Here is a 57,671-nt window from a genome sequence, read left to right as displayed (position 1 = left end):
ATCCACCAGCTGAGCGGTATTTTATATGAAAAATTTTGCAGCCATTTATTCATAACATAGTAACACGCCGGCAGCGTAATTATAGTAGCTATTAATACAGGCTTCAGTAAATCTTTTGCCAGTAAAATAGTTATGCCGTTTACTGATGCGCCTAATACTTTTCGAACGCCAATTTCTTTCATGCGCCTGGTAGCAGTAAACGAAGCAAGCCCAAACAAACCAAGGCATGCCACAAAAATGGCAAGCACAGCAAAGATGGTCAATATTCTTTGTTGCATAATATCTTTCCTGTACATTTCATTAAACTGCTCATCAAGAAATGAATATTCAAAAGGATAACCGGTAACTGTGTTGATATATTCATTTTTAACTGAGGCTATTTTTGATTGAATATCTCCGGGCGCTAACCGCACTAATATAACCCGCCTGTCCATAGCCGGCGAAATAACAAGCGCGTCAATATTTTGTTTAAGCGATTTAAAATTAAAATCATCCACTACACCTATAATCCTTCGCTTTTCATCATCCCTTACCGTATTCTTTATCCATTTCCCTATCGCCTCAGACGGGCTCCAGCCTAACTTTGTTGCAGCAGTTTTATTGATCAATACCGCGCTTGTAGTATCTGTTGGAAACTGTGCAGAAAAATCCCTGCCGGCAATAATTTTCAATCCTAATGTTTTTACAAAGTCAAAATCTGAAAACTCAGTGTTTGCATTCCATCTTTCACTATGCCCTTCTACATCAAAAGTATATCCATCAAAAAAACCACCAGGTTCACCAGACATTAATGACACTGACGCTATACCACTTGTATTCAAAAGCCCCTTTTTGAATACATCCATATTTTTATAAATATCCTCATTATCTATACGCACAATCAATGTCTGCTCTTTATTATAGCCCAACTGTTTGTTCTTTATATAATTCATTTGCTTCGTAATAATAAGCGTACCAAAAATCAGGAATACAGAAATACCAAATTGCAAAACAACCAAAGCATGCCTGAATGAAACGCCTTCTTTTCCAAACCTGAATTTCCCTTTAAGCGCCTGTATAGGAGTGAATGCAGAAAGCACAAAGGCAGGATAACAACCTGCAAGCACTCCGGCCACTACAATTATGCCCAGTAAAAAAGCATACACCTGGTAAGTATTCCACGAAATGGTCAGTGAATAGCCAAGCAACTGGTTATATACCGGCATAATCAACAACAGCAATGCTACCGATAAGATGCAGGAAATGGTTGTAAGCAATACAGACTCACCAATAAACTGCCAGACAAGATTATAACGCAGCGCACCTAACACTTTACGCAAACCAACTTCTTTTGATCGTTCGGCAGCTCTTACTGTTGATAAATTCATAAAGTTGATGCATGCCACCAGCAGGATCAGCAATGCCACAGACAGGAATATATATACCACTGTTTTATCACCATGTCTTATACCATCAAAACTATCCTTGTCAAAATATACATCTTTCAGCGGCGTAAGCGACAGGTTAAAATTAAAGCCATACTTTTTCATGTCTGCACCCATATACTTTTCCATAAAAGCCGGCATCTGCTTTTCTATGTCGGCTTCTGAAGCACCGGGCGCAAGTAAAACATAGGTATACAAAGCATTATTGATCCATGTTGTCATCCAGCTCCTATCTTTATAATTTTCAAGCGGCATAACCATTTCAAAATTAAGATGGGAGTTAGAAGGAGCATCTTTAGCAATACCGGTAACTTTTAACTGAATTGTTTTATCAATTGTAATTACCTTATTCATAGCATGCTCAGCATCTCCAAAATATTTTTCTGCCGTAGTTTCAGTTAATACAACACTGTTTGGATTTTTTAAAACGGTAGATGGATCGCCTTTAATCAGTGGAAATGAAAAGAAAGTGAAAAAGTTATTGTCTGTATTCAATACTTTTTTTTGATGAAAAGAACGCTCCCCGATTGTAACGAGGTTGTCATTTTCATTAACACGAACAGCCTTTTGTATCTGTCCATTAAAATCATTCAGTAAAGCCGGAGCATACGGACCTGACAGGTAAGCCACGTCTGATAATTTCCCTTCTCTTTTAAATCCCCGCATCACGCGGTATATCTGCGTCCCGTCTTTATGAAAATTATCAAAGCTGAATTCATTCATAATGAACAGGAAAATCATCATGCACACAGTTATACCTACTGTAAGCCCTAAAATATTGATGAAAGAAAAAACTTTCTTTTTCATCAGATTGCGCCATGCTGTTTTAAAATAGTTTTTGAGCATTTGATATTTGAAATTTGAGATTTTTGGTTTATTGTTTATGGTTTGTGGTTTGTAGTTTATGGTTTGTGTACCTGTAACCAGAAACCTGAAACCTTCTTATCTCTTACCATTTTCCTAACTGCCTTGAATTTAAGCACCCCTCTCCACTCCGTGGAGAGGAGGAGCAGGGGTGAGGTCACTCCGTCCTCAAACTCTTCACCGGGTTAGCAACAGCTGCTTTTATAGCGTGCACACTTATTGTTGCAAGAGCGATTATTATTGCAATAAACCCGCCTGCCATAAATAACAACCAACTGATATTAATGCGATAAACGTAATCCTGTAACCATCGATGCATAAAATACCATGTGACCGGCGATGCAATTATAAACGCAATTGCAATAAGTATGATAAACTCCTTTGAAAAAAGATAAACAATATTTGAAGCTGTAGCGCCAAGCACCTTGCGTATGCCTACTTCTTTTATTCTCTGCACTGCCATAAATGAGGCTAACCCATACAGCCCGAGACAGCTAAGCAATATAGCAATGGCTGAAAATATTTTATACAATTGTGCCAACTGGTTTTCCTGTTTGTAAAAACTTTCTATCTTATCATCAAGAAACCTGTACTCGTAGGCATAATCTGGAAATGTTTTCTCCCACATCTTCTTAACAGATTGCATTGAACCTGCAATATTAGCTGTTGAAAGCTTTATGGAAGCCTGGCGATACATGGTAGCATTTGTGGCAATGAGCAGGGGCGCCAGTTCCTGGCGCAAAGACCTGTCGTTAAAATCTTTCAATACACCAACAACAGGACATTTTATTAAACCATCCATTATACTTATTTCCTTGTTCAATATATCTTCCGGTTTTTTAAGTCCTAAACTCTTCACGAAGGTTTCATTCACTAAAAATTCTGTTGTAGGCCCGGAAGGTTTCAGATTTCTTCCAGCCACGAGTTGTAATTTGTAAGTGGACACATAGTCATTATCGGCGAATTTGGTAATAGCCTGGAAACCGGCTTCTTTTAATGCACCGTTAAACCTGAATGCAGTAAATATATTATTATCGTCTTCTATCGGGGTATTGGAACTAAAGCTTACTGCCTCCATACCATTTAACAATAACTGTTGTTTTAAATAATCAGTCAGGTTTCCGCCGGTATTATCCGGGCGGAAAGGAACATTTATAATAACATCTTTATCAAAGCCCAGCGGCTGATTCATAAAAAAATTCATTTGCTGAACAATTATAAAAGTTCCGATGATGAGCGCCTGCGCAATAATAAATTGAAAAACGACCAACCCTCTTCTTAATGAAATTCCTTTTGCGGTATTTATCTTGCTCTTTAACGCATTAACTGGATTGAAACGCGATAAAACAACAGAAGGATAAGCGCCGGCGAGTGCAGTTACAATAACGGTTACAATTAGAAGAAATAAAATAATTGCCGGGTTAGTCAGCAAGTTAAAAGAAAGAGAAAGCTCCAGCAATTGATTTACATACGGCACGGTAAGAACTGCAATACCTGCTGCAAGCATTATAGCAATGGCAACAATCAAAAACGTTTCTGCTAAAAATTGTATCCGTAATTGAAATTTATTACTTCCCAAAACTTTTCTAACGCCAACTTCCTTTGCCCGGTTAACAGCCTGTGCTGTAGAAAGATTGATAAAATTTACACAGGCTACCAGGAGTATGAATGACGCGATCAGCCATAACACATTAATGAGTTCATGACTGATTGTTTTGTTGCTGTAATTTCCTGCTACGGCATCATAATGTACCGCACTTACGGATTGTATAATATATTTATCCTTATTACCGTCGGGTTGTACCTTTTGTGCATAAGCACTTAGTTGCTGATTGAAATTGCCAACAGGAATATTTGGTGGCAACATGATATAGCATCCAAAGTCAGGCGCTGTTCCATTCCATCCGGGTTGCTGGAACCCGTATTTTTTATCGCCGGTAAAATCTGTTCCCCAAGCGATTACTAATTTTAGCTGAAAGTCAGTATTTGCCGGTATGGTTGCAAGAATACCCGAGACTTTCAAGGCTGTTGCCGGAAACTGGAACAGGCCTGCACCCATGCTGTAATATCCCGCAATTTTAATGGTCTTGCCCATCGCAGTTTTCCAGTCGCCGAAATAAGTTTCTGCAATCTCTTTAGTGAGCAACACATTATCAGGATCTTTTAATGATTCGTATGACCCTGATAGTAGTGGGAAGTCAAACATTCTGAAAAAAGAAGGTGAAGTATAAAATACCCCACGCTGCTCTTTAAAATTTTTTACAGGTGTTCCGTTATCATCAAGCACCTGTAACTCATCATTATGACTTGCATACACAGGTGCTACCTGTTCAAGTTGCGGAAAAGCAGTTTTCAGTCCTTCAGGCATTGGGAAAGGAACATTTTTTTGATAAGAAATGTTTCCTCCATCTGCATGGCGGGATTCCGTTATCACCCGGTAGATGCGATCTTTTTTTGTATGAAAATTATCGAAGCTTGTTTGAAACTGTATAATGATAAAGATCATCATACAAACAACAATACCAATAGCCAATCCTGCTATATTGATAATAGTATAACTCCTGTTGCGGGTTAAACTTCTGAATGCGGTTTTGAAATAATTCTTTATCATTTGAGATTTGATTTAGCTATCAGGTTTCAGCTATCAGCCGTCAGCAATCAGTTATCTTTTACCTTTTTGCTTTCTTAACAATTACTTCTTATCACGCCTCCCTAAGCGCCCGCTCTTAAAATTTTCACAACTGCTTTGAGTTTAGGCTCCCCTCTCCACTCCGTGGAGAGGGGCCGGGGGTGAGGTTACTCCGTTCTTAGGCTCTTTACCGGGTTAGCTATTGCCGCTTTTATAGCCTGGAAGCTAACAGTAAGCATTGTTATAATTAAAGACATAAGCCCACCCGCTACAAAAACGCCTGCGCCAATATTGATGCGATAATCATAATGCTGCAACCAGTTATGCAAAAAGTAAAACGATATGGGTGCTGCTATCAAACAACTTATTAAAACCAATACAATAAAATCTTTTGATAATAATAGCCATAGCTGTTGTATAGATGCGCCTAATACTTTGCGGATACCAATTTCTTTGGTACGTTGTTCAGCAACGTATGCTGCCAGACCAAACAAGCCCAGGCAGGAAATGAAAATAGCGAGTACAGCAAATAAACCTGCCAATTTACCTATCAGCATTTCAAGCTTAAATTTTTGTGCATATTGCTCATCTGCAAAAGAATAATTGTAGGGATATGCCGGATCATACTTGTTAAAAATAGCAGTAAGCCGGGCAATAGCATCCTGTGTTTGTATACCGGGGGCAAGCCTGTATAATAAATTACCCTGCGGCAACGCATTACATAAAAACATAGTTGGCTCGGCAGCGCTGAATGGCGATACCATTAATGCATCCTGCACAACCCCGGCAATGGTAAGCTGGTGCCCCTGCCAGTTGATCTTTTGTCCAACCGGGTTTTTTATACGCATTCTTTTTATAGCTGCTTCATTAAATATTACACTTGTACTATCATTAGCATGGGAGAAATTTCTTCCTTCGCTCATATCCATTCCCACTGTTTTAAAATAATCTCCAGATACAATGATAGTGCCCATCTCAACCGTTTCACCGGGATTTTTCCCCGGCCATTGCTCAACATCCGAATGCCACCAAACATTAGTTGCCGGGCTTGTTGCTGTTGTCATTGCAGATACGATCCCTTTCTGCAGCACTTCATTTTTTAAAGCAGTGAAATGCTTATCCAGGTCATCGTTCATATTAGTCGCCATTAACCTGTTTAAGTTAAAGCCGGTAGGTCTTGTTTTAGCATATTGTATTTGCTGGTAAATGATCACCGTACTTACAATTAAAGCTATGGAACAACTGAATTGTATTATCACCAACACCTTTCTTGACAAAGAAGATTTGCCTGACTGTATTGTTCCTTTTAGTACTGTTACCGGGTTAAATGATGAAAGATAAAAAGCAGGTCTGCTGCCTGCGAGTAAAGCGGTTAACAGTAAACACCCCAACATTATCACCCAGAAATATATATTTCCGAATGGCATGACAATGTTCCCTGATGTTAATGTATTAAAAGCAGGCAATGATATCCATGCAATGGCTATTGCGAAAACAAAAGCAATGGCTGTAAGCAGGAATGCTTCCATTAAAAATTGTATAACAAGATCCCTTTTTTGTGAACCGATCGCTTTTCTGACAGCAACTTCTTTTGCTCTTTTTTCTGAACGTGCAGTAGTGAGATTGACAAAGTTGATACAGGCAATAATCAATACCAGCAGCCCAATGATTGAAAACATTTTTACATAAGCAAGAAAACCCGGAGTGTCTTTACCATTTATATAGTTTGAATACAAATGCCAGCGCTCCATGGGCTGCAGGGTGATATAAGAATTCATGGCATTTGTATTGCCTTCCTCAGTATGCTCAATATTCCTGATCTTAGGTGCAACCTGCGCATAATTTACACCTGGTCTCAGCTTTACAAATATTTGCCGGTTATTATTGCTGAAACTGCTTAAGCCGTCTGTCTTTATTTGTGGGTTAATAGCATAAACATAGGTGCTTGGCACTATATAATTAAAACTGAAAGTTGCATTAGCAGGCACATCATTGATGATACCGGTTATTTTAAGATCGTTTGCATTATCAAAACGAACAGTTTTATTCATTGCATCTGCATTGCCAAAAAGTGATCTTGCCAATGATGCTGTGAGCACAATTGAATAGGGATCTTTAAACGCATTATCAGCATTACCCTCAATAAAAGAATATTGAAAAATCTTAAAGATATCCGGGCCGGCTATTGCTCCGCTCACATATAATTTTTTATCCCCGGCAATCAAACCATGATTACCGGTCCAGTCACTTTCAGCCACATATTCTATTTCAGGAATTTGTGTATGCAAAGCTTCTGCAAGCTTTAATGATGTTGTTTGAAAAGTAAGTGTATCACCGTTACTATTATAGTTGCGCTGTACACGATATACAGATTGATGTCCTGGTAAAAATCTATCAAAGGAATATTGATCATATACCCAAAGTCCGATCATTAATGCAACTGCCATTCCGATGGCAAGACCTGCAACATTTAAGGTACTGTAACCAATAGTCCGGGTTATATTCCTCCATGCAGTTTTTAAATAATTTCTAAACATAATTATGGATTTGAGCTGTGAGCTATGGGCTGTGAACTTTCAGCCGTCAGCTATCAGCGTTAATAAAAGTTTAGGCTCCCCTCTCTCCCGAAACCTTCGGAATGGAGAGGACCGGGGGTAGGTCACTCCGTCCTCAAACTCTTCACCGGGTTAGCCAGCGCCGCTCTTATCGTTTGAAAAGTAACCGTTAGCAAAGCAATAAACAGCAATAACAACCCTGACAACAAGAACACCCACCAGCCAACATCAGTACGATACGCGAAATTTTGTAGCCATTGGTGAGTGGCAACCCACGAAACGGGTATTGCAATAACCAATGCAATAAAAACAAGCAATAAAAAATCTTTTGTCATCAGGTGCAGTATGCTCAATACAGATGCGCCCAATACTTTTCTGATGCCCATCTCTTTTACTCTTACCTGGGCAGTATATGCCGCAAGTCCAAACAGACCTAAACATGAAATAAGAATAGCTATTACGCCAAAAATGGTAAACAATTTTCCGGTGCGTTGCTCCGATTTATACATATTATTAAACTCTTCATCAATAAATGAATAACTAAAAGGAAAAGCAGCGCTGTATTGCTTCCATATTTTTTCAGTTGCAGCTATAGACTTTGCCGCGTCTTTAGCGGTTGTTTTAACATAAATCTTCCAGTTAGCAGGGCTGTAGTAAAACACCATCGGTTCTATGGACTGCTTTAATGAAGCATAATTAAAATCTTTTACTACACCTATTATTGTACCCTTTGTTTGCCAAACGGTAAAAGGTTTACCTACAGGGTCTTTAATACCTGTATTTTTAACCGCCGTCTCATTAAGAATAACATATGCCGAATCTGCTTTTGATCCTGTAAAACTTGTTCCTGCTGTTAATTGCATTTTTAAAAGGCCTATCAGGTTTTCATCAATCGCCATAGGATGAATAAGGAACATTCTGTTCGGATCTTTGCCTTCCCAATCCGTATCGCCGGTAGTAGCATTAACGCCCACAATACTGTTTGAAGATGCCACACCTCTAACGCCTGGCTGCTTCAATAATTCATTTCGAAAAGCCTGGTAATGATTATGTATTTCGCCTGTAACATTAAATGTAAAAACATATTCCTTATCATAGCCAATATCCTTTTCTCTCATATATCTTAGCTGTTTGGCGATAATAATTGTGCTGATAATAAGAATAGCAGAAAACACAAACTGCACAACTACCAATATCTTTCTAAACCCGGCACTACCCACTCCTATCGAAAATTTTCCTTTCAACATTTCTATCGGTTTAAACGAAGACAATAAAAGCGCCGGGTAAATGCTTGCAAGTATTAACGATCCTGCGATAGCTGCTGTAACCGTTAGCCATATATGCTGATTGCTGAACGAAAAAACGATTTTCTTGCCCGAAATATCATTATATAGGGGAAGCGTAAGATAAATAATAGCAAATGCCAGTATTGATGCAATAGCAAAAAGCAAAACTGATTCTGCAATAAACTGGAAAAATAACTGTAACCTTTCTGCACCAATGATTTTCCGTATGCTTACTTCCCTTGACCTGAGCAATGAACGTGCGGTAGACAAATTCACATAATTAATACAGGCTATGATCAGTATAAGAATGGATACGATCAGAAATATGCGTACCGTTTGCAAGGCCCCGTTATTACCATCTGCAGCAACAAGGTGCAGAGAAGGCAAAGATTGCAATGTATAAAAGGCGCCATCAGGACTATCGTTAGGGCGATGTTTCCAATACGTATCAGTGATCTTTTTTTCTATTGCAGATAATGAGGCTTTCTTCCGCGCCTGAATAAAAACATAATAATGAAAATTACCCAGGTCTTCATCTATTGTTTTCCAATCGCCGTTGCCACCATCATTAGTAAATTGTTTGGCATAAAAGCTCATCGGGAAAAGCATGCCATACCTGATGCTTGAATTTTCAGGAAAGTCTGCCATTACTCCTGTAACAATATAATTAACATTATCTGCAGTTAATACTTTGCCAACAGGCTCATCTTTTCCAAAATATTTATTGGCCGTTGTAGCGGTAAGAACAACAGCGTTAATCTCTTTAAAGAGATTTTCCTTGTTTCCTTTTATTAACTGAAAATCAAAAAAGGAAAAGAAATTAGAGTCAACAAAAGCATTATTGGTTTCTGAAATATTCTTGCCGTTTAGTTTAAAGGTCATCGTTTCCCACCGTGGCTTTATCCTCAGGGCATTCACTACTTCGGGTATTGACTGACTACAGTACATTGCCAATGGTGCAGGTACATTACCCCATACCTGTTCATCAGCACCCTTGCCTATGTGCGCGTTAATCCTGTATATCTCATTAGCATTTTTATGAAACTTGTCATAGCTTAATTCATCCTGCACCCATAATAAAATCATTATGCCTACAGCAAGCCCTATTCCGAGACCAACAATGTTAACGCCACTATAGAACTTGCTCCTAATCAGGTTTCGCCACGCTGTTTTTAAATAATTCTTTATCATTTGAGATTTGGTTTGAGCTGTAAGCTTTCAGTCATCAGCGGTTGTTTACATTTATCTACTTTCAAATTCTCAGCCTCACCCCCCTCCTCCCTCTCCTTGCAAAGGCGAGGGAGCGGTGCTACAGAATATTTCCAAACCATATCACTACCACATCATCTATATAATAAATCCCAACAAGCACTTCCGAATTTTCACCTTCCCGCACAATTATCATTTTTACCCTCACGAGCGCCCCACCTACAAACTCATCAACATTCATTGAGCTTAGGCACCCCTCTTCACCGCGTGGAGAGGTACCGGGGGTAAGGGCTTATTCCGTCCTCAATGACTTCACCGGATTAGCCAATGCTGTTTTAATAGCCTGTGTACTAATAGTTAAAAAAGCAATCAGCATTACAGTGATGCCTGCTAATAAAAATATCCACCAATCAATATTTACTTTGTAATAAAAATTAGCCAGCCACTTATTCATAAGCCACCATGAAACAGGAAAAGCAACCAGGAATGCGATAACTACGAGTTTCAAAAAATCTATTGATAACATCACAGTTATTCTACCAACAGAAGCGCCGAGTATTTTTCTGACACCAATTTCCTTAGTTCTTTGCATTGCAGAAAAAACTGCCAATCCGAATAAACCTAAACACGAAATAAAAATTGTTAGAACAGTAAAACTGGCAGAGATAATACCTAACACCTTTTCATCTATAAGTTTTTTTCTAAAACTTTCATCAGTGAAAGTATATTCGAATGGATAGTCGGGATTGTATTTTGCATGAATAGATTGTAATACACTTAAGCTTTGTAAAGCTGGCTTTGCAGGATTTAATCTGATACCTACATTTCCCACCCAGTCTTTTACAAAGCCTATAATAAGTGGTTTGGAGGATTCATATGGAGATCCCCACACGAAATTTTTTATGACGCCAATAATAATTCTTTTTTCATTCTGCCATGTTATCTCTGTACCCACAGGCTTTTTTAATCGCATTAATTTAACCGCAGCTTCATTCAATATTACTGCGCCGGAGTCGGCGGGTCTACCTGTTTCAAAGTCTCTGCCTTCAACAATGGTCAATCCGTACGTATCAATAAAATGATAAGTTGTACCAATACAATCAATGGCTATTTTATCTTGCCCCGGCAACTGATCAGGCCATATAAGACCCCAGGAACTAGGCCCATATCCTGTAATCGAAATTGAACTTATTGCAGCATCTGAAATAGCTCCCTTCTTTATTGCTTCTTCTCTAAAAAGTTCAAATGAAGAAGATAGTTTTTCATTTGTGGGCATCTCTATTAAACTATTAATATTATACCCTAAAGGACGGTTTTTTATATAGTTGACCTGCCGGTATATTACAATACTGGAAATAATTAAACAAACGGCAAATATAAATTGAAGTACCACCAGAGCCTGCCTTGTTTTTACCATCGACCCTGCAGGATTGGTTAAGCCTTTTAAGGCTCTGATTGGTTTAAAAGATGAAAAGAAAACAGCAGGATAACTGCCAGCTAATAATGCGGTAATGAAAGCTATAGCTAAAACTGATAGCCAGGCAAAAAAATCTTTGTATGGCAAAATCAGTTGAATGCCAAGTATACTATTAAACACCGGAAGAAGCAGGAATATTAAAACAAGTGCTATAATTAAAGCTATAAAGGAAGTTAGTATTGCTGTTCCAAGAAAATTTTTCATAATAACGGCTCTCGTAGCTCCCATTGTTTTATGAATACCAACTTCCCTGATCTTTTTTTCAGAAAGCGCTGTGGAAAGATTCATAAAATTTACACACGCTATTATTAAAATCAAAATTGCCAATACTAAAAACAAACGAACGTATTCAATTCTTCCTCCGACATTAACTCCATTTTTAAATTCGTTATACAAATGAAGCTTCGTAAGAGGATAAAGAAAAAGCTCGATTTTACTATCTTCGGGATTATATTTTGCAATTATTTTTTTTATCCCGGCATTAAGGTCTGACAGTTTAACCCCCTTTTTCAACAACACGTAACTTGAATAATCAAACATTGACCAGCCTGCATCTTTCCTCCACGGCTCCTGATTCATATAAAAATCCCATGTGGTTATTGCCTGAAAAGAAAGGCTTGAGTTTACAGGATTATCTTTAATAACAGCTTTAACAGTAAGGGGATATTGATTCTTGTATTTTATTATTTTGCCTATGGGATCGGCATTTCCAAAAATGGCATTTGCTGTTGACTGGGTGAGAATAATATCCGACGGATCGGATAAAGCAGTTTTATAATCTCCCTGAACAAAATCAAAACTGAACATTTTTAACAAATCCTGTTCAGCGGAAACTATGGAGAATTTAATTCTTTTATCATCGTAACATAATAAATTTTTGGCAGGATAGCTTACCCGTGCAACATTTTCAATCCCAGGAAAACTATTCTTCAATACGTCCGCTAATGGTGCGGGAGTAACAGGATTGGTTTTAACTTCACCATTATCAGGCAAATTCTTAAATACAAGAAATAAACGATCGCTGTTCTTATTAAACCTATCATAACTAAACTCATTATACACATATAGTATCAGCAAAAAACTGGCGGTCATACCAACAGCAAGACCTCCGATATTAATAATAGCAGAAAGCTTGTTTGCTGTAAGATTACGCCATGTAGTTTTTAAATAGTTCTTTATCATAGAATTGCTCCTCTTCAGAAAATTTTCATATATTATATTTCACTTATTCACTATTCCTCACTCCGTCCTCAAACTCTTCACCGGGTTAGCCAGAGCCGCTCTTACAGCATGATAACTTACTGCCGATAATGCAATGATTACAGCAGTGGCTCCGGCTATTATAAAAATCCACCAATGTATATCTGCACGGTATGCAAAATTTTGCAACCAGCTATTGCCGGCAAGCCATGCCAGAGGCGTTGCAATTAAAATGGCAATTGCTACCAGCACCAGGAACTGCTTTGCTATAAGGAATGTGATATTAGCAATATCAGCGCCCAATACTTTCCTGATGCCGATTTCTTTTGTACGCTGCACAGTTGTAAATGCGGCAAGCGCAAATAATCCTGAGCAGGCAAGCGCTATGGCTAAACCAGAAAACAGTGAAAAGAGTTTAGCAGTCCTTTGTTCTTCTTTATATAAAGCGCTAAAATCTTCATCAAGAAAATGATAATCAAAAGGACGATGCAATACACGGGATTGCCATATTTTTTCAAGCCCTGCAATAGTAGAAGCCGCCTGTTCAGGCTTTATTTTAACATACATCTCCCTTACCATAGATGTATCTAAAAAAATAAGTAAAGGTCCAACCGGTGTATGCAGCGATTCAAAATTGAAATCTTTTACCACACCAACAACTGAACCAGGTGATCCTTTCTGAATAGTTTTCCCGATAGCCTGCTCTGGTGTCCAGCCCAATTGCTTTACAGCGTTTTCATTTAATATATATGCAGACCGGTAATTACTGTAGTTATTGGAGGTGTCCTGCAAAAGGAAATCGTTACGGATAAAATCCCGGCCGGCAACAAGTTGCATACCCATGGTTCTTAAATAATCAAGATCAACAGGAGTTGCATTTAATGATAATTCTTTTTTGCCCGAACCATCATCCGCGGTAATGCCATCACCCCAACCAATAGAAACAGGACCTTCATACGAACCTGTGACACTTAACACATTGGGATTATTTTTCACGTCATACTTTAACTGGTCATATACTCCCCTTGTTTTATAATCTACCGGCAATACTATTATTTGCTCCCTGTTGTAACCAAGATCTTTCCTTTGAATATATGACACCTGGTTTAGCACTATGATAGTAGCTGCGGTAAGAAACACCGCAATTACAAACTGAAATATGATCAGCACTTTCCTGATTCCTCCTCCGGAATGCGATATTTGTAGCCCGGACTTTAAAATGCTTACCAGCTTTGTATTGCTCAACACAAAAGCAGGATATGCACCAGATATTATACTCACTACCAGGCAGAGCAATAATGCCGCGCCAATAAAAGCCGGTGACAAAAACTGGTCAACTGAAAATGATTTATTGGTAACAGCGTTGAATAATGGGAGTATTGCGGCACTTACAATAAAAGCGAGCAGTAAAGCAATTATTGTCAGCACAAGAGATTCTCCCAGGAACTGTTTCAGCAATTGCATTTTGCCGGCTCCCATTACTTTTCTTATACCAATTTCCGTTCCACGTCCAACGGACTGCGCTGTAGCAAGATTGGTATAATTAACGCAGGCTATTAAAAGTATAAGCAAAGCCACCACGCTTAATACATATATGTATGTAATATTTCCTGCCGGCTCCAAACCTCCTTTAACTGCAGACTGAAGATGAACAGATTGTAATGGTTCAAGATTAAAACTTACATAATCTGTACTGCCTGCCTGCAGGTGAAATTCCTGTTCCTTCATATTTTCTCCATACAACTTCAATTGCTTGCCCAGCGGTTTGATCTGATCTGCCCTTTTCAAAAGAAGATAGGTAACATAATTAGCCTCTGTCCATCTTTCCCGATCCGCGCCCCAAATACTTTTAAAGGAAATGATAACATTATACTGTACCTGGGAGTTAAGAGGCGCATCGCCTGCAATACCTGTTACTTCATAATCTTTACCGCCATTTACACGAAGGGTTTTACCAATAGGGTTTTCTGTTCCGAAATATTTTCGTGCAGTCTTTTCCGTTAGTACAATTTTACCTGGAGCATCCAGCACTGTTTCAGGATTCCCTTTTAACAACGGAAAAGAAAATATGGAGAAAAAATCCTTATCTGCGTACAAAACATTTTTTTCATCAAAAGCTTTTGTTCCATTAGCAAGCGACAGCGCATCTTTCATGGTACGCACATATGCTTCCACCTGTGGAAACCTGCGTTTAAATTCAGGTCCTGCTTTAGTTCCGGTTAAAGCTATCTCGCCTTTTGTTCCGGAAAGCTGGTAAACCATTGTCACACGGGCAATACGATCTTTATTCGTATTAAAATCATCATAGGTTAATTCATTCCACACATATATGCCAATAAGCAGGCAACTCGCAATACCAATGGTAAGCCCTGCAATATTTACAAAACTGTACAACCTGTTTTTACGAATATTACGCCAGGCGATTTTGAGATAATTCTTTAGCATTTGAAATTTGATTTAGCTATTAGGTTTCAGCTATCAGCGGTTAGCTATCAGCATTCAGCTTTTGCCATTTTACGCTCTTATCATTTTACATTCTTACGTTCTTACCATCTTACGCTCTTCCCTCTTAAGCGCCCCCTCTTACCATTTCCACAACCGCCTTGTGTTTAGGCACCCCTCTCCACCCCGTGGAGAGGGGCCGGGGGTGAGGTCACTCCATCCTCAAGCTCTTCACCGGATTAGCTATTGCTGCCCGTAATGACCTGTACCCTACCGTTACAAATGCTATTATAAATGTGGCTGCTATTGCCAAAGCAAACACTTCAATACCAAGCGGAATCCTGTATTCAAAATCCTGCAGGTATTTACTCATTGCCCACCAGGCAACAGGCGCCGCAATAATGAAAGCTATTATCAAAAGCCTGCTGAATTCTTTACCAAATAACCAAAGAATGCTTTGCATGGAAGCGCCGAGCACTTTGCGTACACCGATTTCTTTGGTTTTTCTCAATGCCATAAATGATACAAGCCCGTATAATCCCAGGCACCCGATAATGATTGCGATAAAAGCAAAAACTTCTATCATGATCAGCATAATACCATCCATCCTGTAAAACTCCCCGATGCGCTCATCAAGAAACTGGTAATTATAGAGATAGTCGGGGTAGGTTTCATTCCATATTTTATCGAAAGATGCAAGCGTTGATTTTATATTATTGCCATTGACCTTTACAGCACAATTAGAATACCTTGCCGCATTAGGCATGATGCATATCGCGTCAATCTGGCTATGCAGAGAATAATTATTAAAATCTTTTACCACACCAACAACCGGGGCAGTAATAGTACCTCCGTTTACACTGATTCTTTTACCGATAACTTCTTCGGGTGATGAAATATTCAGTTTTTTTACAAATGTTTCATTCACCAGGAATTCTCTTGTTGTATCTGAAGGGAAAAAATTTCTGCCTGCAACCAGCTTTAAATCAAATGTATTCAGGTATTGATCATCCGCGCTCTTCATATTAATGCTCCAATGTTCGTCTTCAGCACGGTTAGCATACCTTATACCGGTACTATTATTACTTTGCGATGCCGGCGGCTGAAAGCATAATGAAACTTTTTCAACACCAGGCAAGGCGGCAAGCCGTGTTTTTAAAGTATTTGCCTTTACATTATCGTTTTGTGGCAGGGGCAGTATTACAATAGACTCTTTATTAAAACCGAGATCTGCATGCTTTGAATAATTTACCTGGCTGGCAATTACAATCGTGCCTATAATGAGCATTTGCGAAATAGCGAACTGTGTAATCACCAGTACTCTTCTCAATGAAAAACCACCGATATGTTTTTGGGAAAGCTTGCTTTTTAAAGCAAGAGCAGGCTGGAACCTTGCCAGTACAAGTCCAGGATATGAACCGGAAAAAAACACAACAAGCAATACCGTTATCAGTATAAAAGAAATCATTTGCCAACCCAGCAGGTGCAATTGCATCTGCGATCTGAACAACTGGTTGAAGAATGGCAAAGCAAGCCAGGCCATAATACAGGCAATAATGACAGCAGCAAGGGTTATCAATGCAGTTTCCGCAATAAACTGCCAGAACACCTGTTTTTTTAAACTGCCCAACACTTTCCTGATCCCAATTTCCTTTGAACGGTTAAGCGCCTGCGCTGTAGCAAGATTTACAAAATTTACACAGGCTGTTATCAATAAAAACAAACCTATAAAACCAAGCGCCCATAAATAGCCTTTATCTGCATACCCATTAAAATCAGGGTTGAAATGAATATCGCTTAAGGGCTGCAGCCTGAATGTCCACACTTTTGCATCTCTCCCTTCAAAATTTTTATTTACAATCAGCGATAATGCTTTATTTACCTGTGCTTCTGTTATATTGGGCTTTAACAATGTATAGCACTGGCTGCCACTATACACACCGCCCCAACTGCTGTCGCTGGCAAGCCATGCGTTCCGGTCTCTTAAGTTTTGATATGATAAGAATATATTCTGGCGGCGGTCAGTATTAGCGGGAAGATCTTTTAAAATGCCTTTGATCACAAAATCTGTTCCGTTATCAAGCCGGATGGTTTTGCCAATGGCTGCATCAGCGGAAGTATAATATTTCCTGGCAATGGTTTCCGTTACCAGCGCTTCATTGGGATTTTGCAATACGGTTTTGGCATTTCCTGCCAATAACGGAAAATTAAATATGCTGAAGAATTCGGGTTCTACAAATGCAACACCATTTTCTTCGTTAAACTTTCTGTTTTGTTTATCGCCGATCAGCGTAATTAATGTATTCCTGTAATCAACAATACGGGCCGTATTTTCATCAAATGAAAAGTCTGTACGAAAAGCTTTGCCCAGCGGCTGCGGTACAGCCTGCGAATGATTTACTTCTTCATCATGCCACTCTGTAACTAAACGATATATGCTGTTTGCATTATGATGAAAATTATCATAGCTCAGCTGATGACTGATAAATGTAAAAATTAAAATACTGCAGGCAATACCAAGCGATAATCCAATAATGTTTATAGCAGTATAAGCTTTACTGGATTTTAAATTCCGCCAGGCGATTTTGAAATAGTTCTTTATCATTTTACGGGTATTTGGCTGTTAGCTATCGGCTGTCAGCAGTTGGTAAAGTTCTTTTTGCTATTTACAATTCCGCTATTCATACTTTACATTATCACATTCTATTATATCCTCATGCCCCTGCTCTTCTCATTTTCCGAACTACGGGTTTTCAGGCACCCCTACCGGCTATACGGCCGCGGTGAGGGGCTATTCCATCCTCAAGCTCTTGACCGGGTTTGCCAAGGCTGCCTTTATTGCCTGAAAACTAATGGTAATTACAGTAATGATGATTGCTGTTAAAACAGCTAAAGCATACATCCACCACCTCATATCAATCCTGTATGCAAAATCATTCAACCATTTGTTCATGGAAAACCATGCAATAGGGAAAGCGATCGCCGATGCTATAAATACAAGCTTTAAAAAATCTTTTGATAAAAGCATAACAATACTTTGCGCATTCGCTCCTAATACTTTCCGTATCCCAATTTCTTTCACCCTTTGTTCCGCGGCAAATGCGGTGAGCCCCAGCAAGCCTAATGCTGCAATGAAAATCGCAAGCAGCGCGATAATGAAAAAGATAGTCTGCCTTATTTTGTCTTCCCTGTACAGCAATTCCCATTGCTTATCCAAAAAGTGATACTCAAATAAATGCGTCTGATCAATTTTCCGGATAATGTCTTCCATTTCAGTTAATGCCTTACCGGTATTTGAACTGCTACTGATGCTTACTGTAAAATAATCGATGGAATGAATCGGGTTATCCTGGTAAGCCAGTACCATAGGGGCAAGCGGTTCATGTAATGATTGAAAATTAAAATCCTTCACTATTCCTGCAACAGAGGCTGTAAAAGGTTTTTCGAGGAGTGAAAAATCTCCTCCGAAGTCTGCCGAAGGAATGGTAATGAGTTGCCCTGCGGGTTCAGTAATATTCAATTCCTTTGCCGCAGCTTCATTAATAAGTACGCTGGCAGTATTAAGTGTATTACCATAATTAAAATTCCTTCCCTTTAACAACTCAACATTATAGGTTGATAAAAAATTTTCATCTACGCCGAGGAAATACATATCAAATCCCTGTGCAGTAGTTGCATTTCCATTCTTAGTTTTCACTACCGGGATGTTTTTCCACTCACCGGGAACACGGGATGTAACAGATACATTAGTAACCTCAGATAATTTAGACAACTCATTTTTTATCGTTTCTGCGGCACGCCTCACTTTTCCACTGTTAATATCTATCACCACCTTACCTTCTTTATCAAAGCCCATATGCTTATTATCTATATACCGCATTTGCTTATAAATGATGATAGTAGCAAAAATCATTACCGCGGATAAGGAGAACTGGAATATTACCAGGGATTTTCTTAATGAAATATTCCATTTGCCGGGCTGAACCTTGCTTTTCAACAACAATAAAGGTTTTAAGCCTGATTGAAACAAAGCGGGATAAAGACCTGACAGCATGCTTACCATGAAAACAATGAACACTACTCCTGTCCAGATACGATGATCTGTATTCAAATCAAGCGTCAGCTTTTTTTCAGCAAACGAATTAAAACCTGGTAAGAATGCTTTTGTAAGCATTAATGCAAATACCGTTGCTATTACTGTAACCAGGAATGCTTCTGAAAGAAACTGCCCGATAAGTAATTTTCTTGAAGCGCCTGCTACTTTCCGAACGGCTATTTCTTTTGTTCTGCTGGTAAATCTTGCCGTAGCAAGGTTCATATAATTAATACAGGCAATAAAAAGCACAAAAAAACCAACGATAAGAAAAACATATACATAGGTGATATTGCCTTTTCTTCCGGAATAACCCTCAATATCCGTTGAATGAAAGTGAACATCTTTCATTGATTGAAGTGAAAGCGTGCTTTTAATCCCTGTATTATTTTTGTAATTGGCCGACACCATATCATTCAGCTTTTGGCTTGCTATAAGAGGATCAGCTTTATCTGCAAGTAAAAAATAAGTAGAAAACCTTCCGGAATTCCAATCCGAGCTTGTGAACTTTTTAAAGTTCTCGCTGGTAATACTTGATTCAGAAAAAAGCATGTTAAATGAAATGCTTGAATTGACAGGAAAATCTTTCAACACGCCTGCTATTGTATAAAGCGTGGTATCATTACCTAATCTTAAAGTTTTGTTCAACACACTTGTTACACCAAACAGTTTTTTTGCTGTTTCTTCGGTTATCACTACGGAGTGTGGTACTGACAATGCAGTATTACGGTTGCCTTCAAGCAATGTGAAATCAAAAACTTTAAAAAAATCCTGGCTACCTGCTATAAAGTCTTCATAAAAAACATTGTTGTTCTCCAGGGTTGCCACGTTTACCCTGTTATATATGGAAAGCCTTGCAGCACTTTTTATTTCCGGTACATAATCCGTGCTTCGCTGCGCTACCTGGTAGCCTGTTCCTGTAGTTTTAGATGCTTTTCCTTCTGCAGATATTTTATTATCTATTATCCTGTAAATATGATCACCATTTCTGTGAAACCTGTCGAAAGTAAACTCATCAAATATGTACAGGGCAATAAGGAGAAAACTGGTTATCCCGATTGTTAATCCTGCAATATTAATGAAGGAAAATATCGGGCTCTTCCTCAGGTTCCGCCAGGCGATTTTGAGATAATTTTTAAGCATAGCTATCAGCTTTGAGCTATCAGCCGTCAGCCATAAGTAATGGGCTGTTGGCTATTAGCGATCAGTTTTAATAAAGTTTTTAATACTTACTCCTACCAATCCTCACTCTGTTCTCAAACTCTTCACCGGGTTTGCCATTGCCGCCTTAATCGCCTGAAAACTCACAGTGATCAATGTAATTATAATAGCACCCATCACCGCCAGCACAAACACGCCAACTTCAATTGTAATTTTATTTTCGTAGTTTTTCAGCCATTCATTCATAGCATAATATGCTACAGGAACAGCAATAACACAGGCAATTAATACCAGCATTACAAAATCTTTTGAAAGCAGTTGCCACAGGTTGAATACTGTTGCACCCAATACTTTTCTTACACCAATTTCTTTCACCCGTTGTTCTGCGGTAAAAGATGCTAACCCAAAAAGACCAAGACAGGAAATAAATACTGCAAGCACCGCTACTATAGCCGCCAGGTTACCTACCAATTCTTCATAATTGAATTTCCTCGCATACTCTTCATCTGCAAATTGATATTCAAATGGAAAAGCGGGATTATACCTGTCAAAAACCGGTTTTATGAGGCTGAGCACTTTTGATGACGGCATACCCGGATTCATACGCACATTTATATAGCTAACCCATCCTTTATCAAAAATAATAGTAAGTGGAGAAACAGGGCGATAAGGAGATTGCATTTGTATATCTGGTATCACTCCCACAATAGTCATTGGCCGCTCATTCCATTTTACCGTTTGACCTACAGGATATTTTAAGCCCATGCGTTTTACAGCAGCCTGGTTTAAAATAACTGAATTTGAATCGGCAAACTCCCTTGAAAAATCACGCCCATCAATCATTTTTATTCCAAGGGTTTTCGTGTAGTCGTAATCGGTAGCAATGGTAGAAAATATAACTGTTTTTTCTACTGGTTGGCTGTTTTTCCATTCCCAACCATTATTGTTACTGAATATTTGCGAAGGAGGTGAATTGCTCTTGCAAACAGATACTACAGCGCCTGTATTCAATAAATCATGACGAAAGGCTTCATAATTTTTAGCAATATCATCTGACCAGTTTACGGAAATCAATCCTTTATTATTAAAACCGATTGGCTGATTTTTTCCATATTGTATCTGCCGGTACACAATTACAGTGCCTATCATTAATATAACTGAGCTTGCAAATTGGGCAACCACTAATATCTTACGTGGTAAAGCACTGCTTTTACCAACTTTTAAATTTCCTTTTAATACACTTACCGGGTTAAAGGATGAAAGATAAAATGCGGGATAACTACCGGCAAGCAAACCTGTTAAAATGGTAAACAGTATCATGGTCCCCCAGAAGAGCGGGTTGCTGATCTGCAGGCTCATTTCTTTATCTGTCAGCTTATTAAAAAATGGTAAAGCAAGCATAACAAGCGCCAATGCAAATAAAAATGCCAAAACAGCTATCAGCATTGATTCACTTAAGAACTGTTTTACCAGGTCTTTCCTACCGGAACCAACTGCCTTTCGCACGCCAACTTCCCTGGCACGCTTTTCTGAGCGTGCTGTGCTCAGATTCATAAAATTAATGCAGGCAATCAGCAATACAATAAGCCCGAGAATACCAAACATTCTTACATACTTTATAAACCCGCCTACATTTTTACCATTCTCAAAATCACTGTATAAACGCCATTTACTCATCGGGTGAATAAACACCTCGGGCCTGATGCTCTTTAAAGTATTCTCATCTGAAAAATGTGAAATAACAACATCTTTGATTTTAGCGTTAACAGCCTTTTCACTGGCATTACTATTCAACTGCACGAACGTCTGCCAGGAGTTATTGCCCCAGTTGGTTTTATGATAAAGCTTTACATAATCATAATTTTCCTGTAACTGAAACGGGATCAGATAATCGAAAGTAAAAGAACTGTTTTTGGGTTGCTTCGGAACAACAGCAGTCACCTTCAGATTGGTGTTGTTATCCATTTTTACCATTTTCCCGATCGGATCTTCAGCGCCAAACAGAATACCGGCAGTTTCATCAGTCAATACGATGGAATATGGATCATGCAGCGGATTTTTATTTCCGTTAAGCATTTTCAGTGAGAATATTTCAACACCTTCTTCGCCCAGGAAGTGTCCATACCTGCTGATCTTTTTCTCTCCATACATCAAAGAATGTTTTCCACCCCAGTCACACATGGCTATATATTTCAGGTCAGGGTACTTTGCTTTCAGTTCCTCACCTATCGGGTAAGGTAATGCCTGTTGAGAACCACGGCGTCCATCGAAGGTTTGATGCATCATTACCTGGTATACTGAATCATAGTTTTTAAACTGCCGGTCAGTAGTAACCTCATCATATATCCAAAGCCCGATTATCATTGCCACAGCCATGCCGGCTGCAAGCCCGGCAATATTAATAAAGGAATACACCTTGTTTTTTACAAGATTCCTCCAGGCGATTTTGATATAGTTTTTTAGCATAATTACAGGCTTGGGCTGTCAGCCATCAGCTTTCAGCGATTATTTACATTTATATACTTTCTCCATTTCTTCCCCTCTCTTTCTCTGTCCGGGAGAAATGGTGCCTCAAAGCAAATCCAGGCATTAAATTCTTCCACATCATCAACAAAATATACCCGGGCAAAACGTTTCCCAATTTGCATATTTTTCATTTTCAAATTTTCAAATTCCCACATTTTCTAATTAACCTACTCTGTTCTCAAGCTTTTCACCGGGTTTGCCATTGCCGCTCTTATGGATTGAAAGCCGATCGTAAGCAGCGCAATGAATATAGCTGCAATGCCAGCTGCAATAAATATCCACCAGTTGATCTCAATCCTGTATTGATAATCCTGTAACCATTTATGCATCATCCACCATGATACTGGAAAGGCAACAATACAGGAGATTAATACGAGTTGTAAAAACTCTGTGGATAGTAAAGAAGCAATTCCCGTAACACTTGCACCAAGCACTTTACGTATGCCTATCTCTTTTATCCTTCGCTCGGCAGTATATGCCGCCAGACCAAATAACCCAAGACAGGAAATAATGATCGCCAGCATTGAGAACACCCTGGATAATTTACTTATCAACTGCTCATTATTAAACATCTGGTTAAACTGGTCATCCACAAAATGATAGGTAAAGGGATATCCGGGATTATCCTTTCGCAACACCGCTTCGATCTTCTTTAAAGACGGCTCTATATTTTCTCCCGGCTTTAATCGTGCATATAACATGGAGGCATTTTCAGGGCTTACGCAAATAAACATCACAGGATCTGGTTTGCCATACATATTGCCATACATGTAATCGTTTACCACACCTACAACATTTACAACAGTTGCATTACTATCTTTACCCATACGCAATGTTTTACCTACCGCACTTTCTTTGCCCATTAATTCTTCCAGAGACTGTGTGATCATTACATTCATATTCCGCGATCCTATGCTATCCGTACTCACCAGATCCCTTCCCTGCAAAATCTTCATTCCTGTAGTTTTCATATAACCCGGGGAAACATAACGCATGGATATCAATACCTGGTTATCGGAAGTCTTGCCTTCCCATGTAAAGCCACCGGTATTATTACCGTCATATAAAGTATTGTAGTTCGATATAGCAAGATCCTCAATAACACCACTCTGCAACAAATCCTGTTGAACAACAGCATAATTTTTTTTCATTTCACTATTCATGTCTATCTGCAGCAGGTTATTTTTATTGAAACCGAGATTCCTGCTTTTAACATGCTGTATCTGCTGATAAATTACTATAGTACTTACAATGAGTATGATGGATATTGTAAACTGGAACACCACCAGCCCTTTTCTTATAAAAGTGGCGCTGCCTGTTTTTATTTTTAATCCTTTTAATACAAATACAGGATTGAAAGAAGATAAATATAATGACGGGTAACTTCCGGCAATTAATCCGCAAATAATAGTAATAGCGCAAAGGGAAAGAATATGCAAAGGCTGCGACAATCCTATCGCCAGGTTTTTCTGCACCAACAAATTAAAGACAGGTAAAATTAATACCATGAGCACTACTGCAAGCATTGCAGATAAGGCAGCCATGAGCATCGTTTCTCCAATAAATTGGAAAACAAGGCTTCCTTTACCCGCACCCAATACTTTGCGTACACCCACTTCTCTTGCACGTTTTTCACTTCTTGCAGTAGCAAGATTCATGAAATTTACACAGGCGATCAGCAAAATGATCCACGCTATAATAGAAAACAACCTTACATACTCTATTCTGCCGCCGCCGGTTTGCACACCATTGTTAAACTCATTACGCAGGCGCCAGTCTTTTAAAGCAAATAAAAATGGCCGTGCTATAGACTGATCCTCTCTTTTCTGAATAAAATCATATAATAGTTTATTTACAGAAGCGGGATTTACACCAGGTTTTAATTCAACATAGGTTGACAAACAGTTGTTGCCCCAATACTGCGCCCATGACTCGTTTTCGTTATACCATATTTTAAAAGGCGCTATCCACTCAAACTTTACCGAAGAGTTTTGGGGAATATCTTTTATCACCCCGGATATAATATAATCCTGCTTGTTATCAACACGTACTGTTTTACCTACCACATTTTTATCATCCCCGAAAAACTTTTTTGCAGTTGACTGCGTAATAACCATTGAATATAATTGAGCAAATGCGCTTTGGGCCTTACCCTCTGTAAAAGGCAAGGTAAACATGCTGAAGATAGAGGAATCAGCATATCCGCCTGAAGCATATACTGACCTGTCACCGATGCTTACCAGTGTTGTTGAATTTTCTCCGCCTATTCTGCAGGTATTGGCAATCCCCGGAATTTCAGTCTGCATAGCAGGGGCTAACAGAGCAGGGGTTGAACCAAATGTTGCAACATAGCTATCGTACTTCTGATTCTCTCTTATGAAATATAACTGATCTTTTTTTGTATGAAAGTTGTCGTAATCCAGTTCATTTTCCGCCCATAGAAAAATTAACCCGGCACAGGTAATACCAATTGCCAGCCCGAATATGTTTAAAAAACCGTAGCCTTTATTTTTCCAGAAGTTCCTAATTATAGTTTTAAGCATCATATGAAATTATTTAGCTGTAAGCCATCGGCTATCAGCTTGCAGCAGTCAGGTTTCAGCATTTAGTGATTTATATTTATACACTTTCAGTGTTTCGGCCTCTCCCTCTTTCCTCGCGCAAGGAAACAGGGAGTGAGGGCTTACTCCGTACGGAGTGACTTCACCGGGTTTGCCATTGCTGCTTTTATTGCCTGGAAACTCACTGTGATCAAAGCAATGAATATGGCTATTACACCTGCTATTACAAACACCCACCAACTGATATTTATACGATAAGCAAAATCCTGCAGCCAGTTTTTCATACTCCACCAGGCCAATGGAAAAGCAATGATGGATGAGATCACAACAAGCTTTAAAAAATCTTTTGACAACATAGCTACAAGGCTTGTTGCACTTGCACCCAACACCTTTCTTATACCAATTTCTTTTGTACGCTGCTCTGCTATATAGGCTGCCAGCCCAAACAAGCCAAGGCATGCAATAACTATTGCCAGCGCTGCAAACGACAAAGCGATTTTTCCTACACGCTGTTCGGCGTTGTAAACACTGCTAAACTCTGCATCTAAAAATTTATAATTAAAAGGCATTTGCGGTGATAAGGCTTTCCATTTCCTTTCAGCCGTTTTTATTACCTGTGGAGCATTTGCCGCATTTACCTTAAATGATACCAGCCCGGTACTTCTTCTCAGGAATAACCCAAGTTTGTCGATATCTCTCTTTAAAGATTCAAAATGAAAATCTTTTACCACGCCAATTATTGTGTACTTCCGGGTTTCATTTGTTTCAGGATTATAAATAGAATAAACAGGTTTCCCGATCGGATCATCATAGCCCAGGCTTTTTGCCGTGGTTTCATTCAGGATAACTGCAGATGAATCTGTACCAAAATCTTTTGAAAAATTTCTGCCGGCTACCAGTTCCATACCTAAAGTATTGATATAATCATAGTCAACATTCCATTCCTGCATTGAAAAACCACTCTTTACATCCAACTGTGGTGATTTTGAAAAAAGATTATCACTGCGGTTAGATGGCGTTGGAAGAAAGCCACTCAGCGTTCCTTTTACAACACCGGGTTGCTGCAACATTTCCTGCTTGAATGTTTCTGCGTTTTTACCTAAAGTATAGGCATCGTTAATGATCAACACCTGGTCTTTTGAATAGCCCAGGCTTTTTGATTGTATATAATTCAACTGCCTGTAAATAATAATTGTACCGATGATCAATACAATAGATGTAACAAATTGAAAAACCACCAGTACACTTCTCAAACTACTGTTTGCACCACCGGTTTTCAGTTTACCTTTTAATACCTGTATGGGTTTGAATGAAGAGAGAAAAAAAGCCGGGTAACTTCCGGATATCAATCCAACTACAAAAGGAAGCGCCAGCAGGAAAAAAAGAAATAAAGGTGTAAGCAGGTTATAAACATTCATTGTTTTACCCGAAACATTGTTGAAGAATGGCAACGCTAAAAAAACCAACACTATACCAAGTATAGTAGAAACGAGCGCCATTAACGTGGACTCACTGAGAAATTGCGCGATCAAACTTTTTTTATCTGTGCCAAGCACCTTACGAATACCCACCTCCTTTGCCCTGTTGGCAGAACGCGCTGTGGTAAGATTCATGAAATTGATACACGCGATCAACAAAATAAAAATAGCTACAAGAGAAAATATATATACATACTGAATATTTCCGCCTGCACTTAACTCAAATGGCCTGCCTGAATAAAGATGAATGTCAAGCATGGGTGTAAGGGAATATTTAAGCTTATTACCTTCCCGCTCAAAATCTGCCATACTGGAGATACCCATTACCTGGTTGGCTTCAGGCAAAACATATTTGTTTACATATTGATCAAGGCTTCTTTTTTCAAATGCTTTAACGTCAGTTCCGGGTTTCAGCAATAAATACGTATGAAAATTATGGCTCATGATCTGCCCCCAGTTATAATCCACATTCTTCATAGAGAAGATAAAGTCAAAATTAAAATGTGCGTTAGAGGGAATATCTTTTATGATGGCAGTTACTTTATATAAAGTTTTATCATTATCATTGGTTTCAATAATTTTTCCAATGGCATTGGTTGTTCCAAAATACTTTTTTGCGGTTGATTCCGTAATAACAACTGTATTAGGCTCATTAAGGGCAGTCCTCGTATCGCCCGCTATTGCAGGCAGCGTAAAAATATTAAAGAGGGTAGAATCAGCATGACCTACTTTTATCTCATTAATAAACTGGCTTCCTTTTTTTACAAGCTTTGAACCGTTAGAAGTATAAATGCGTGTATAATCTTCTACTTCAGGAAAATCTTTTTTAAATATCTGCCCCATCATATCAGAGGTAAAAGGATAGCGGGTTTCGGCGCCGCCAAATTTTATATCAGAGCTGATACGGTAGATACGATCGCCTTTTGTATTAAAACGATCAAAGCTCAATTCATCCATTACATATAAGGCAATGAGAACAAAACAACCAATACCAATGGCAAGTCCGGCAATATTTATAACAGAAAAAACTTTATTCTTTGCAAGGTTTCTGAATGCTATTTTTATATAGTTCTTAAACATAGCGATAAGCTTTGAGCTTTGAGCCGTCAGCTATCAGCTTTCAGCTTTCAGCAGTTACTTACATTTTCACATTCCCACTCTCCCACATTTCCACATTCCTTCCCGCATAACCTTCTCGTTCCATTTTGTAATGCAACAAAAAAGGCAATAGCTTCTCTGTCCGGGATTATGATATTAAGGAAAGCGGATGTTTGTCTAACGGGTTAGAAAAGCAATAAAAGGACTCCAGGGTAAATCACTTACCTCAAATGAAACGTTCTCTGATTCAGTTGCCGTGTTTTCATCACATTGAACTACCTCATACTGACTTGCAACGCAGGTGCCCGCCGATACTTTTTGAGCAATGACAATCACCAATACAAGCAATATGACAAACATGGTGATTTGTTGCATTTTGGTTTGATACTGCTGTGTCATATGTTTTGTTTTAAATTTTAAATGACTATCTCTCCTTCCGCCTTTTGGAGAGGCTGTTTCTTATACCAATATATTCTCCGTAACCGTTTGCCCGTCCAGCATGCGTATAATACGATGGCTATACCTCGAATCATGCTCGGAGTGGGTAACCATTATGATGGTTGTTCCCTGTTCGTTTAAATCAGTAAGCATCTGCATTACTTCATTACCATTGCTGCTGTCAAGATTACCTGTTGGCTCATCCGCCAAAATTAATTTTGGATTATTTACCACTGCACGCGCCACAGCCACACGCTGTTGCTGACCACCTGATAATTGCTGGGGATAGTGATTACGCCTGTGCATGATCTGTACCTTATCCAGCACTTCTTCTACCCTTTTTTTACGATCTGCAGATTTTACCCCGGTGTATATCAATGGCAGCTCTACATTTTCAAACACTGTTAATTCATCAATAAGATTAAAGCTCTGGAATACAAAACCGATATTATGCTTGCGCAGGTCGGCTCTTTTGCGCTCATTAAAATGTGCCACCTCAATACCATTAAACAAAAAGCTGCCCGCATCAGGATCATCCAGCAATCCAAGTATGTTAAGCAATGTTGACTTGCCACAACCTGATGGGCCCATCACCGCCACAAATTCACCATCTTTTACTTCAAAAGAAAGCTTATTGAGCGCTACCGTTTCTACTTCTTCCGTGCGATATATCTTTTCAAGGTCTTTAATCTTTATCATTGATGCTGTATTTTATTATATACGAAATGGTTTTTAAAATGTTACAAGAGGCTATCGGCTATCAGCAGTCAGCTATTAGCTATCAGCTATTAGCGAGAGTAGTCAGCCGAATGTTTGTTGAATAATTAGTTTACAATTTCATTTACCTTTAACAAGATTAAACTTCTAACCAAAAAACACTAATATGAGAGACTTTCGCAAATTATCCATCTGGTCTAAAGGACATCAACTCACTCTAAAAATTTATATGCTCACCAAATGTTTTCCTAAAGAAGAAACGTTTGGTCTTGTCTCTCAAATGCGCAGAGCTGCCTATTCTATTCCGTCCAATATAGCTGAAGGCTGTGGACGAAATAGCGTGCCTGACCTCAAGCGTTTTTTGACTATATCATCGGGCTCAGCTTCTGAATTGGAATATCAGCTTTGCTTGTCTAAGGATCTGAACTACATTTCCGAACCTCTATTTAAAGAACTCGAACAAGAAATAATTGAAATAAAAAAAATGCTCTTTTCTTTCAGCAGTAAACTTTAAATATAGCTATCAGGTGTCAGCGGTCAGCTATCAGCGGTCTGTAATTGTTGTCAGCATCCAAAAGGACTGATAGCTGATAGCTGATAGCTTATTTCAAAATCAACTCCTGCATATTTCCATAATTTTCATAGCTGCTTGTTACTACTTTATCACCAGGGTTTAATCCTTCTGTTACTTCATAATAATCCTGGTTTTGATTGCCCAGCACAATGTTTACACGATACGCTTTACTGCCATCTTCAGAAACTTTAAATATCCAGTTACCACCCGTTTGCTGGTAAAATCCTCCGCGTGGCAGGAGCAGGGATTTTCTTTCATCGCTTAAAGCAAGCAGGGTTTGCAATGTTTGCCCCCGGCGTATACCCTTGGGTACCTTACCTGTAAATTCCATATCAACCTGGAAGCGGCCATTGGTAACCTGCGTAAATACTTTTTTAATTTCAAGCTCATAAGATGAATCCGCGAAAGTAAACCGCCCTTTTTGCCCGGGGTAAATGCGGGAGATATAATGTTCATCCACATCAACCCTCACTTTAAAACCACTCAATACATCTATCTGTCCAAGCCTTTGTCCTTTATTTTTATTCTCCCCTATTTCAGCGTCAAGCGATGTTAACTGTCCGTCAACCGGTGCACGCACAATCAAATCGCCAACTTTTTTCTGCATAATATTTAATGCCTGCTGTGAGCCTGCATAAGATTGCTTATCCTGTTTCGACTGCTGCAATCTTGAAAGAGAATCCTGTTCGAGAATGCGCTCCGTTAGCATCTTCTTATCCAGCAGGTAATTATAATTTATTTCCGACTGTTTAAATTCCTGTGAGCCGATCACTTTCTGATCATACAATTCTTTATTCAGCTTATACAGGCGTTCCGCCTCTTTTAACTGACTTTCCACATCAGCCATCTGGTTAAGTTTGGATACCGTATTCTGCAAAGCATTATTGTTGTTGATCTGCATTTGTGTAAGTGTATTATACACGGTATTCTGCTGGCTCATCAATGTCATTAAAAGATCTGTATTGGAAAGCCGTAAAATCGGTTGTCCTTTTTTCATAATGGCACCATCTTCCACATATTTTTCTTCAACACGGCCGCCTTCCTGCGCATCAAGATATATACTTGTAAGCGGAAGTACAACACCATTTACAGGAATGGTTTCCTGGAAAACGCCTTGCTTAACTTCACTTATGGTTATCCGTTCGGTGTCAACATTAAGCTTAGGCTTGCCGGAGGTAAAATAATAACTTGCTCCTATCAGTGCTACGATGGCCGCTATACCAACTATAGTAAGTATCCGCTTTGTATTCCACTTTTTCTTTTGAATTACTCTGTCCATTTTATCTCAACTATTATATAACCTTTTTATAAAAACCTCCCGGCCGTATGCCGGAAGGCAAAAATCAATACTGAAACTGCCATTTATAAAGGAATGATGTGCCAGAATATACTTTTATTGAAAACCAATTAATTACATCAAAACTGCCGAACGTTTTCGTACGCTACCGATACACAAAGTGTACGGTTTTGATACAATGTGTATCGTCCTGAAAAACTATGTCTCTCATGAAAAGTTTGATAAAAGAAATTAATTCGTTTTATTATTATTAACCGCCTGCACAGGTTCATTTTCAGCTATTGCCCTGTAATATAAAGTTATTCCTGAGCGGTAATGTAAATTGAAATGCTGTTCCTTTGCCGGGCTCGCTGAATATCTGTATCGTAGTTTGATGTAATTCTAAAATTTTTCTTACTATAGCCAGCCCTATACCCATTCCGCTTGTATTGTTACGCTCCTTATTGAGTTGTTTGTATCGCTCAAAAATATAGGGTTGATCTTCAAAAGGAATTCCGGCGCCGGTATCAACAATCTTTACACTAACGCCTGAAACGGTTTGTGCCAGCTCAATCGTAATGTTTCCGCCATCAGGCGTAAATTTAAATGCATTATCCAGCAGGTTCTGAAATACTCTTTCAGTAAGCGCAATATCTCCAAATACAGGAGAAAGCCGGGATGGCGCTTTTATCTCCAGTTGAATGTTTCTTTCAGCAGCTTTCAATTGATATGTCATCAATATATCAGAAGCCAGTTCATTAATAAGAAAGGATTCCTTTTCCGGTATAACAATATTTGCCTCAAGCTTGGCATATTGAAAAAGTTGCTCTACCAATCCGCCTAATCTTCGTGTACTTTCATGAACAATCAACAGGTATTTCATTTTTTCTTCGTCCGGCAGCTCTTTTGCTTTCATCATTAATGTTTCTACGTAACCTTGCATGGCAGAAAGCGGCGTACGTAAGTCATGCGATATATTGGCAATAAGCTCCTGCCTGAAACGGTCGGTGGCAGCAACCTTTTCAAAATTGTCAACAATTACGTCAGCCATTTCATTAAAAGTAGTGCTGAGCATCGCCATATCGCCCTTTGAGTGCCCTTCAATCCGGGCAGTGTAATCTCCTTCCTTAAACCGCATTACTACGGCAGTAATATTAGCAACACTGCGTGTTATTGAAAAAAAGGTAAACAATCCTACTAAAAAAGCCGCTGCCAGCGCTGAGAAAAAAATATAACTTCCCAACCGGAAATAGAACCGGTTGTTAATTGAATGGAGAATCTGCTTTTGCTTTTCACTTGACAACACGGCATACACGTACCCGGAAAGTTTTCCATTTTCATATGCAGGCGCTGCTGAAAAAATACTGGGTTCACCAGGCGCTTTGGGATTATCTCCCATAGGCCGGTTTATTTCTTTTGCCGAAAGCCATTGTTTTACCTTGCTTATATCAACCTTATTTACATGTACTGTTGTATCCGGCACAACATAATCAACAATATTACCTGCCGTATCCAGCAGGTATACTTCCACGCTTGGATTAGCCACCATAGTAGCGTGTATAATGTCATGTGTAACGGTTGTATCGGGTTTACCATTTTTAAATGGTTGTGTAAATGTTGCTAAATGCTGCGCAATATTTCCGTACAGTTCCTGGTGGGCCGTGTTGTAATACGACTCAGAAAAACGGGATGCAATAATTATAAAAACAATTCCCAGCAAAATAAGCAGCCCGGTAAATACCAAAGCTATTCTCCAGAATAATAAATTGCCTTTAATTGCTTTGCTTAATATCATCATAAATCTTCATTAAACCTGTAACCAACTCCCCAGGTAGTTAAAATATATTGTGGGTTAGATATGTCTTTTTCTACTTTTCCGCGCAGGCGGTTTATATGACTGTTAACAGTATGCTCATATCCTTCAAAATCATATCCCCAAACAAGATTTAAAAGTTGTTTCCGGCTATAGCTTTTTCCGGGGTTGGATGCCAGTAAGGATATCAGCTCAAATTCTTTGGGTGAAAGATCAATTCTTGCATTATCAAGCGTAACCTTTCTTTTATCCATATCAATTTCCAATCCTGCATACTTAATTATTAAAGGCGCCCGGATATCCTTTGCCTGAATGGTATCTTCTTTTCTTCTGAATATAACTTTAACCCTTGCTATAAATTCGCGAATGCTGAATGGCTTGGTCAAATAATCATCAGCGCCGGTTTCCAGGCCCATTACCTTATCTATTTCTTCAGACCTTGCGGTAAGCATCATAATCGGTATATGCCGGTCGTACTGCCGTATTTTTCTGCAAACTTCCATACCGCTAAGCCCGGGAAGCATAATATCCAGTATGATAAGATCGAAATTTTCATTCCGGGCTGCTGCAAGTGCTTTTTGCCCATCTGTGGCAATCATCACATTGCAACCCAGGTCTTTAAGATGTATGGTTAATAATTCAACGATATTAACATCATCCTCTACAATCAAAACTGTTTTACTGTTCATATATGCTGTTCACAAAATTGAAGAATAAAATGATGAAAAAAACACCGTGATACTTTTGTTATATTTCTGAGATGGGTTTGCGATATGGCATTTGTTGCTTTGTGCAACAAAACAATTTACAATGAAAACAAATACACTAAAACGCTTTGTGGCGCTACTGTGCTCAGGTTTAATATTTTTCTCATGCAAAAAAGATGGTGGAATATTCTATCAAAAGGGCATTATCACAATAGAAAATGTATTAGACAGCAAACCTCTCGTTGAATCAGGAACATTCAGGGGAGAAGGCACTCCCCCGGTAATTTTCCCGGGTCAATCAGTATCATTCTCATTTTCTGCCGCCAAAAATCAGCATGTAACTTTTGCTTCTATGTATGGCTGGAGCAATGATCTGTTTTTTGCCCCGGGCAACCCTGGTATCGCACTTTACAAAGATGACGGCACACCTGTTACCGGTGATGTTTCATCCCAGGTAAAATTATGGGATAACGGAACCAGGGTAAACCAGGTTCCCGGTAAAAATGTTATGCACCCCGGGCAGGCAGAAAGCGCTCCCAAACAGATTAAAGAAGTAAAAGGAATGGATGATTACGGTAATGCCTACCTGCCGGCCTCCTCGCTCATGAAAGTATCACTTGCATATAATGGCAATTCTATGTTCACGCTTACTATAATGAATAATTCAGGCGGCACAGCCAATGAAACACCTTTCAGCCCGGGGGTTTGGGCAATTTCTTATGTTGCCGGAGGCAACGCATTGCTTGCGGAACCTGTTTTTGCAGAAGGGGCTATTACCGCAAACGGATTAACAAATATTGCTGAGTCTGGCGATAACAGTGTTTTAAGCAATTACCTCGCAGATCACACAGGCATTTTTACACCACTCTCTCCTGTATTGGTGGTTATATATAAAGGCGATGAAAATCCTATTTACAAAACAGGAGAAAAAGACCGCGGAGAAGGGCTCAGGGAACTGGCGCAAAAAGGTAATGCAGAGGTATTGGCCAATTCATTAAAAGCAAAAAGAGGGGTCAAAGAAGTATACATTCTTAAAGAACCTGCAACTACGATATTATTACCCAGGATGAATAATGCTGCCGGAGGTAAAGTATCCCAGCAAATATCAATTGCTCAAGGTGAAAAAATTGCAATTGCTACTATGTATGGATTTTCTAACGATTGGTTTTTTGCAACAGAGGATGACTACATGAAAGCGGATATGAAAGAAATACGAAAAGGTGACCTCTCTTCCACTATAGGCTTATACGACAACGGCACAGCTATAAACCAGTTTCCGGGCGCTGGCGTTACACAAGCCAATTTAGCGGGTACACCACTCCAGGAAAGTATTCCGATTCAACCGGTCCTTAACCCAAATGAATTTACAACACTGCCGGAGATTAATAAGATCATCAGGGTTACATTAGAATAGAACGGAGATAAGAATATTGATTGATGGCTGCTTGCAGCCATCAATCAATATTCTTATGACAACAGTTGTGTAGCTTTTTCTGTGATCAACTCCTTGATTTTTCCTTTAAACAGTGATACTGCAAAAGGCAGATCGGCATTTATATCCACACCATTTTCTTTTACATCTATCAAACCGGAAAGATCAAATCCCATTGCGGAAAAAGAGAATGTTCCCTTATCGCCTTCCCAGTTTTCCTGAACATTTGAAACAACATTCGCCTGTTGGTCTTTTACCTGCTGTAGTAATCCTTTTATTCTTGATAAAGCTTCTTCTTTGGGCAGGCTATGTGGTATGTTGATATTTAGTGACGACATAATATTATGTTTAATAATTAATCTGGTTCATTTATCAATATGACTGTTCAATAATACAGCCATGATCTGCAAAGTTGTGGATGCTTATTGAAAGATGGAAATACTTTTTTGTAAATCGTGTGCATGGTCTTATTCATATCACTACAAAATGGGAAGTGCAGGGACACACGAATACTCATCAGCAATTTATTGATGTTATATTAGAGATGAAACGATCAGGAGATTTGAATATTAAAAGTTCTTTATTGCTTATTAATGCTATTGAAAAAAATTATGGAAGAACGCAATATCTGTTTGGCAATTAATCTTCATTCCATTACCTTTGCCACCCTTTTGGTTCGGGAGGTAGTTCAGCCCGGTAGAATACCTGGTTTGGGACCAGGGGGTCGCAGGTTCGAATCCTGTCCTCCCGACTAATTCGATGTCAAATCACATCAATCCCTGTAAGTCTTCATTGATTTACAGGGATTTGTTTTTTTCTCTCGTCAAATCATTTCAAAAAAAAGCAATATTTAGGTGAGTGAAAAGGTGAGTGTTTTTCAGGCACAAACTTTGTATCTCACCTAACCTCTCGCAATTCATTGTAACCCATTTTGTTGTGTCAATTTTTTTGACACTTTTTGATGGGTTTTGAGATGGATTCGAACCTGCGTCCTCAGAGGATTCGAAACTGCGGACACCATGGTTCCGAAGTGCGGACTGACAAATGTGAAGAGTGAAAAATCATTTCAAAACCATTCAAAACAGATTGTATGGAAACACAATCATTCGGTGTTTGCTTCCTTATCAGAAAATGTAAGGCCGACAAAAAAAGAGCAGATATTTATGTACGCATTACGGTAGATGGAGAAGAAAAAGAATTCTCTACCAAAGAACAAATTGACATCAGCAGTTGGAACAGTAAAAAAGGAATTGTAAAAGGCAGTAGTATCCACATTAAGTCCATTAATGATCACCTGGATAACATCAGGCTCACCATTAAAGACAAGTATCGCAAACTGCAGGATGGCGCTGAACTCATCACCGCGCAATCCGTCAAAGATGCCTACATAGGTATTCAGAACAGCTTAAAAGGTCATAAGCTAAAAGAACTCCTGAAGTATTACAAAGAGATATGGGTGCGTGCGCCGATCAAATTGACCATGTCAGGCCGAAGCAAATTGACCACCGGATTTGCTGGCGAAGATTTTCAGTTTATGTATAATGGAGCGATTCAAAATTGAGTTGCTTTTTTGTTTCAACAGCCATCTTCTGGCGGTTGTTTATTCACAAATTTATGTATTCGGTTCATTATCTGCTTTTCTTCTTTTGCGTAGCGATTCTCCTTTTAGCTCCAGGCGGTGTGCATGATGAACGATTCTGTCCAGAATGGCGTCAGCTATAGTTTGCTCGCCGATAATATCATACCATTTGCTGACTGGTACTTGTGAGGTAATGATCAGGGCGCTTTTTCCGTGACGATCTTCCACCAGTTCCATCAGTACTGTGCGGCTTTGGGCGTCCAGCGGTTGCAGGCCAAAGTCATCCAGTATAAGTAGCTGCTGTCGTTCAATACGCGCTATTTCTTTAATGTAGGAGCCATCTGCTTTACTCATTTTAAGTTTGGAGAACAGTTTGGGTACATTGTGGTAGACGACCCTGTAACCCCGGCTACAGGCATGATGTCCAAGTGCGGAAGCAATATAACTTTTGCCAATACCAGTACTTCCTGTAACGAGGACACATTCAGCTTTGTCAATGAAGCTACATTCTGCCAGCCGCATGATCTGGTTACGGTCTATGTTGCGGTCGCTATGATAGTAAAGTCCCTCCAGGTCTGCCTTGTAGCGGAAGCGGGCATTCTTTACCTTTTGATCTATGCTGCGGTTCTGCCGGTCGTCCCATTCGGCATCTACCAGGTGAGCGATCAACTCATCCGGTGTATAGGTTTCTGGTTTCTCTGATTCCAGGCTGGTCTTAAAGACACGATACATGCCCTGTAGTTTCATTTTGCGCATCTTGTCTAATGTTGCTGCATTCATGATGTGTGATTGTTATAGTATGTGATGAATAAAAAGATAATTATTGATAGTAGCCTTCTCCTCTGATATTGTCGTGGAAAGGCATTTTCAACTGGTCAGTTTCGTCCGGCGTGAGGCCGAGATCCAGTTCTCTCTCCAATATTTTCTGTATGGTTTTGTAGTTGTAAGCACCGTACCCCAGGGCTCGCTGGCAGGCTTTTATCAGGCGTTCGGTTCCTGCTTTCTTAGCAAAGCCTAAAATACCCATGCAGGATTTATAAGCCTGTTCAGGGTGTTGTTTTCGATCCAGTACCTTCAGGATGTAAAGTTTTACATCTTCGTGGATGCTCTCCGCCCAGGATGTGAAGCGCTCCGGTGTCCACTCGCTTACAAAGCGGTGGGTAGAAGCCAGGTGTTCTTTTTCGGTGGTATACTGATAAGGGCTTTTAAGCCGGCGATGAACGGCAATACGTTCATAATTATAATATATCTCTACCGTGTGGCGGGAGTAAAGCAATTTTACTTTCTTGCCAATATAACGGTAAGGCACACTGTAATAATGCTTGTCAGCTCCCAGGCCGACATGCCCGTTTTTGGCTACAGTAGCAAAGCATTGTTTTTTGAGCTCGTAACGCAACACGGGTAGTGGCATGAGGGCGGCTTTCTCTACTTCATCAAACTGTTGCTGACGGCTATAGTTGCGCCCCCGCAGCATAGCGGCATTATGTTCCTGGAGGGCTTGCCGGATGGCTTGGTTCAGGTCTGTAAGATTGTGGTATGGGTTGCGCCTGACTTTTACATATATGCGGGAGTATATGATGCGAACCGCATTTTCGACGAGTGCCTTATCGCGGGGGCGATAAGCCCGGGCTGGCAGAATGGATGTACTATAATGTTCTGCAAAGTCAGCAAAGGTCTCGTTCAGGGTGGGCTCGAACTTGTTGCTGCGGATAACTGCACTTTTAAGGTTGTCTGGTACAATGGCTGCGGGAACACCACCGTAAAAATGCAATGCATTCTCGCAGGCAGCTATAAAATCTTCTTTCTGCTGGGTCATCACCGCTTCCACATAGGTCAGCTGGCTGGCTCCCAGTATGCAAACAAATACTTCTACAGCAGTCACTTCTCCACTCTGGGGATCAACGATACTTAATTTATCTCCGGCAAAATCAACATAGAGCTTATCACCGGCTTTATGTTCCATGCGCATCACTGGATTAACCTGGGCTTTCCACTGCGCATAATAGTGCTTAAACTGGCTTACACCAAAACCATCAGGATGTTCGCTCCGGTATTGCTCCCACAGCAAATAACGGGTAACCCCTTTTTTCTTCAGCTCTTTATCAATGGAAGGAAAGCGTTCAAAAAGGATTTGAAGCTTTTCATCTAAAGGCTTTGGCTCAGGGTTTACAAAAAGATCTTCCAGGTCTTTATCGCTGAGTTCACTGATTTCTTCAAAACTCAATCCACTGGCTGAAAATGATTTGATATACTTCTTAAGCGTATTACGGGCTACACCTGTTTGTGCTGCTATCTTCAACTTGCTGTAGCCCTGCGTGTGCATACGCAGGATCTGTCTGATTTTAATCATCGTTATCGGGGTATTGGCCATCCTGACTATAAAATTTTGATGCAAAATTTATAGTCAGCAGGTTGCCCCAATACATAAACTAAAAATCAAATCCAGGTGGTCAATTTACGCCGGCGAAGGGTGGTCAATTTATTCCGGCATCACCTGGTCAGCTCAATCCGGCGAAGGGTGGTCAATTTAACCGGCGTTTGCAGCTTGTTCTTGTTACCTGGTATTTTCCCATTACAATACGTTTTAAGTGTGAAAAGGATTGGAATATAAGTTACAAATTTCAGTCCAAAATATAAACATGTCAACCAAGTAATGTAAATATGCCAAAATTTTGTTAAAAACGACAATATGACTTATTTTGACATGGTTATTGAATATGAATATTTGTCACAGTTACGTTCGATTATATAAAGAATGACATTTTTTTACTATTTTGTCAACTGAAATGTCATACCTTTGCACCCGAAAAAATTTTACAATGGAAATAAAACAAGTTTTTGCGGAACGATTCAGGTCAGCCCGTTTAATGAATGGTTTTTCATTGCAAGATTTGGCTGACGCGTTGGAGGGCAATTTGTCCCGCCAGGCATTGCATCGTTATGAAAAGGGCGAAGTGATCCCAGATGCAGAGAAACTCAATATGCTTGGTAAAGCCCTTAAAGTAAGCCCTGATTATTTTTTCAGAACTACTAAAGTTGAATTGAGCGACATTGAGTATCGGAAAGCGAGCAAGATGCCGCAAAAGGAAGTAGGCATTATCAATGAAACCACCAGGGAGTATCTTTCACGTTATTTGGAGTTAGAAGAAATCATCGGACTTTCCAATGACTTTGAAAACCCGTTGGAAGATTTTGGTATCGTTACCACTTATGAGCAGGTAAATAAAGCCGCTGAATTATTACGTGAAAAGTGGTCTCTGGGAACTGGTCCTATATTCAATATTGTAGAGCTTTTGGAAGACAGAAATATCAAAGTTGTAAAGTTGGATGTTGATGAGGATTTTGATGGTTTGCAGACTTATGTAAATGGTAACATTCCGGTTGTGGCTTACAACGAGCGAAAAGAAAATAAGCCCGACAGGATAAGATTTACCTTACTACACGAGTTGGCTCACTTATTATTAAAGTTTGGCGACATCACCGACCGGCAAAAGGAAACCTTATGTCATCAGTTTGCCGGAGCAATGTTATTGTCAGAAGAAGCCATCAAAGCTGAACTGGGAAACCATCGCAATAAGCTTTCTACTTTAGAATTGGGCAATATCAAAAAGCAGTATGGTATTTCAATGCAGGCTATTGTAATGAGAGCGAAAGCGTGTGGTATCATAAACGACCATTACACCAAGCAATTTTTCTTCCTGATCAAACAATTGAACTGGAAAGTAGATGAACCTGTAGAATACCAGGGTATTGAAGAAAGCAATCGTTTTGAGCAGCTATTATTCAGAGCATTAATAGAAGACCAGATATCCATGTCCAAAGCAGCGTCATTATCAAATATGTCTTTGGCAGCATTTAAAAAGGAACACCAGCCGATGTTTTAATGCTAATTCGAGACATGTCAAATATCTGCCAGGACAATGAAACTAAAAATAGCTGTTACCGATGCTTGTATCTTCATAGACCTGTATGATTTAGGTCTTGTGCCTTTATTTTTCAAGCTTGAAATCGAGATACATACCACCTCATCTGTTTATTTTGAGTTATATGCAGAACAGCAGCAGGTTTTAAAAGCCTACCAGTCCGTTGACAGACTTTTTATTCATAACCTTAAAGAAGAAGACTTTCTTCAAATTTATTCAGCTTCTTACCCCAAATCCTTATCCGAAACGGATAAATCTGTTTTGCACATAGCTAATAAACTGGGCGCTTGCGTGTTGAGTAGCGATAAAACCGTGCGTAACTGCGCCAAAAACAAAGATATTGAATATCATGGTATGATCTGGATTTTCGATAGGCTTGTTGAAGCAAACATTCTTACAAAAAAAGAAGCAGCAACAAAATTGAAAGAGCTTGTTGCCACCAATTTTATTTTCCAAAACAATACATCCCTGGTTGCTGAGATTCAAAAGCGGCTGAAGCTTTGGACGTAACAGCATTTCCAACCCCCATAGACACTGTAATTTTGATGCTGGCGATTGTCTACTGTGCTGATGCTGGCATTTTAAAAGAATGATGAATCTATAAAACAACGTTTAGCCTGTTAAACCGGTTTTCAAAATCATCTACAATTTTAAAATCACTTCAATGGCTTGATCGGAATTACCCTCAAAAATGTTTGCCAATTTTGGTCTCCTTGTAAATTCTGCCAATACAATGATGGTTAATTAGCTGAAATACCCATATTTCTCATCAATTAACAATCTTCTGTCCAAATAGTCTCTTTGAAGAGCAGGTAAAATCAAAAGGGTTGGGACCTATGTGGGCTGACTCTTAGAAAAACACTATTTTTACAGAAAAAAGTCATCTTTTTTTCAATTGTTGTCAATAAAATGCATTTCATGCAACCCAAGCTTGAGAAGATACCGTCCGCCTACACTTCTTCAATTACTGTAAAGAGAGAAATAACTCCTTACATGGATTATCCATGGCATTATCATCCGGAATATGAAATTATTTTTGTAGAAAAAAGTTATGGTATTAGGTTTATGGGAAACCATATCGGAAACTTTAATGATGGAGATTTGATGTTCATCAGTTCAAATTTGCCTCATGTATGGAAAAACGATAAGGACTTTTATCAGGGAAATAAAAGTCTTTTTGTGGACGTATATGTGATTCATTTCCTCGAAGGTGCTTTAAAAGAAGGCTTTTTTGATTTACCTGAGCTATCATTGGTTAAACAACTTTTCGCTCGTGGTAGGCAAGGTGTATTAATCCGGGGAAAAGATCATAAAAGAATATCTACTTTAGTAAAAGAGGTTGTTAATGCCGAAGGTATTAACAGATTAGTATTGTTCCTGAAAACACTAGAAGCAATTGCAGAAACTGAAGAATATGAATTATTATCCGGTCCTGGGCTTGCCAACACTTTCAGTTCTTTGGATACCGAAAGGTTAAACAAAGTCATGAATTTTATTACGGAAAACTATTCAAATGAAATTAAAATTGAGGAGATTGCCGCTTTCTCGAATCTTTCAAAATCATCCTTTTGCCGCTATTTTAAAGCCCGGACACATAAAACTTTTTCCCAGTTTTTAAATGAAGTCAGAATTTCAAATGCATGCAAATTGTTGGTTACAAGTAACAAAACTATCAGCCAAATAGCATACAGTACAGGCTATAATAATATTTCACATTTTAATAGACAATTTAGACTTATTACAGGATTAACAGCGAAGGCTTATCAAAAGAAATATTTAAATTTAAAAGATGCTTTTTAAACCAAAATTAAACGTATTAAATAAATTAATGTAGAAACAACAATTTACTTTTGATTCTTTTAAGATGACATCCAACAAAAATTTCTCCTGACATTATTTTGTTTAGCAAAAAAATCCTCCCCAACCTGATGATTTTAAAGAAGGAGTGGAAGCCACCCCTTCTTATTGTTTATGGCTTTTCAAAACTCTCAGATTAATACCCCGCGTTCTGTGGATAGCTTGGCCCCAACAAATTCATCTCTGCCCGAGGTATTGGCCAGTTAATCATATGGGGCTGCATAGTTCTCCTTGCATCAGTTCTATAAGGCAATGGTTTCTCAGGTGTATTATTAGCACCACCCGCTGTAGAATTTTCCGGACTAAGATCTCCGGGCATGCCATACCCCGCATGATCAACAATATAGTTGTAGAGCAAACCCAAACGCTTTAACATATATAGCCGCTTGCCTTCAAACGCCAATTCTCTTGCCTGCTCATTTAAAATGGAATCTATGGTAATTGCTGTTGCCGGTGTGGTACCTGCTCTTACCCGTACGGTATTTAGCTGACCTAGAGCAGTTCCTGCCATCGCATTATCTGTTGATGTTCCGATATTGCCCAGCATTAAATTAGCCTCTGCTGCAAACAGCATGGTCTCTGCCAAACGAAAAACAGCAATATTTTTTGTCTGGTTATCTTCTGTTGGTATTCCATCATCAGGAAAATATTTTTTACACCCGGCATTCATGCGTATGAAAAAACCGTTGCGATTTGCGGCTGACCCATCAAACTCTTTCCATGGTGTAGTTGATGCAAAATTCAGAACAGCTCCCAATACCTGCCCGGGTGGTAAAGTAGCTGCATCGTTGAATACATAATCCTTTATATAGTAAGCGCCTTTTATCCTGGTATCATTCGGATCTGCTGCAAGCAGGTCGCGCAGGTAGTTATTTAATGTAAGCCATCCAAATCCTCGTCCACCTTGTTCAATGGAATATTTTGAACCTGGAGTTAGTTCAGCATAGTTCGGCATAAGATTAAAATTTATTTTATGCGCCTTACCATTCTCGTTTCTCTTCCATTGCAATACCCACAGATTTTCAGTATTCTTTAAATCCCCGCGAAAAACCAACCCGGTTTGAGCAACCAGGCTATGAATTCCGGTTTGCGAAATCACGGCTTCTGCCTGTGTTTTAGCTTCCTGCCAGTTCTGTTGCCACAAGGCCACATCGGCCTTTACGTGTCTTGCTGCTGCTTGTGTTATTCTTCCAAACTCATTGGTTGTCCAGGGAAGATTTTCAATTGAGTAGGTAAGGTCTTCATTTATTTGCTTATATATGTCGGCTACAGGGGTTTTGTCCTGGATTATAGTCAATGCGTTTTCAGGTGTAGTGGGCTCCGTTGTTACGTAAATATTATTAAAGAGCCTGTATAAGATAAATATGGAATTAGCCCTGAAAAACTTCGCTTCGCCCACCAGTCTTTTCTTTGTTGATTCATCCATGCTGATTGCGTCGGCTGCTTTTACCAGTGCATTGGCTCTGTCAATGATTCTATAATATGTTCGCCAGTAATTGCTATACACTCCTCCACAATCATTATCAGGTGTGGTGCCACAAAACATTCTTCCATAATTTGCTACTTCTGCATTCCGGTTAATCGTAAGATCATCCTTTGCGTCAATTACAATAGGGTTCGAGCCGTTATTGGCGCCGTTTTCCCAAAACTCCCGTTGAAAACTATACAAGGCATTTACTCCGGCCTCAAGCCCTTCGGGTGTATTGTATACAAAGTCTGCGGTAAATTGGGTAGTAGGCTTTTCTTCCAGGTATTTTTTACAGGAAGAAGTTAGAGCAATTGCAAGCAAGGCAATTCCCCATATATTATAAAAATTATTTCGTTTCATTTTGTTCCATTTTTCATTGATGAATTAAAAACCTACATTCACACCAAAAGTGAAGCCTTTGGTATCGGGAAAGTCATTGGGATTATTTTCGGGACTGTACGATTTATAATCCGTAATGGTGACCAGGTTGTTAGCTGTAATATAAACCCTCAGGCTGCTCATTTTTAGCCTGTCCAAAGCAGATTGCGGTATATTATATCCCAGCGAAAGTGTTCGTAATCTTGTGTAAGATGCGTCTGCAATGGTAAGCAAGCCGGTATGGGGCGGAGCCTGACCGCTTGCATAATTGGGGCGTGGATGTGTAGTGGAGGGGTTTTCAGGCGTCCAGTAATCAACTTTTATTCCGTTGCGATATGATTGCAAGGTGCCTCCCTGATTAAAATCGCCCAGGTAAGGATTTCGCTTTGTTGCGCCCTGTACGATATAAAAATCAGCAAGCAGGTCAAAGTTTTTATAAGTGAGGGTTGTAGACACAGATCCAAACCAATCGGGGTTTTGGCTAATGATCACATTATCTGCATCTGTAATCCTGCCGTCTCCATCTACGTCTTTTATTCGAATGGAACCTGCTTTTAAAACAGTTAATGGTGTGAATGGCGTAACTGTGCCGCCTAATGTGCCTTGTGCAGAAGCAATGGCTTCGTCATCTGTTTGGAAGATACCGTCAAACAACATGGTACGAATCACATCTATCGGTTGTCCTACAAACCGGTTACGGGCTATATCATCCTTCGGATCCCCGTTGATATCTCCTATACCTGTTTTAAGGACTTTGTTTTTGTTTGAGGTAAATGCAGTAGTAATGCTCCAATCCCAGTTGGTATTGCGAACAATGTGACCCGTAAGCAAAATTTCAACGCCTCTGTTCTGTGACTCTCCACCGTTGGTGATCATTGAGCTAAAACCTGAAACACCGCCCAGTGAAATATCTGTAAGCAAATCGGTTGTTTGGGTATTGTAGTATTCGATTGTACCTGTGAGGCGGTTATTAAGCAGCCCGAAATCCAGTCCTGCGTTAAAGGTAGTTGATGTTTCCCATGTGAGGGTGGGATTGGGCAGTACAGTGCCTGGCAATGCTCCTGCCACAATAGCTGAACCAAAAACATAAGGCGTGTTACCTACTACGCCCAGCGTGGAATAGGGATCGAGCGACTGGTTGCCCACCGAACCGTAGCTCAACCTCAATTTTAACTGGTTAACGGCTTTGACATTTTGAAAGAATCTTTCCTTATGCATTTGCCATGCAAAAGATGCTGCCGGGAAGAATCCCCATTTTCTGCTTTCCGCGAATACAGATGCACCATCTTTTCTGGCTGTAAAGCTCAGGAGATATTTGTCCATCAGGTTATACCGGACCCGTCCCAGAAAGGAAGCAAGCCGGTACTGCTCCTCAACCCTGTTTGTTTTAAAAATGAGGGCGTTGGAAATACCGTCATATCCCAGTACATCGCTTCCAAAACCTGTACCGGTTGACGTGGTTTTAGAGGTATTGCGCTGGTTTACGGACTGCACCAGCGTTATATCAATTTTATTATTGCTGTTTATTTGCCCGTTGTAGTTAAGAATATTTTCTATAAGATATTCTTCCCGCAATGTATTGGCAACTGATGCGCTGCCATTCAACGGCAAACCAACAGAATGTTTTTTTGTTAAGTAAATTCCTTCATCTACGTTGCGGCGGCTAAGCAATGTATTGAGCTTATAAGAAAAGTTCTTACTTAGCTTGTAGTTGAGCACCATGTTTAAATTCAGCAGGTTTGTTTTTGTGTCATTGTCAGATTCTCTTATATCCCATAATGGATTTAAGGTACTGCTGCTGGCATTGGCGCCAGCTACCAGTTTGATCAGAGAACCTGTGGAATCATAAGGTCCAGTAAAAGGAGAAATCGTAATAAAGTCGAGATTATTGGTTTCCTTTCTTTGTTTGTCAGTTACGAAGCTCAGGTTAGCTTCAATGCTTGCCCTGTCGTTTATTTTCTGATCGAGGTTGATACGGAAAGAGCCTCTTTTGTAATCGGCTGTCGGGATCAGCCCTCTTTGAGTAAAGTAATTTGCACTGGTAAAGAGCTTTGTGCTTTCTGTTCCCCCCATAACGCTTACTGTATTGCTGCTGATAAGACCGCTCTGTAACACTTCATCTTCCCAGTTTACAAATCGTCCCTTTAAGAAGTTATTACCCTCCAGTCCCTGAAAATTTACATCGTCGGTCTGGTAGGTACCAAATTGAGTTCTTACGGCTTCTCTTCTTAACTCTGCAAACTCCTCTGCAGTATATAAATCAAAGTTTTTTGTGAGCTTATGAGTGGTAAGGTAAGAATTTACCCTAACGCGCATTTTGCCCGTTTTGCCTTTTTGGGTGGTAATAAGTATTACGCCATTAGAAGCTCTTGCACCATATATGGCTTGAGCTGAGGCATCCTTTAGAATCTCTATTGAAGCAATATCATCAGGATTTACGTCATTGATATTTTCTATCGGGAAGCCGTCCAGTACAATTAACGGGTCGTTTAATCCGCGAATGGATTTCTTACCTCTGATTAATATGTTGGAGTTGCCACCCGGCCTTGCAGAAAGCAAAGTTACCTGCACACCTGCAGCCTGACCCCTTATCATTTCCGCAATATTAGTAGTGGGTATGGCTTTGGCTTTATCCATATCCACTTTTGAAACGGCACCGGTAATATCGCTCTTCCTCTGGCTGCCATAACCCACCACCACTATCTGTTCTGATGTGCTTATAGAAGCTTTTAATTGAATTGAAATAGTACGGCCTGACGCCTTTACTTCTGTAGTCTCAAAACCAACATAAGAAATTACCAATATAGCATTAGGAGCAGCCTCAAGGGTAAAATTCCCATTCGCATCGGTCTTGGTTCCGTTATTTGTTCCTTTTACCAATACAGTTGCACCCTGCAGTGGCTGCCCCTTTTCGTCTGTTACCTTTCCACTTATCTGGATATCCGATGGTGGCGGAGTCGGCAATGTTGTTTCGGAAGAGGTGGGATCTGCAAGGGGTTTTCTTTTTATAACAATAGTATTTTCAGAGATGCCAAAGGTAAGGGGTTGATCTTCGAATATTATATTCAAAGCCCGTTCTAAAGGTACTCTTTTCAGATTCAGCGAAATAGTTTTGGCAGATTTGATGGTTCTGTCTGCATAAAAAAACTGATAACCGGTTTGCTTTTTTATTTCCTCGAATACTTTTTGTAGTGAAATATTTTTACCGCTGAGTGTTATTCTTTGTGAATAAGCCCTGGCACTTACCTGGAGGCAGGCTGCGATTATAAAAACTGTTGTAAGTTTCATAATCCGGATCGCTTTGGTTAATAAACCGCCGGCATCTGCTGCGGATTTACAATAAGCAGTTAAATACATATATTTGTATTGTTTGTCCGCCAGTTATGAATTTTCATACTGGCGGTGATGATGAATAAGCAAGTCGTTGCAGATTGGTTTATATCAGCATTTCAAACAACTGCCGGGAGCTGTCGTACCAGCTTCCGGTTTTTATTTGAAACAGCTATACTCTCATCCATCTCGTACAAAAAAGCAGTTGAGCATTTCTGTCATTTTAAGGTGAAACAATGATTTTCCTTCCTTCAATTGTGAAATGTACTTCTCCTGTCATCTCCAGTTTCTCAAACACTTTCGATACGGTTACACTACGAGGCAGTTGACCGGTGAAGTCAAGATTTATGTTCCCACGATATTCAATATCAACATCGTACCAGCGGGAAATCTGCCTGAGTATCGATTTTAAATCGACGGATGTATATTGAAAACGCCCGTTTTTCCAGGCTATAACATCTTCTATGTTCACATCACCGGTCACTGAAATTTCTCCTTCCTTGCTTACTGACGATTGCTGGCCAGGTGCCAGCAGGTGAGGAATCTCGTTCTTACCAGAAACCGTTACTTTTCCTTCCAGCAGCGTGGTTTTTACCGATGCCTCGTCATCATAGGCGTTTACGTTAAAATGAGTGCCCAGCACTTCCACTGCTGATGAAGTCGTTAATACCTTAAAGGGTTTTGTTTCGTCCTTTACCACTTCAAAGTAAGCCTCGCCGGTTATTTCCACCTTTCTTTCATTGTCCGCAAAAGCCACGGGGAAATGTATGGAAGACCCGGCATTAAGCCACACTTTAGTGCCATCAGAAAGTGTTACCTGGTATTGACCGCCACGGGGCGTGGCAATGGTATTATAAAGTTCAGCATTGTCTCCTGTTATATCTTTACTGTTAATGCTGTAAGAAAGTAACCCATTAGCCGTTTTATTTACGTCAATGTTTCCCTGTTTTGAAATTATACCATTGGAAATACTGTCGAGAGGAATAGATGAACCATTAGCAAGTATCAATACCGCTTTATTACCACCCGGTGCTATATCATTGTTAGGTGAAGTTGCATTGGTTATTCCGGTTGGGGCAAATCCGGGCTTTCCGGAGTTGAAAAAGAAAAAATAGGATAAACCCAAAATAATGAGTGCTGCTGCTGCGGCAGGTATATACCGGCGCCGTCTGGACTTTGTAACCTGTAACGCCTGCTTTTGCAGGATATCTTCCAAAAGCCTTTTGTGAATACGGTTCTTTATCACTTCCTCATTAAGATTATCTGTTGCAGTAATTTCAACTTCATGATCATTGAAAGAAAGATACCACTCGTCAAGAATTGCTGATTCTTCCCTGCTGATCTCCCCTGCAAGGTATTTCCCGATGAGACGCTGTATATGCTGTGGTATAGGCATAGATATACTAAGGATATGCCAGGTAAGTGTACGGGACGTAATATTCCCCCTATTCGTTTTAGAAAAAAACTTATGCCGTGATCAAAATTGTGAAAATTGCAGGTATAGTACTGATGGTGAATGACCTCGCAGCCGCTTTAATAGACTTAATGGCTTTTGTAAGCTGGTTTTCAACAGTTTTAGGAGATATGTTGAGCTTTTGGGCAATCTGCTTTGCCGACATTCCTTCGTTGCGGCTGTAAATAAAGATCAGCCTGCATCTTTCCGGCAGGCTATCCACTTGCCGTTTTACAATTTCCAGGATGCGTTTGTAGTGCAAAGAGGATTCGGGAGAAATACCCGGTTCCGGCGCTACATAAAGGTTGTTATACCTTTTTTTCCTCTCCAACTTACGAAATCGGCCAAGTACCATATACTTCGTTGCAGTGGCAAGATAACTTTCGAGCGTGTCAATCTGAATAATATGTCTGTTGTCCCATAAAGCCGTAAATACGTCATGTACAATATCTTCGGCAGTCTCTATTTCTTTTAACCTGTTATAGGCGATAGCAAACAATTGTTTCCAGTATCTGAGATAGATTTGGGTAAAGGCTGACGAACTATCCTGTTTTAGTAAAGCAAGGAGTTCTTTAGATCCGTATTGTGATAAGTTTTCCAAGTTGAACGACAAGCGATTGGAAAGGTAGGAAAAAAAGTTCATTTCCATAGTAAGATGTTTACAGCCCTTTGTATGGAATTCTTAGAAATTATTTTGTTGACGGCGTTTTCGCAGGCTGATGCAACGAAGATTTAAATCAGTCCTAAAGAAGAGCTGAACGAAAGTTGTTCGTTAACTTCATGTAACATCCCTGAACGTATATCCGGCGATGCGCCTGTTACTCAAATTCCCGCCATATTATTACCCGCGCCAATTAATACAACTGAAATGATCAGCATAATGATACCTAACCATAGATACATGCGAGTACTTGCAGTCGTTGCCTTCCATTCTTGTAATACCATACCCCAGAGATTACTAAAGATGATGATAGACGCCATATGGATACTCCAACTGGCAAAATCATATTTACCCATTTTAGCAGATCCCATTCCATAAAAAAAGAACTGACCATACCACATTAACCCGCTCAAAAAAGCGAGCCCATAGTTCCTGAATAATGTGGAGCGTGGAGACACAGTATAGTCTCCGAACGTCTTGTTTCTGGTGCTCGTAATAATATTGTAGATCAGGTTCGAACAAAAGCCACCACCTAAGGCCAACACAAAAATGGGTATATTCACAAACACCGGGTTGGTACCCATCTGCTCCGCTTTCTGTGCAATAGGTTCACCTGCCGAGATGGCAAATGCCATACAGGCACTGAAAACGCCGCCCAGCACTGCCATCGTAAATCCTTTTACCGCAGAAAATTCTTTCACAGATGCTTTCTTATCTGCATCCGACAGCAGCCTGTCTTTTAGTACTCCGGCATATCCGCACAAAAAAACGCCAACAATACACAGCAGAAACCCCATGAGAATAATGGCTCCCGGTATTGTAGTGAACAATAATACCAGCTTATCCTGCATGATTGCCGGGATAACAGTACCCACAATAGCGGAAACACCCAAACAAACAGATTGCCCTAATGCCAAACCAAGATAACGCAGTCCCAGCCCCGCTAAAAGCCCGCCAAATCCCCACAAAAAACCATAAAACCAGCTCAACACCTTTGAGCTCAAAGAACTGGAAGAAAGTATTTGCCACAGATCGGATGAAGTGATCATTCCTCCAACCGCAGGCATAATGATCCATGCAACAAACCCCAGCACGATCCAGTACGTACTCCACGACCAATTTTTTACTCCATTGTAAGGTACATAAAAACTTGCGGATGAAAACCCGCCGATAGAATGATACAGAATACCAAGTATTTGTTCCATAATAAAAACTATTGTTACAGTAACCGGTAACCGGTTTCAACATCAACCGACAGAACCATTCCCGGCGTTATCACCTCAGGACATCCACCCACCGCTTCTATCTCCATAAAATTCGAACTGTCGTTATACACACTGTATCGTACGCCACGGGATCCGGGTGCACACTGCGGATCAGCATCACTGATATCAATGTAAGATTGTGAAGAAGGTATAACCGAAGCACTGCGTTTTACCCGCAGGTTGTGTTGAACAGAATGAAATTCGATCCAGGGAACTGATGGTGCCAATCCAACCTGGAACCTTTTTTTCCCATCTGCCGGGATTTCCATTGTATCACCATGAAGTATGCATTGTGGTACGATAGTATCATCATACAGATCCCACAATTCAGATTTATCTCCACAGGGGAAGATTACTTTTCCTCCGTAATCCGTATCAAATTGACAAAGGGTCCATGGCGCTATCAGGGCTTGAGAGGAAGACAAAGGTTTTTTACCAATGTAGGTGATGGATTCTCTTACATTTACTTGCACTCCGTCATCCACTTCCGTAAGGTATATATCTCTTGCAAATAAAGTAGGTATACCAATACCACAATTGTTCACCAGGTCAATTTCTGCCTCCACGACCAATCTTCTGTTTTCAGTTTCCTTCACCTGGTAACAGGCAAACCTGATACCGGGAGAAACCCTCCATTTATCTGTGCTGTATTGATATCCCAGGCAGGTGCCTTCTGGTGCCGGCCACAATACATCTCCACCCGGATTATAATAGGTGTGCTGATCACTATGATAACGGATGGCATCTGTGTTTACCCGGTTAATAACCTCACCATTCCAGACTGTGAATAAACGACCTTCCATATCCAATGCCACCAAAACACCAGCCATATCGCTTCCTATCAAATGCGTTCGTTTTCCTGCCTGGTCAAATGCCTTTTGCAGATCATTGATGTGCATTACGCTTTATTTTAAATGAAAAATTTCTGTCAGCATGATTGTGCTGTTTGATGTACTCCTCCAACTGTCCTTCTTTTGTGTGAATCACGAATGCTTTCCTTATCATTGCGCTTACACTTTTGTTGCTTTAAACTCTCCCGCAAGTTGTCCGGCGGTTAGAAAACGTCCGCCCCGTTTGAGCAACAAAGCACACAATGCATCCAACTCTGCGATGGCTTTAGCGCCACAATTTTCTACGATGAAAGGCAACGGCGTAACCGAACACTCACCGAAATCGAGTGCGCCCTGGAGCATAGGATAAAACTCCCAGGGATGAAAATAAAAGCAGAGCACCGGTCTTTCGCCTTTATTGCAGACATAACGTAAAAAAAGCTCCGCTTTTTCCATCACAGCCTCAGCAGACTTTGTTCTGAACAAAGGCCATTGATCACGGTCCCGTTGGTAAGGATCGTTGCTTTGCATTTCCAGATCGCAGAAATTGGGGATCTCCACAATATTCATTGTACCCTTCTTTGTCCAGTCGATTGCAGATGGATGATAAGGCACAAATGGTTCCCCGTAAAAATACAAAGGCAGTGATGCATCAGATATATAACCTAAAGATTCCAGCACATTTACCACCCGGGTGCTGCCCCACAAACGGGGGCAGCGAAAACTAACCGGTTGCTTGCCTGTGATATCAGAGATGATCTTCGTCGCATCCTTTAACCTGCCTTCTACTTCGTATGGAAGAATGGGCCAATTATTGGGCAAAGGAAAAATAGGATCGCCCAGCGTTTCATGCAACAGTCCGTGACAACCTGTTTCGTGACCCGCTTGTTTTACTTTCAACACCCATTCAGGATTGTGCTGTGCTGCATGACCCGTCCAGTAAAAAGTAGCATCAATGTTATGCTTCTTCAGGATATGCAGGATGGGATCCGTTCCCTTTTGAACACCGTCATAGTAAGTAGTGTAAGATCCGATATCCGTTTCCATATCAAAGCCCAGCACTACATCAAAGGAGGTGGTATCATCAATTTGTAATTGCTTCACCACTAAAATTTAATCGTTGAGAAAATAAGCATCCAAGCGTGGGCTAAGCGGAACAATGCCGTTTTCCGTTACTTCATAACCCGTTTCAATACGTAATCCATGAAACTCCGGGTGCCCGAAGAAGCTGATGTCGACGCAAATCATCATTCCAAGTTCCAATACATCGTTGCTATGCGGTCCGAAAAATGGCGACTCCGCTTCATGTAATCCTATGGTATGTACAAAAGGACAAACCAGGTATTGCGACAATTGTTGTTCTTCAAAATAAGCACGAGCCGGTGCATCTAATTGTTTGCCGGTTTTACCAACTGCCAATCCCTCTTTGGTTCGCCTGAACGCTTCTTTCAGATGATCTACGGCTATTCGTTGCCGTTCTGTGTAAGTGCCCGATACGGGGAACACATCTCCCACCACGCCGGCATAACCATTTACTTTAGGCGATATACCCACCATCACCAGTTCTCCGTCCTGCAATAATTTGGAAGTAGCTGTAGGAACCACCGCATTGGAGCGGGCACCACTGCCAACAATGGTTCCAAATCCAAACCCGCTTGCGCCCCGGCTTCTCACGGCGTATTCGCCAGCGGCAGCCACTTCAATTTCGGATACTCCTTTTGCTGTTTTTGCTTTCATTGCATCGTAAGCAGCATCGGCAAGCTTAAATGCAGCACGTATTTGCTGTTTTTCCCATTCTGACTTTATATAACGCAAACGCACAAACGCATCGGTGATGTCCACCAATTCAACACCGCTGAAGCCCTCCACTATCTGGTGGTAGCCTGCGGCAGGCATTCGTCCCGCACCTACCAGCCCAACACGTTTGATATTACCCAGCCTGCCGGTCAACTCTTCAAATAATTTTTTGAAATCAATGATAGTGGCATTGGGATATTCTTCATCAGGTACCATAAAAACGGTAAAGTTCCTGGTTTCGGTGATCATGCTGTCCAGTTTGGCAAAAGGTTCGCTTTCGGGTCCTCCCAGGATCATAGGTTCGCCTTCCCTGGGTACCAGCACTGCACCGCTTTCAAACTGGGGACACCAGCCTGTGAGATACCAACCGTTGCCGATGTTGAATTCATCATAATACACCAGTGCGATATCCAAATTTTTCGCGGCTAATATCTCCTGCACTTTGCCGATCCTAGCTTGTGATTCTGCTTTAATTAAATAAGCCATAACTTTTTCTTTAAATGATCTTTTATTTTTTAAAATATTATAGGTCACACGTTACTGAAACAGGTATCCCCAAATTGAAAATTTTAGGGTTATTACACTGGAAAAAAAGAATGTCAACTATTTAATTTTTGACTTACTCTTATGAAGTGTATCATTCCTTAGTTGCTATAAATAATCCATGGATCATTTATATTTTTTATTTTATCAAACACCTTTTTTTTAAATTGATTAACCAGTGCAGGTTGTTCACCTGCTATATTCTTCAGTTGAAAAGGATCGGATTTGTTATCGAACAGTAAGGTCCCTGTTTCCCTGCCTTCATTATTCCGTTGCATTACAAATGTGTAACGATCATTCCTCAGCCCCCGCATTCCTCCCAGTGCATTCCAGGGATTACAAAGCAGGTAAAGTGTAAATTCAGGGGCTCCGGTCTTTTTGCCGGAGAAGTATCCCGAGAGATCCTGTCCTTCAACGGCAGATGGTATTTGTTGATGAAGCCCGATGAGAGAAAGAAGGGAAGGCATCATATCCGGCACACTGATCTGTAAATCGTTTATTCCCGGTTTTAATTTTCCAGGCCAGCGGATCACTAAAGGAATACGGAAGGATTCTTCGTAGGGAACTACTTTGGCCATAAGCCCGTGACTTCCCATCATTTCACCGTGATCCGAAGTGAATACAACTATTGTATTTTCTGCCTGCCCGCTGGCTTCCAGTGCTTTCAATATCCGTCCGACCTGTTCGTCCACACCCGTTACACAGGCAAAATAATCGGCCACACTTTGCCGGGCAACATTGCCTTGCTCTCCTCCAGGGACATTAGGCCTGTTTAATAGCTTTTTAACAGGGATATCTTCGTATATCTTTTTATATTTTTCCGGAACTTCATTATAGGGACTGTGGGGCGGGTTCATCGAAATGAATAGAGCCCATGGCTTATCTGTGTTAGACCCTATAAAGTTGATCGCCACATCCGCTTCGTGTTCCGGCGACCATTTCCCGGCAAACAAAGTGTCTTCAACCGGCGAATCGTTTACCCAGTAATAAGGATTGAGATGTTCATTGTAACACCCGTAAGCATGCCAGAAATCAAAGCCATGCCTTTTTTTCCCGGGGGGAGTGTATGTATCCCATATACTATCTCTCCAGTCATCAACATCCGGACCTTTGGGCGCATCAAGATGCCATTTGCCTATATAACCACAATAATACCCGTTACTTTTCAGCACATCAGAAAAACAGGTTTCATCTTCATGTAAAAAATTCTGATACTTACGAGTACTCGTATTACAGTTTGTCAGAAGATTATTTGAAAAACAATACTTCCCGGTCATCAGCATTCCCCTGTAAGGAGTACATATCGGGCGATTGCTCACGGCATTGACAAACACAACACCTTCTTTGGCCAACTTGTCTATAAAAGGGGTTTTTACAGGATCCTCTTTCATAAAACCCATTGCCTGGGCACGAAACTGATCAGGAAAGATAAAAAGCAGGTTTGGCTGCTTTACAGATTCCTTTGAAACATTCCCAATAGAGAGTGCAGAAAGAATTTCCACCAGCAAAAAAAAATGATTCACCGGGAATAACATATTCATTGTTCTGTTTTGTTTTAGTATTGAAAAGCTTTTTGCGGTCTTAATACCGGTAATACCTTTTAGCCTGATATCCTCCGCCAACGCCCCGATCATGATTTCAAACTCACCGGGCTCAACTATGTAATGCATGTTTTTATCCCAGAGGCCAAGCTCGTTGCATGGAATTGAATAGCTAAGCGTGGCGGTTTTTGATGGATGTAGCTCTTTTTTTTAATCCTCTCAGTACTTTAACCGGCGTTGTTACGGAGCTTATCCCAGGGAATACTATACGGACGACCGTGAACCGCCACCGGTATAATAGCCAAAAGATCGTTCGAATAAATTGATATATTCCCATTGCTGATGAAATAAACTATATAAGAAATTACTTTTCGATACCAAAAACAATTTATACTTAATGAATTTGAGTCACCGGAACAGGATGGTCAACCCGGCCACATGACCTGACATTCCTGCCCGGTTTATTCAAATCGCCCAAATCACATCTTGCTTTCTCCACATATTCCATTAATTTTTTTACAATGAGCGGATTGTCTTTAGCTACATTCCGTTCTGAAGAAATATCCTCCACTACATTGTAAAGTAAAAATTCAGGTGCCTGTCCCTTCACAAAATGTGGATGGGTTTGAAAAGAATCCAAAGGAACAAACAACTTCCATGCGCCGCTCCTTACAGCCTGCAGTTGAGTTTGTTCATAATAATAAAAAGCTTCATAGGGGGATTTCGAGCCGGGTAATCCTGCTATAAGAGGCCAGATATTATGCCCGTCAAGAATACGGTCGTCGGGAATATTTCTTCCTGCGAGATAAGAAAAAGTGGGTAATATATCCATAGTGGTAGCCAATTCACTGCAGGCAGATGCTTTCAAAATAGTACCTGGCCACCACATCAATAAGGGGATACGAAATCCTCCTTCTGCAGTAGTATATCCTCGTCCGAATAACGGCCGGTTGGTTCCTATTTCTGTACCATTCATATTACTACCCATAGGCGCTCCATTATCTGAAGTGAATATCAATAGTGTATTTTCAGCAATTCCCAATGCTTTCAGCTTCTCCATGATCTGCCCCACCGACCAGTCGAGCTCTTCAATACTGTCGCCCCAGGGCCCGCTCTTACTTTTCCCTCTGAATGCCTCACTTGAAAAAGGTTTCGTAGTACTTCCCGGCATCGCTTGTGCCAGATATAAAAAGAAATGTTCCTTGTGGTGTTGTTGAATAAAATCCAGTGCTTTTTCGGTATAGTCCTTCGTCAAATTATTCCTGTCTACCCCTTCTATTAATACTTTCTCATTCCACATCAGGGGAAGGTCCGGCCATTGGGTATCGCCGTATTTCTTCCCGGTCTGTTTTCCCAGTTCCTTAGTCATATCATCACTATAAGGGATTCCATAGAAATAATCGAATCCCTGTCTTGTGGGCAGAAAGGGGAGTTGATCTCCTAAGTGCCACTTCCCGATAAGCCCGGTGGCATATCCTGCATCTTTCAAAATTTCAGCCACTGTAATCTCACCGGGATTTAAGCCGTAAGGAGAGACTGGTCTTAATACCTGCCCGTCTCTCTCATTCCAGGCTAAGCCAATCCTTTGTGCATAACAACCCGTCATTAAAGAAGCACGGGATGGAGTACATACACCGGAAGTGGAGTAAAAGTGTGTGAACTTCCTTCCCTCCCTGGCCATTTTATCTAAATTGGGAGTTCGGTTTATTTTTGATCCAAACGGACCAATATCACCATATCCAAGATTATCACAGGAGATTAGTATAAAGTTTGGAGGGAAAGAATTTTTTTTCTGTCCTGTGGCGAGATGGAATAACGCCATTAAAAAAATTGACAGATAAAAGGGTTTCACCGGGAACAATATATTCATTGTTCGATATTTTTTTCTTTTTAAGACTCGCAAAGTTTTATACCTTTTTTCACAGTCCTGACAACTTTCCGGAATGGTCTAAGTATTAGTTAATTCAAGTTGCTATTTAATCGGTAATTTTATTGAGTGTAAAGGCTAGAATAAACATCACCAGTTTTATCAAAAATCCTTTAAAAGTCACTGCATGAATTTTTCTTAGGAATAATCCTTTTATCT

38 protein-coding genes, 1 tRNA gene and 2 pseudogenes (1 of these 41 running past the window's edge) are annotated in these 57,671 nt (G+C 40.1%); 8 read left to right on the top strand and 33 right to left on the bottom strand.

The genetic code is table 11. The annotated features are described in order from the left end of the window. The 15 genes from DC498_RS20165 to DC498_RS20100 all read right to left on the bottom strand — a co-directional run. On the bottom strand, positions 1–2,270 hold the 5' portion of the coding sequence (locus DC498_RS20165) for an ABC transporter permease (RefSeq protein WP_116875969.1). Its footprint begins 109 nt before the window's first position; the window shows 2,270 of its 2,379 coding nt (coding positions 1–2,270); it begins with the start codon at positions 2,268–2,270; its stop codon lies off the left edge, out of view. Between the two features lie 175 nt (positions 2,271–2,445). Next, positions 2,446–4,899, bottom strand: a complete 2,454-nt coding sequence (locus DC498_RS20160) for an ABC transporter permease (RefSeq protein ID WP_116875968.1) — start codon at positions 4,897–4,899, stop codon at positions 2,446–2,448. 185 nt (positions 4,900–5,084) lie between these two features. Then, positions 5,085–7,454: an ABC transporter permease gene (locus DC498_RS20155; RefSeq protein WP_116875967.1), complete on the bottom strand. Its 2,370-nt coding sequence runs from the start codon at positions 7,452–7,454 to the stop codon at positions 5,085–5,087. Positions 7,455–7,576: 122 nt separating this feature from the next. Continuing rightward, a complete protein-coding gene (locus DC498_RS20150) occupies positions 7,577–9,949 on the bottom strand; it encodes an ABC transporter permease (RefSeq protein WP_116875966.1) in 2,373 nt (790 codons plus the stop codon). 118 nt (positions 9,950–10,067) lie between these two features. Then, positions 10,068–10,208, bottom strand: a complete 141-nt coding sequence (locus DC498_RS26465) for a hypothetical protein (protein WP_206197707.1) — start codon at positions 10,206–10,208, stop codon at positions 10,068–10,070. A 51-nt stretch (positions 10,209–10,259) separates the two neighbouring features. Continuing rightward, positions 10,260–12,626, bottom strand: coding sequence for an ABC transporter permease (locus DC498_RS20145; protein ID WP_116875965.1), 2,367 nt, complete (start codon positions 12,624–12,626; stop codon positions 10,260–10,262). A 57-nt stretch (positions 12,627–12,683) separates the two neighbouring features. Then, on the bottom strand, positions 12,684–15,089 hold the full coding sequence (locus tag DC498_RS20140) for an ABC transporter permease (RefSeq protein ID WP_116875964.1): 2,406 nt from the start codon (positions 15,087–15,089) through the stop codon (positions 12,684–12,686). A gap of 208 nt (positions 15,090–15,297) precedes the next feature. Continuing rightward, on the bottom strand, positions 15,298–17,691 hold the full coding sequence (locus DC498_RS20135; RefSeq protein ID WP_116875963.1) for an ABC transporter permease: 2,394 nt from the start codon (positions 17,689–17,691) through the stop codon (positions 15,298–15,300). Positions 17,692–17,877: 186 nt separating this feature from the next. After that, complete coding sequence (locus DC498_RS20130; protein WP_116875962.1) at positions 17,878–20,322, bottom strand: ABC transporter permease; 2,445 nt, start codon at positions 20,320–20,322, stop codon at positions 17,878–17,880. Positions 20,323–20,424: 102 nt separating this feature from the next. Further along, positions 20,425–22,806, bottom strand: coding sequence for an ABC transporter permease (locus DC498_RS20125; protein WP_116875961.1), 2,382 nt, complete (start codon positions 22,804–22,806; stop codon positions 20,425–20,427). A 32-nt stretch (positions 22,807–22,838) separates the two neighbouring features. After that, entirely contained in the window at positions 22,839–22,997 is a 159-nt protein-coding gene (locus tag DC498_RS26240) for a hypothetical protein (RefSeq protein WP_206197706.1), read from the bottom strand. 36 nt (positions 22,998–23,033) lie between these two features. After that, on the bottom strand, positions 23,034–25,412 hold the full coding sequence (locus DC498_RS20115) for an ABC transporter permease (RefSeq protein WP_116875959.1): 2,379 nt from the start codon (positions 25,410–25,412) through the stop codon (positions 23,034–23,036). A 137-nt stretch (positions 25,413–25,549) separates the two neighbouring features. Next, entirely contained in the window at positions 25,550–27,985 is a 2,436-nt protein-coding gene (locus DC498_RS20110) for an ABC transporter permease (protein WP_116875958.1), read from the bottom strand. 195 nt (positions 27,986–28,180) lie between these two features. Then, positions 28,181–28,402, bottom strand: a complete 222-nt coding sequence (locus DC498_RS20105; protein ID WP_133176917.1) for a hypothetical protein — start codon at positions 28,400–28,402, stop codon at positions 28,181–28,183. Between the two features lie 60 nt (positions 28,403–28,462). Further along, the gene (locus DC498_RS20100) at positions 28,463–29,140 is read right to left on the bottom strand and encodes an ABC transporter ATP-binding protein (protein ID WP_116875956.1); all 678 of its coding nucleotides are present in this window, start codon (positions 29,138–29,140) and stop codon (positions 28,463–28,465) included. Positions 29,141–29,324: 184 nt separating this feature from the next. Here DC498_RS20100 and DC498_RS20095 point away from each other — a divergent pair, with 184 nt between their 5' ends. Continuing rightward, the gene (locus DC498_RS20095) at positions 29,325–29,672 is read left to right on the top strand and encodes a four helix bundle protein (protein ID WP_116875955.1); all 348 of its coding nucleotides are present in this window, start codon (positions 29,325–29,327) and stop codon (positions 29,670–29,672) included. Between the two features lie 88 nt (positions 29,673–29,760). Here DC498_RS20095 and DC498_RS20090 read toward each other — a convergent pair whose 3' ends face one another. From DC498_RS20090 to DC498_RS20080, 3 genes are all read right to left on the bottom strand, one after another. Next, positions 29,761–31,011, bottom strand: coding sequence for an efflux RND transporter periplasmic adaptor subunit (locus tag DC498_RS20090; protein WP_116875954.1), 1,251 nt, complete (start codon positions 31,009–31,011; stop codon positions 29,761–29,763). Between the two features lie 292 nt (positions 31,012–31,303). After that, the gene (locus DC498_RS20085; protein ID WP_240628058.1) at positions 31,304–32,806 is read right to left on the bottom strand and encodes a sensor histidine kinase; all 1,503 of its coding nucleotides are present in this window, start codon (positions 32,804–32,806) and stop codon (positions 31,304–31,306) included. Next, positions 32,803–33,510 carry a response regulator transcription factor gene (locus tag DC498_RS20080; RefSeq protein WP_116875953.1) on the bottom strand — a complete coding sequence of 236 codons (708 nt, stop codon included), beginning with the start codon at positions 33,508–33,510 and terminating at the stop codon, positions 32,803–32,805. Before DC498_RS20080 ends, DC498_RS20085 begins: the two co-directional genes overlap by 4 nt. Positions 33,511–33,631: 121 nt before the next feature. Here DC498_RS20080 and DC498_RS20075 point away from each other — a divergent pair, with 121 nt between their 5' ends. Further along, positions 33,632–34,942, top strand: a complete 1,311-nt coding sequence (locus tag DC498_RS20075) for a spondin domain-containing protein (RefSeq protein WP_116875952.1) — start codon at positions 33,632–33,634, stop codon at positions 34,940–34,942. A 53-nt stretch (positions 34,943–34,995) separates the two neighbouring features. On the opposite strand, the gene DC498_RS20070 is transcribed toward DC498_RS20075, so the two are convergent. Continuing rightward, complete coding sequence (locus DC498_RS20070) at positions 34,996–35,298, bottom strand: polyhydroxyalkanoic acid system family protein (RefSeq protein WP_116875951.1); 303 nt, start codon at positions 35,296–35,298, stop codon at positions 34,996–34,998. 80 nt (positions 35,299–35,378) lie between these two features. Here DC498_RS20070 and DC498_RS20065 point away from each other — a divergent pair, with 80 nt between their 5' ends. The 3 genes from DC498_RS20065 to DC498_RS20055 all read left to right on the top strand — a co-directional run bounded on the left by DC498_RS20065 (position 35,379) and on the right by DC498_RS20055 (position 36,521). Continuing rightward, entirely contained in the window at positions 35,379–35,603 is a 225-nt protein-coding gene (locus DC498_RS20065; protein WP_116875950.1) for a hypothetical protein, read from the top strand. A gap of 34 nt (positions 35,604–35,637) precedes the next feature. Continuing rightward, a tRNA-Pro gene (locus DC498_RS20060) sits at positions 35,638–35,711 on the top strand. A gap of 339 nt (positions 35,712–36,050) precedes the next feature. Then, complete coding sequence (locus DC498_RS20055) at positions 36,051–36,521, top strand: Arm DNA-binding domain-containing protein (protein WP_116875949.1); 471 nt, start codon at positions 36,051–36,053, stop codon at positions 36,519–36,521. A 51-nt stretch (positions 36,522–36,572) separates the two neighbouring features. On the opposite strand, the gene istB is transcribed toward DC498_RS20055, so the two are convergent. Next, the gene (istB, locus tag DC498_RS20050; protein WP_116875948.1) at positions 36,573–37,319 is read right to left on the bottom strand and encodes an IS21-like element helper ATPase IstB; all 747 of its coding nucleotides are present in this window, start codon (positions 37,317–37,319) and stop codon (positions 36,573–36,575) included. Positions 37,320–37,359: 40 nt separating this feature from the next. Next, positions 37,360–38,889, bottom strand: coding sequence for an IS21 family transposase (gene istA, locus DC498_RS20045; RefSeq protein ID WP_206197705.1), 1,530 nt, complete (start codon positions 38,887–38,889; stop codon positions 37,360–37,362). 469 nt (positions 38,890–39,358) lie between these two features. Here istA and DC498_RS20040 point away from each other — a divergent pair, with 469 nt between their 5' ends. The 3 genes from DC498_RS20040 (at position 39,359) to DC498_RS20030 (ending at position 42,262) form a co-directional block, all read left to right on the top strand. After that, positions 39,359–40,423 (top strand): helix-turn-helix domain-containing protein, encoded by a 1,065-nt coding sequence (locus tag DC498_RS20040; RefSeq protein ID WP_116875946.1) that lies wholly within the window; start codon positions 39,359–39,361, stop codon positions 40,421–40,423. Positions 40,424–40,459: 36 nt separating this feature from the next. Beyond that, a complete protein-coding gene (locus DC498_RS20035; protein ID WP_116875945.1) occupies positions 40,460–40,972 on the top strand; it encodes a hypothetical protein in 513 nt (170 codons plus the stop codon). Between the two features lie 408 nt (positions 40,973–41,380). After that, entirely contained in the window at positions 41,381–42,262 is an 882-nt protein-coding gene (locus DC498_RS20030; protein WP_165813909.1) for an AraC family transcriptional regulator, read from the top strand. 193 nt (positions 42,263–42,455) lie between these two features. Here the strand turns inward: DC498_RS20030 and DC498_RS20025 are convergent, their stop codons facing one another. The 12 genes and pseudogenes from DC498_RS20025 to DC498_RS19975 all read right to left on the bottom strand — a co-directional run. Next, on the bottom strand, positions 42,456–44,147 hold the full coding sequence (locus DC498_RS20025) for a RagB/SusD family nutrient uptake outer membrane protein (protein WP_116875943.1): 1,692 nt from the start codon (positions 44,145–44,147) through the stop codon (positions 42,456–42,458). Between the two features lie 24 nt (positions 44,148–44,171). Beyond that, positions 44,172–47,453: a TonB-dependent receptor gene (locus tag DC498_RS20020; RefSeq protein WP_165813908.1), complete on the bottom strand. Its 3,282-nt coding sequence runs from the start codon at positions 47,451–47,453 to the stop codon at positions 44,172–44,174. A 265-nt stretch (positions 47,454–47,718) separates the two neighbouring features. After that, positions 47,719–48,891: a FecR family protein gene (locus DC498_RS20015; protein WP_116875941.1), complete on the bottom strand. Its 1,173-nt coding sequence runs from the start codon at positions 48,889–48,891 to the stop codon at positions 47,719–47,721. A gap of 70 nt (positions 48,892–48,961) precedes the next feature. After that, positions 48,962–49,597 carry an RNA polymerase sigma-70 factor gene (locus DC498_RS20010; protein WP_116875940.1) on the bottom strand — a complete coding sequence of 212 codons (636 nt, stop codon included), beginning with the start codon at positions 49,595–49,597 and terminating at the stop codon, positions 48,962–48,964. A 173-nt stretch (positions 49,598–49,770) separates the two neighbouring features. After that, a complete protein-coding gene (locus DC498_RS20005; RefSeq protein ID WP_116875939.1) occupies positions 49,771–50,814 on the bottom strand; it encodes an L-rhamnose/proton symporter RhaT in 1,044 nt (347 codons plus the stop codon). A 14-nt stretch (positions 50,815–50,828) separates the two neighbouring features. Continuing rightward, the gene (locus DC498_RS20000; RefSeq protein WP_116875938.1) at positions 50,829–51,773 is read right to left on the bottom strand and encodes a DUF6786 family protein; all 945 of its coding nucleotides are present in this window, start codon (positions 51,771–51,773) and stop codon (positions 50,829–50,831) included. 111 nt (positions 51,774–51,884) lie between these two features. After that, positions 51,885–52,808, bottom strand: a complete 924-nt coding sequence (locus DC498_RS19995; RefSeq protein ID WP_133176916.1) for a polysaccharide deacetylase family protein — start codon at positions 52,806–52,808, stop codon at positions 51,885–51,887. 9 nt (positions 52,809–52,817) lie between these two features. Further along, positions 52,818–53,987 (bottom strand): M24 family metallopeptidase, encoded by a 1,170-nt coding sequence (locus DC498_RS19990; RefSeq protein ID WP_133176915.1) that lies wholly within the window; start codon positions 53,985–53,987, stop codon positions 52,818–52,820. Positions 53,988–54,145: 158 nt separating this feature from the next. Then, positions 54,146–55,579: a sulfatase family protein gene (locus tag DC498_RS19985; protein WP_370443930.1), complete on the bottom strand. Its 1,434-nt coding sequence runs from the start codon at positions 55,577–55,579 to the stop codon at positions 54,146–54,148. Between the two features lie 99 nt (positions 55,580–55,678). Continuing rightward, positions 55,679–55,777: pseudogene (locus tag DC498_RS26830) on the bottom strand (hypothetical protein); the annotation flags it as partial. 202 nt (positions 55,778–55,979) lie between these two features. Beyond that, positions 55,980–57,455 (bottom strand): sulfatase family protein, encoded by a 1,476-nt coding sequence (locus DC498_RS19980; RefSeq protein ID WP_206197704.1) that lies wholly within the window; start codon positions 57,453–57,455, stop codon positions 55,980–55,982. A 106-nt stretch (positions 57,456–57,561) separates the two neighbouring features. Beyond that, positions 57,562–57,671: pseudogene (locus DC498_RS19975) on the bottom strand (IS982 family transposase); the annotation flags it as partial.

This window comes from Terrimonas sp. (assembly GCF_003075435.1).
Lineage (GTDB): Bacteria > Bacteroidota > Bacteroidia > Chitinophagales > Chitinophagaceae > Agriterribacter.
Note: the sequence above shows the minus strand (reverse complement) of the source record. Positions and strands in the feature narration are given on the sequence as shown.

Coding starts and splice junctions, on each gene's coding strand:
- DC498_RS20160 (WP_116875968.1), bottom strand. CDS start 4,899: ATGATAAAGAATTATTTCAAAACCGCATTCAGAAGTTTAACCCGCAAC.
- DC498_RS20155 (WP_116875967.1), bottom strand. CDS start 7,454: ATGTTTAGAAATTATTTAAAAACTGCATGGAGGAATATAACCCGGACT.
- DC498_RS20150 (WP_116875966.1), bottom strand. CDS start 9,949: ATGATAAAGAATTATTTAAAAACAGCGTGGCGAAACCTGATTAGGAGC.
- DC498_RS26465 (WP_206197707.1), bottom strand. CDS start 10,208: ATGAATGTTGATGAGTTTGTAGGTGGGGCGCTCGTGAGGGTAAAAATG.
- DC498_RS20145 (WP_116875965.1), bottom strand. CDS start 12,626: ATGATAAAGAACTATTTAAAAACTACATGGCGTAATCTTACAGCAAAC.
- DC498_RS20140 (WP_116875964.1), bottom strand. CDS start 15,089: ATGCTAAAGAATTATCTCAAAATCGCCTGGCGTAATATTCGTAAAAAC.
- DC498_RS20135 (WP_116875963.1), bottom strand. CDS start 17,691: ATGATAAAGAACTATTTCAAAATCGCCTGGCGGAATTTAAAATCCAGT.
- DC498_RS20130 (WP_116875962.1), bottom strand. CDS start 20,322: ATGCTTAAAAATTATCTCAAAATCGCCTGGCGGAACCTGAGGAAGAGC.
- DC498_RS20125 (WP_116875961.1), bottom strand. CDS start 22,806: ATGCTAAAAAACTATATCAAAATCGCCTGGAGGAATCTTGTAAAAAAC.
- DC498_RS26240 (WP_206197706.1), bottom strand. CDS start 22,997: ATGAAAAATATGCAAATTGGGAAACGTTTTGCCCGGGTATATTTTGTT.
- DC498_RS20115 (WP_116875959.1), bottom strand. CDS start 25,412: ATGATGCTTAAAACTATAATTAGGAACTTCTGGAAAAATAAAGGCTAC.
- DC498_RS20110 (WP_116875958.1), bottom strand. CDS start 27,985: ATGTTTAAGAACTATATAAAAATAGCATTCAGAAACCTTGCAAAGAAT.
- DC498_RS20105 (WP_133176917.1), bottom strand. CDS start 28,402: ATGACACAGCAGTATCAAACCAAAATGCAACAAATCACCATGTTTGTC.
- DC498_RS20100 (WP_116875956.1), bottom strand. CDS start 29,140: ATGATAAAGATTAAAGACCTTGAAAAGATATATCGCACGGAAGAAGTA.
- DC498_RS20095 (WP_116875955.1), top strand. CDS start 29,325: ATGAGAGACTTTCGCAAATTATCCATCTGGTCTAAAGGACATCAACTC.
- DC498_RS20090 (WP_116875954.1), bottom strand. CDS start 31,011: ATGGACAGAGTAATTCAAAAGAAAAAGTGGAATACAAAGCGGATACTT.
- DC498_RS20085 (WP_240628058.1), bottom strand. CDS start 32,806: ATGATGATATTAAGCAAAGCAATTAAAGGCAATTTATTATTCTGGAGA.
- DC498_RS20080 (WP_116875953.1), bottom strand. CDS start 33,510: ATGAACAGTAAAACAGTTTTGATTGTAGAGGATGATGTTAATATCGTT.
- DC498_RS20075 (WP_116875952.1), top strand. CDS start 33,632: ATGAAAACAAATACACTAAAACGCTTTGTGGCGCTACTGTGCTCAGGT.
- DC498_RS20070 (WP_116875951.1), bottom strand. CDS start 35,298: ATGTCGTCACTAAATATCAACATACCACATAGCCTGCCCAAAGAAGAA.
- DC498_RS20065 (WP_116875950.1), top strand. CDS start 35,379: ATGCTTATTGAAAGATGGAAATACTTTTTTGTAAATCGTGTGCATGGT.
- DC498_RS20055 (WP_116875949.1), top strand. CDS start 36,051: ATGGAAACACAATCATTCGGTGTTTGCTTCCTTATCAGAAAATGTAAG.
- istB (WP_116875948.1), bottom strand. CDS start 37,319: ATGAATGCAGCAACATTAGACAAGATGCGCAAAATGAAACTACAGGGC.
- istA (WP_206197705.1), bottom strand. CDS start 38,889: ATGATTAAAATCAGACAGATCCTGCGTATGCACACGCAGGGCTACAGC.
- DC498_RS20040 (WP_116875946.1), top strand. CDS start 39,359: ATGGAAATAAAACAAGTTTTTGCGGAACGATTCAGGTCAGCCCGTTTA.
- DC498_RS20035 (WP_116875945.1), top strand. CDS start 40,460: ATGAAACTAAAAATAGCTGTTACCGATGCTTGTATCTTCATAGACCTG.
- DC498_RS20030 (WP_165813909.1), top strand. CDS start 41,381: ATGCAACCCAAGCTTGAGAAGATACCGTCCGCCTACACTTCTTCAATT.
- DC498_RS20025 (WP_116875943.1), bottom strand. CDS start 44,147: ATGAAACGAAATAATTTTTATAATATATGGGGAATTGCCTTGCTTGCA.
- DC498_RS20020 (WP_165813908.1), bottom strand. CDS start 47,453: ATGAAACTTACAACAGTTTTTATAATCGCAGCCTGCCTCCAGGTAAGT.
- DC498_RS20015 (WP_116875941.1), bottom strand. CDS start 48,891: ATGCCTATACCACAGCATATACAGCGTCTCATCGGGAAATACCTTGCA.
- DC498_RS20010 (WP_116875940.1), bottom strand. CDS start 49,597: ATGGAAATGAACTTTTTTTCCTACCTTTCCAATCGCTTGTCGTTCAAC.
- DC498_RS20005 (WP_116875939.1), bottom strand. CDS start 50,814: ATGGAACAAATACTTGGTATTCTGTATCATTCTATCGGCGGGTTTTCA.
- DC498_RS20000 (WP_116875938.1), bottom strand. CDS start 51,773: ATGCACATCAATGATCTGCAAAAGGCATTTGACCAGGCAGGAAAACGA.
- DC498_RS19990 (WP_133176915.1), bottom strand. CDS start 53,987: ATGGCTTATTTAATTAAAGCAGAATCACAAGCTAGGATCGGCAAAGTG.
- DC498_RS19985 (WP_370443930.1), bottom strand. CDS start 55,579: ATGTTATTCCCGGTGAATCATTTTTTTTTGCTGGTGGAAATTCTTTCT.
- DC498_RS19980 (WP_206197704.1), bottom strand. CDS start 57,455: ATGAATATATTGTTCCCGGTGAAACCCTTTTATCTGTCAATTTTTTTA.